This window comes from Afipia birgiae 34632, assembly GCF_000308295.2.
GTDB classification, from domain to species: Bacteria; Pseudomonadota; Alphaproteobacteria; order Rhizobiales; family Xanthobacteraceae; genus Afipia; species Afipia birgiae.
This window is the reverse complement of the sequence record NZ_HG326652.1, coordinates 2,895,513-2,944,842: the sequence shown is the minus strand read 5'-3', so window position 1 is coordinate 2,944,842 and position 49,330 is coordinate 2,895,513. Positions and strand designations below refer to the sequence as shown.

At 59.0% G+C, this 49,330-nt stretch carries 47 protein-coding genes and 4 pseudogenes (1 of these 51 running past the window's edge); 38 read left to right on the top strand and 13 right to left on the bottom strand.

The window, feature by feature from the left end; all coding sequences use genetic code 11:
- The first annotated feature begins 42 nt into the window (after positions 1-42).
- The gene (locus BN32_RS13870; protein WP_051488466.1) at positions 43-381 is read left to right on the top strand and encodes a cyclic nucleotide-binding domain-containing protein; all 339 of its coding nucleotides are present in this window, start codon (positions 43-45) and stop codon (positions 379-381) included.
- Here the strand turns inward: BN32_RS13870 and BN32_RS26205 are convergent.
- Both BN32_RS26205 and BN32_RS25615 read right to left on the bottom strand, forming a co-directional pair.
- Positions 317-486 (bottom strand): annotated as a pseudogene (locus BN32_RS26205) (IS3 family transposase); the annotation flags it as partial. The gene BN32_RS13870 and the pseudogene BN32_RS26205 overlap by 65 nt on opposite strands.
- Before the next feature lie 32 nt (positions 487-518).
- Entirely contained in the window at positions 519-1,196 is a 678-nt protein-coding gene (locus BN32_RS25615) for a class I SAM-dependent methyltransferase (RefSeq protein ID WP_019198828.1), read from the bottom strand.
- Positions 1,197-1,348: 152 nt separating this feature from the next.
- On the opposite strand from BN32_RS25615, the gene BN32_RS13860 reads away from it, so the two are divergent.
- The 9 genes and pseudogenes from BN32_RS13860 (at position 1,349) to BN32_RS13825 (ending at position 11,095) form a co-directional block, all read left to right on the top strand.
- Entirely contained in the window at positions 1,349-1,741 is a 393-nt protein-coding gene (locus BN32_RS13860) for a hypothetical protein (RefSeq protein WP_162161314.1), read from the top strand.
- A 119-nt stretch (positions 1,742-1,860) separates the two neighbouring features.
- Positions 1,861-2,256, top strand: a complete 396-nt coding sequence (locus tag BN32_RS13855) for a FixH family protein (RefSeq protein WP_019198826.1) — start codon at positions 1,861-1,863, stop codon at positions 2,254-2,256.
- Positions 2,257-2,341: 85 nt separating this feature from the next.
- The gene (locus tag BN32_RS13850) at positions 2,342-3,769 is read left to right on the top strand and encodes an efflux RND transporter periplasmic adaptor subunit (protein ID WP_019198825.1); all 1,428 of its coding nucleotides are present in this window, start codon (positions 2,342-2,344) and stop codon (positions 3,767-3,769) included.
- Positions 3,766-6,921, top strand: coding sequence for an efflux RND transporter permease subunit (locus BN32_RS13845; RefSeq protein WP_019198824.1), 3,156 nt, complete (start codon positions 3,766-3,768; stop codon positions 6,919-6,921). Before BN32_RS13850 ends, BN32_RS13845 begins: the two co-directional genes overlap by 4 nt.
- A 60-nt stretch (positions 6,922-6,981) precedes the next feature.
- On the top strand, positions 6,982-8,397 hold the full coding sequence (locus BN32_RS13840; RefSeq protein WP_051488465.1) for a TolC family outer membrane protein: 1,416 nt from the start codon (positions 6,982-6,984) through the stop codon (positions 8,395-8,397).
- Between the two features lie 160 nt (positions 8,398-8,557).
- A pseudogene (locus tag BN32_RS27730) lies at positions 8,558-8,929 on the top strand (sigma-70 family RNA polymerase sigma factor); the annotation flags it as partial.
- A gap of 73 nt (positions 8,930-9,002) precedes the next feature.
- Positions 9,003-9,265 (top strand): annotated as a pseudogene (locus tag BN32_RS27725) (hypothetical protein); the annotation flags it as partial.
- Positions 9,222-9,581, top strand: a complete 360-nt coding sequence (locus BN32_RS13830) for a carboxymuconolactone decarboxylase family protein (protein WP_040425725.1) — start codon at positions 9,222-9,224, stop codon at positions 9,579-9,581. The pseudogene BN32_RS27725 and the gene BN32_RS13830, both read left to right, overlap by 44 nt.
- Before the next feature lie 248 nt (positions 9,582-9,829).
- On the top strand, positions 9,830-11,095 hold the full coding sequence (locus tag BN32_RS13825) for an acyl-CoA dehydrogenase family protein (RefSeq protein WP_019198820.1): 1,266 nt from the start codon (positions 9,830-9,832) through the stop codon (positions 11,093-11,095).
- 191 nt (positions 11,096-11,286) lie between these two features.
- Here the strand turns inward: BN32_RS13825 and BN32_RS13820 are convergent, their stop codons facing one another.
- Entirely contained in the window at positions 11,287-11,706 is a 420-nt protein-coding gene (locus BN32_RS13820; RefSeq protein ID WP_019198819.1) for a hypothetical protein, read from the bottom strand.
- A gap of 320 nt (positions 11,707-12,026) precedes the next feature.
- Positions 12,027-12,290, bottom strand: a complete 264-nt coding sequence (locus tag BN32_RS13815) for a hypothetical protein (protein WP_019198818.1) — start codon at positions 12,288-12,290, stop codon at positions 12,027-12,029.
- Positions 12,291-12,607: 317 nt separating this feature from the next.
- On the opposite strand from BN32_RS13815, the gene BN32_RS13810 reads away from it, so the two are divergent.
- Positions 12,608-13,651, top strand: a complete 1,044-nt coding sequence (locus BN32_RS13810; RefSeq protein WP_040425723.1) for an FAD-dependent oxidoreductase — start codon at positions 12,608-12,610, stop codon at positions 13,649-13,651.
- Between the two features lie 39 nt (positions 13,652-13,690).
- Here the strand turns inward: BN32_RS13810 and BN32_RS13805 are convergent, their stop codons facing one another.
- The 3 genes and pseudogenes from BN32_RS13805 to BN32_RS13795 form a co-directional block, all read right to left on the bottom strand.
- Positions 13,691-14,266 carry a UbiX family flavin prenyltransferase gene (locus BN32_RS13805; RefSeq protein ID WP_040425717.1) on the bottom strand — a complete coding sequence of 192 codons (576 nt, stop codon included), beginning with the start codon at positions 14,264-14,266 and terminating at the stop codon, positions 13,691-13,693.
- On the bottom strand, positions 14,263-15,792 hold the full coding sequence (locus BN32_RS13800; RefSeq protein ID WP_040425716.1) for a UbiD family decarboxylase: 1,530 nt from the start codon (positions 15,790-15,792) through the stop codon (positions 14,263-14,265). The genes BN32_RS13805 and BN32_RS13800 overlap by 4 nt, the downstream gene beginning before the upstream one ends.
- Positions 15,793-15,982: 190 nt before the next feature.
- Positions 15,983-16,225, bottom strand: a pseudogene (locus tag BN32_RS13795) (helix-turn-helix domain-containing protein); the annotation flags it as partial.
- A 201-nt stretch (positions 16,226-16,426) separates the two neighbouring features.
- Here BN32_RS13795 and ubiT point away from each other — a divergent pair.
- From ubiT to BN32_RS13775, 4 genes are read left to right on the top strand one after another with little or no spacing between them, the layout of a single operon-like run.
- Complete coding sequence (ubiT, locus tag BN32_RS13790) at positions 16,427-16,981, top strand: ubiquinone anaerobic biosynthesis accessory factor UbiT (protein ID WP_019198812.1); 555 nt, start codon at positions 16,427-16,429, stop codon at positions 16,979-16,981.
- Positions 16,972-17,949, top strand: a complete 978-nt coding sequence (gene ubiU / locus BN32_RS13785; protein WP_019198811.1) for a ubiquinone anaerobic biosynthesis protein UbiU — start codon at positions 16,972-16,974, stop codon at positions 17,947-17,949. Before ubiT ends, ubiU begins: the two co-directional genes overlap by 10 nt.
- A 49-nt stretch (positions 17,950-17,998) precedes the next feature.
- A complete protein-coding gene (gene ubiV / locus BN32_RS13780; RefSeq protein ID WP_040425713.1) occupies positions 17,999-18,943 on the top strand; it encodes a ubiquinone anaerobic biosynthesis protein UbiV in 945 nt (314 codons plus the stop codon).
- Between the two features lie 44 nt (positions 18,944-18,987).
- The gene (locus tag BN32_RS13775) at positions 18,988-19,386 is read left to right on the top strand and encodes a hypothetical protein (RefSeq protein ID WP_019198809.1); all 399 of its coding nucleotides are present in this window, start codon (positions 18,988-18,990) and stop codon (positions 19,384-19,386) included.
- 9 nt (positions 19,387-19,395) lie between these two features.
- Here BN32_RS13775 and hemN read toward each other — a convergent pair whose 3' ends face one another.
- The 5 genes from hemN to BN32_RS13750 form a co-directional block, all read right to left on the bottom strand.
- Positions 19,396-20,748 (bottom strand): oxygen-independent coproporphyrinogen III oxidase, encoded by a 1,353-nt coding sequence (hemN, locus tag BN32_RS13770; RefSeq protein ID WP_040426487.1) that lies wholly within the window; start codon positions 20,746-20,748, stop codon positions 19,396-19,398.
- Between the two features lie 64 nt (positions 20,749-20,812).
- Positions 20,813-22,132, bottom strand: coding sequence for a molybdopterin molybdotransferase MoeA (locus BN32_RS13765; protein WP_040425709.1), 1,320 nt, complete (start codon positions 22,130-22,132; stop codon positions 20,813-20,815).
- A 419-nt stretch (positions 22,133-22,551) separates the two neighbouring features.
- Positions 22,552-23,076 carry an RES family NAD+ phosphorylase gene (locus tag BN32_RS13760; RefSeq protein WP_019198806.1) on the bottom strand — a complete coding sequence of 175 codons (525 nt, stop codon included), beginning with the start codon at positions 23,074-23,076 and terminating at the stop codon, positions 22,552-22,554.
- Positions 23,073-23,558 (bottom strand): type II RES/Xre toxin-antitoxin system antitoxin, encoded by a 486-nt coding sequence (gene parS / locus BN32_RS13755; RefSeq protein ID WP_019198805.1) that lies wholly within the window; start codon positions 23,556-23,558, stop codon positions 23,073-23,075. Before parS ends, BN32_RS13760 begins: the two co-directional genes overlap by 4 nt.
- Positions 23,559-23,680: 122 nt before the next feature.
- Positions 23,681-24,385 (bottom strand): cyclic nucleotide-binding domain-containing protein, encoded by a 705-nt coding sequence (locus BN32_RS13750; RefSeq protein ID WP_283805245.1) that lies wholly within the window; start codon positions 24,383-24,385, stop codon positions 23,681-23,683.
- Positions 24,386-24,587: 202 nt separating this feature from the next.
- Here BN32_RS13750 and BN32_RS13745 point away from each other — a divergent pair, with 202 nt between their 5' ends.
- The 12 genes from BN32_RS13745 to BN32_RS13685 all read left to right on the top strand — a co-directional run bounded on the left by BN32_RS13745 (position 24,588) and on the right by BN32_RS13685 (position 39,812).
- On the top strand, positions 24,588-27,332 hold the full coding sequence (locus BN32_RS13745; RefSeq protein WP_019198803.1) for a nitrate/nitrite transporter: 2,745 nt from the start codon (positions 24,588-24,590) through the stop codon (positions 27,330-27,332).
- Positions 27,333-27,343: 11 nt separating this feature from the next.
- Positions 27,344-31,090: a nitrate reductase subunit alpha gene (locus tag BN32_RS13740; protein ID WP_019198802.1), complete on the top strand. Its 3,747-nt coding sequence runs from the start codon at positions 27,344-27,346 to the stop codon at positions 31,088-31,090.
- Positions 31,087-32,607, top strand: coding sequence for a nitrate reductase subunit beta (narH, locus tag BN32_RS13735; RefSeq protein WP_040425707.1), 1,521 nt, complete (start codon positions 31,087-31,089; stop codon positions 32,605-32,607). Before BN32_RS13740 ends, narH begins: the two co-directional genes overlap by 4 nt.
- A complete protein-coding gene (gene narJ, locus BN32_RS13730) occupies positions 32,607-33,314 on the top strand; it encodes a nitrate reductase molybdenum cofactor assembly chaperone (RefSeq protein WP_019198800.1) in 708 nt (235 codons plus the stop codon). Before narH ends, narJ begins: the two co-directional genes overlap by 1 nt.
- Positions 33,315-33,324: 10 nt before the next feature.
- Entirely contained in the window at positions 33,325-34,050 is a 726-nt protein-coding gene (narI, locus tag BN32_RS13725) for a respiratory nitrate reductase subunit gamma (protein WP_019198799.1), read from the top strand.
- Between the two features lie 4 nt (positions 34,051-34,054).
- On the top strand, positions 34,055-34,879 hold the full coding sequence (locus BN32_RS13720) for a peptidylprolyl isomerase (RefSeq protein WP_019198798.1): 825 nt from the start codon (positions 34,055-34,057) through the stop codon (positions 34,877-34,879).
- A gap of 13 nt (positions 34,880-34,892) precedes the next feature.
- Positions 34,893-35,249, top strand: coding sequence for a hypothetical protein (locus BN32_RS13715; protein ID WP_019198797.1), 357 nt, complete (start codon positions 34,893-34,895; stop codon positions 35,247-35,249).
- A complete protein-coding gene (gene mog, locus BN32_RS13710) occupies positions 35,246-35,818 on the top strand; it encodes a molybdopterin adenylyltransferase (RefSeq protein WP_019198796.1) in 573 nt (190 codons plus the stop codon). Before BN32_RS13715 ends, mog begins: the two co-directional genes overlap by 4 nt.
- Position 35,819: 1 nt before the next feature.
- Positions 35,820-36,338, top strand: coding sequence for a DUF2478 domain-containing protein (locus BN32_RS13705; RefSeq protein WP_040426484.1), 519 nt, complete (start codon positions 35,820-35,822; stop codon positions 36,336-36,338).
- A 158-nt stretch (positions 36,339-36,496) separates the two neighbouring features.
- Positions 36,497-37,635, top strand: a protein-coding gene (locus BN32_RS13695) for an IS3 family transposase (protein ID WP_156946953.1) whose coding sequence is annotated in 2 segments (ribosomal slippage) — positions 36,497-36,761 and positions 36,761-37,635 — 1,140 coding nt in all. Because the reading frame shifts where the segments join, the coding sequence is not laid out codon by codon here.
- Between the two features lie 730 nt (positions 37,636-38,365).
- A complete protein-coding gene (locus BN32_RS13690) occupies positions 38,366-39,085 on the top strand; it encodes a cyclic nucleotide-binding domain-containing protein (RefSeq protein WP_040426482.1) in 720 nt (239 codons plus the stop codon).
- A 199-nt stretch (positions 39,086-39,284) separates the two neighbouring features.
- A complete protein-coding gene (locus tag BN32_RS13685; protein ID WP_152343691.1) occupies positions 39,285-39,812 on the top strand; it encodes a MarR family winged helix-turn-helix transcriptional regulator in 528 nt (175 codons plus the stop codon).
- Between the two features lie 92 nt (positions 39,813-39,904).
- Here the strand turns inward: BN32_RS13685 and BN32_RS13680 are convergent, their stop codons facing one another.
- A complete protein-coding gene (locus tag BN32_RS13680; RefSeq protein WP_019198792.1) occupies positions 39,905-40,312 on the bottom strand; it encodes a DUF6522 family protein in 408 nt (135 codons plus the stop codon).
- Between the two features lie 80 nt (positions 40,313-40,392).
- Here BN32_RS13680 and BN32_RS13675 point away from each other — a divergent pair, with 80 nt between their 5' ends.
- The 11 genes from BN32_RS13675 to BN32_RS13630 all read left to right on the top strand — a co-directional run.
- On the top strand, positions 40,393-40,860 hold the full coding sequence (locus tag BN32_RS13675) for a hypothetical protein (RefSeq protein WP_051488463.1): 468 nt from the start codon (positions 40,393-40,395) through the stop codon (positions 40,858-40,860).
- Positions 40,861-41,012: 152 nt separating this feature from the next.
- Positions 41,013-41,441, top strand: coding sequence for an Rrf2 family transcriptional regulator (locus tag BN32_RS13670; RefSeq protein ID WP_019198790.1), 429 nt, complete (start codon positions 41,013-41,015; stop codon positions 41,439-41,441).
- A 110-nt stretch (positions 41,442-41,551) separates the two neighbouring features.
- Positions 41,552-41,845, top strand: coding sequence for a DUF2249 domain-containing protein (locus BN32_RS26200; protein WP_321175243.1), 294 nt, complete (start codon positions 41,552-41,554; stop codon positions 41,843-41,845).
- Positions 41,846-41,976: 131 nt separating this feature from the next.
- On the top strand, positions 41,977-43,164 hold the full coding sequence (locus BN32_RS13665) for an NnrS family protein (protein WP_040425706.1): 1,188 nt from the start codon (positions 41,977-41,979) through the stop codon (positions 43,162-43,164).
- 185 nt (positions 43,165-43,349) lie between these two features.
- On the top strand, positions 43,350-45,008 hold the full coding sequence (gene ccoN / locus BN32_RS13660; protein ID WP_019198786.1) for a cytochrome-c oxidase, cbb3-type subunit I: 1,659 nt from the start codon (positions 43,350-43,352) through the stop codon (positions 45,006-45,008).
- 1 nt (position 45,009) lies between these two features.
- A complete protein-coding gene (gene ccoO / locus BN32_RS13655; protein WP_019198785.1) occupies positions 45,010-45,747 on the top strand; it encodes a cytochrome-c oxidase, cbb3-type subunit II in 738 nt (245 codons plus the stop codon).
- On the top strand, positions 45,747-45,932 hold the full coding sequence (locus BN32_RS13650; RefSeq protein WP_040426474.1) for a cbb3-type cytochrome c oxidase subunit 3: 186 nt from the start codon (positions 45,747-45,749) through the stop codon (positions 45,930-45,932). The genes ccoO and BN32_RS13650 overlap by 1 nt, the downstream gene beginning before the upstream one ends.
- Positions 45,923-46,804, top strand: a complete 882-nt coding sequence (gene ccoP, locus BN32_RS13645; protein ID WP_019198783.1) for a cytochrome-c oxidase, cbb3-type subunit III — start codon at positions 45,923-45,925, stop codon at positions 46,802-46,804. The genes BN32_RS13650 and ccoP overlap by 10 nt, the downstream gene beginning before the upstream one ends.
- On the top strand, positions 46,801-47,013 hold the full coding sequence (locus BN32_RS13640; RefSeq protein WP_019198782.1) for a hypothetical protein: 213 nt from the start codon (positions 46,801-46,803) through the stop codon (positions 47,011-47,013). Before ccoP ends, BN32_RS13640 begins: the two co-directional genes overlap by 4 nt.
- 7 nt (positions 47,014-47,020) lie before the next feature.
- Complete coding sequence (locus tag BN32_RS13635; protein ID WP_040426470.1) at positions 47,021-47,818, top strand: DUF2189 domain-containing protein; 798 nt, start codon at positions 47,021-47,023, stop codon at positions 47,816-47,818.
- 13 nt (positions 47,819-47,831) lie between these two features.
- On the top strand, positions 47,832-49,330 hold the 5' portion of the coding sequence (locus BN32_RS13630) for a heavy metal translocating P-type ATPase (RefSeq protein WP_019198780.1). Its footprint extends 751 nt past the window's final position; 1,499 of the gene's 2,250 nt are visible here — the first part of the coding sequence; it begins with the start codon at positions 47,832-47,834; the stop codon falls past the right edge of the window.

The window sequence follows — 49,330 nt, the reverse complement described above, 5'->3', positions numbered from 1 at the left end:
AGGTCAGGAGAGCTTCGGGAGTTGGCAAGGCTGTCACAACGCGTGCGCTTTGGTTCCAAGATGCCGTTGTTCGCGGAGGGAGACCATTCCGATGCGGTTTACAATGTGTCGGAAGGAACGGTTCGCCTCTACAAGCTGCTGCCTGACGGCAGGCGGCAGATTATCGGATTTGCGCTGCCTGGCGATTTCATAGGAGTTGTGCCGGGTGTTCGCTGCGGCCTCTCGGCGGATGCGATCGGGTCGGTCATGGCATGCTGGCTTCTAAAGGAGTCTTTCTTACGTTTCATAGAGTGCAAACCGCGCATGATGCCGCGCATCGGCAGATCCGCTCAACCCGCTTCTTGTTCACCGTCCAGTCGGCCCTGCGAAGCAATGCCGTAACTCGGCGATATCCGTAGCGGCCATATTGGCGGGCAAGTTCAATGATATCGGCAGTTAAAGCTGCCTCGTCGTTGGAATCTTGCGCTGCGTCGATCGGTGCTGCCCGTCTCTCGGATATGCCAAGCTCGGTCATCACATCACAGTTTCCTGGCTCTAATGACGGATATGCGTCCAATTCCCACAGACTGCGACGATTGTCGGCGTATGCCGACAAAGCCGGCCTTAACAAGAAAACCCGTCCAGCTTCCGTTCAGATGTGGCGTTGCGGCAGCCGGCCCAGAGATGCGCTCAGTGAATTTGAGTATTCGGTGCTCATTGGAATTTGTCGGCTTATCGTAGTCTGCCACATGTAAAGTGCCGCCGCGTCGCAGGATCCTTCGCAATTCGTTTGCAAGGCGATACTTTTCATCGGGCGAGCGATCATGGAAAGTAAGTACGCTCACGGCCTTATCGAAAGAGCCGGTGCCGAACGAAAATCGATCGCCAGTCGTCTCGGCCAAGACCTGAACATTCTCGATGTGACGGCGCGTGATGTCCCGCACCGCTTTCGCGACGCTACTTGGGTCAGGGTCCAAGGCGACAAAGGTCGTGCTTGGAAAACGCAATGCAAGCATAATCGCCATCGACCCGCTACCTGCGCCGAAATCAAGAATGCGGTCGTCCGCCCGAGGCGCAAGAGAATCGATAACCGCTTCCTGCCAGGATCGATCACTCATCACTACGTCGAAAAAGCCTTCGTAGAGAAGTCTGGCAAAACCAAGCCGTATTCGGTTGGAAACACGCGCCAATCCAACCACTGCCTGCGGCGGTGACATGTTTTTCCGTCCAATGCAGATCAATCCCAAGCTAAGCCAAAACACTAATCGGGAATTAAAGGCTGCAAGTTGAGCCAGATCAACGACCTGCGAGATTCTTGGGGTCACAAGGGAGAAACTTGAGGATACCGCCAGCACGTATGAATGGGCGGGTGAGTAAAACGACGATGCGCCTCTCTCGAACCATCTTGGCCCTGGTGACCGCGCTGTCGGTGGCAATGCTGCCGATGGCGGGAGCTGCCATTTCTGGCTCGATGGCGTACGGCTTGGCTGAGGTCGCATCGCAAGAAATGGCAGCTGTGGCTTCCGACGTGCCGGAAGCCCTGGACGACTGCGGTGCGGACCAGACCAAGGCCAACCCTTGCGACCAGCCGAGCGATCAGTGCCCGCTGGCCTTCTGCGCGTCGCAGTCGGGTGCCGTGGCTGATATCGCCAGTTTTCCTTTTGATTTCCCGATCGTGGCGGGAAATCCGCTCCCCATTCCGGTGGATCAGGTCGTCGCTTTGCATAGCGGCAGTCCGCCGTTCCGTCCTCCGCGCGTCTGATCTTCTCTCGCGTGCTGCCGACGCGCAGGCCGTTTGCGCTCGCGTGTGGCGACAATTCCGCGCGCCTTCGATTCGGTTCCGAAGCCGTGGATAGACCAGACCCATGAGGAGAAGATCCAATGATTTCAAAGTTCACGCGCGTCGTGGCGTTCGCCACGGTGGTGAGTCTCGCAGGCTCCGCAGCATTCGGGGCAGCAAGCGATTACGCATTCGAGCCCGTCAATGCGGAGATGAAGAAGGGCGACGACGTGACGGTGGCGGTGCGTCTGATCAACAAGGCCACGGGAAAGCCGGTGCCGGACGCAGTCATCATCCGCACCCGCGTCGACATGGCGCCTGACGGCATGGCGGAGATGGAATCGCCGGTCAGCCCGCTGCCGGCAAAGGAGCCTGGCGTCTACGCCTTCAAGACCGATTTGCCGATGGCTGGTCGCTATCAGCTCAGCGTAGCCGCCAAGGTACAGGGCGAGGCGGAGACTGTGATCGGCAAAGTGGTGATCAAGGCGGGCAAATGAGGTTCTCGTCGGCGCTCCGTGGAGCGCCGACGCACCTTAATCCAGCTCAAAGTGCCTGCGTGAATGCGCTCTTACGGTGAATTATATGAACAAGCTTCTGACCACACTTGCAGCCAGCATCGGGCTCGCCGCCGTCGGCGTTTGGCTGAGCCAACAGCCGCTCTTGCGGGCGCAGATCCATCTGACCAGCGCGGCCGCGGCCGAGCGGCTGGTGCTATACTATCGCGACCCGAGCGGCGCGCCGTTCTGGTCGGCTGGTCCCAAGAAGGATCAGCAAGGTCGCGACTATCTCCCCGTCTACGACGACCAAGAGCCGTCCTTCGATCCGCCTGCGAAGCCGCAAGCCGCTCAGGGGGCGCGCAAGATCCTGTACTACCGCAATCCGATGGGGCTGGCGGACACGTCGCCGGTGCCGAAGAAGGACGGCATGGGGATGGACTACATCCCCGTTTACGAGGGCGATGACAGCGACGACGGTTCGGTCAAGCTCTCGCCGGGCAAGATCCAGCGGACCGGCGTGAGATCGGCCCCAGCCGAACGCCGCGCGATCCGAACCTTGGTGCGGGCACCCGGCACGATCCAGCTCGACGAGCGCCGCATCTCGGTCATTGCTATGCGCGCGGAAAGCTACGTGCAAAAGGTCGCCAATGTCACTACCGGGTCGAGCGTCTCGGCAGGGCAACCGCTGATGGAAATCTACAGTTCCGCCGTCGCGGTGGCTGCGGCCGAGTATCTCGCGACCATCAATTCCAAGGTAACCGGGGGTATCGAGCTGTACGGCCGCGGTTCTCGGCAGCGGCTGATGAATCTCGACGTTCCCGAGCCGGTCATCGCGGCAATGGAGAAGAGCAGAACAACCCCAATTGCGATTCAATGGTCCGCGCCGCGCGACGGCATTGTGCTGGAGCGCAACGCCATCGAAGGCATGCGCGCGCAACCAGGCGACGTTCTCTTCCGCATTGCGGATATTTCGGTCGTGTGGGCTCTGGCCGACGTGGCGGAACGCGATCTCGGTAGCATTGCGGTCGGTCAGCCCGTTGCGGTGCGCGCCCGCAGCTTCCCCGGGCGGGAATTTTCCGGCAAGATCAGCGTAGTCTATCCGCAGGTGAACCGCGAAACGCGAACCGCGCGGGTCCGGATCGAACTGGCGAACGCCGACCTCGCGTTGCTGCCGGACATGTATGTCGACGCTGAGATCGGCACCGCCAGTGGGACAGCGGTCGTCGCCGTCCCTGACAGCTCCGTGCTCGATACGGGCAGCAGGCAAGCCGTCTTCATCGACAAGGGCGAGGGCCGCTTCGAGCCGCGCACTGTCAAGCTAGGCCGCCGTGGCGACGGCTACGCCGAGGTGAAGGAGGGCGTGAGCGAGGGCGAGGCGATCGTGACCTCGGCCAATTTCCTGATCGATTCCGAAAGCAACCTGAAGGCCGCGCTGAAGGGCTTTGCGGAAGCCGCCACGCCGCAGACGACCGAAGCTTCAAGCGGGGCGAAACACGTGGGAGGGCACCAATGATCGCCCGAGCCATCGCCTGGTCGGCACGCAATCTGCTGTTAGTGCTGTTCGGCGCCGCCTTTGCGACAGCCGCCGGCCTTTACGCGCTCGTGCATCTTCCGCTCGACGCCATCCCCGATCTTTCCGACACCCAGGTGGTCGTCTACACCGAATATCCCGGTCAGGCGCCGCAGGTGATTGAAGACCAGGTCACCTATCCCCTGACCACGGCAATGCTGACGGTTCCAAAATCGAAAGTCGTGCGCGGTTTCTCGTTTTTCGGCGTGTCGTTCGTCTATGTCATCTTCGAGGACGGCACCGACATCTATTGGGCGCGGTCGCGCGTGCTCGAATTCCTCAACGCCGCGGCCTCGCGGCTGCCAGCCGGCGTGACACCGACGATCGGCCCCGACGCCACCGGCGTGGGATGGGTCTATCAGTATGCGGTGGTGTCGAAAGAATTGAACCTCGCCGAGACACGCACCATTCAGGACTGGAACCTGAAATTCGCGCTGGCCAAGGCTGAGGGTGTCGCGGAGGTGGCCAGCGTCGGCGGCTTCGTCAAACAATACAACGTCATCCTCGACCCGCAGCGCATGCGTGATCGCGGCATCACTATGCAGAAGATGCGCGATGCGATTCGCGCCAGCAATGCCGATGTCGGCGGCCGAACGGTGGAGCTGTCAGAGTTCGAATACGTCATTCGCGGCAAGGGCTATCTGAAGAACATCAACGACCTCGGCAACATCGTGCTGAAGACCAACAACGGCACGCCGGTTCTGCTGCGCGATGTCGCCCGCGTGGAACTCGGGCCGGACGAGCGCCGCGGCATCACCGAGCTCAATGGTGAGGGAGAGGTCGCCAGCGGCATCGTGCTGCAACGTTTCGGCGTCAATGCGCTTGACGTGATCGACAACGTCAAGAAACGCTTCAAGGAGATCGCGAGTAGTCTGCCGAAATCCGTCGAGATCGTTCCGGTTTATGACCGCTCCAACCTGATCAACGCGGCCATCGCCACCCTCAAGCATACGTTGCTGGAGGAAAGCATCGTCGTTGCCCTGGTTTGTATCGTCTTCCTGTTGCATGTCCGAAGTGCGCTGGTGGCGATCTTGATGCTGCCCGTTGGTGTGTTGATGGCGTTCGGCGCGATGAAGCTGCTCGGGCTGGGATCCAACATCATGAGTCTTGGCGGCATTGCGATCGCGATCGGCGCCATGGTCGATGCGGCCATTGTCATGATCGAGAATGCACACAAGCATCTGGAACGATCCGAACCGGGACAGTCAAGAGTCGATATCCTGATCGAGGCAGCATCGGAAGTCGGTCCCGCGCTGTTTTTCAGCCTGCTGATCATCACCGTGTCGTTCATGCCGATCTTCACGCTGGAGTCGCAGGAAGGACGGTTGTTCAGCCCGCTGGCCTTCACCAAGACATTTGCGATGGCTGCCGCGGCCTTGCTGTCGGTGACGCTTGTCCCGGCACTGATGATCATCTTCGTGCGCGGCAAAATCGTTCCGGAGCACAAGAATCCGATCAACCGCTTCCTGATCTGGATCTATCGGCCGGTGATCAAGGCTGTGATGCGCGCCAAGACCCTGGTGATCGTGCTGTCGCTCGCCGTTCTTGCAGTGACGATCTGGCCGGCTCGTCAGCTCGGCACCGAATTCATGCCGAATCTCAACGAGGGCATGCTGCTCTTCATGCCGACGACGCTGCCGGGTATTTCGGTGACCAAGGCAGGTGAACTATTGCAGATGCAGGATAGAATTATCCGGTCGTTTCCGGAGGTGGCGTCTGTCTACGGCAAGGCGGGTCGCGCGTTGACCGCGACCGATCCCGCTCCGTCGGAAATGTTCGAGACCATCGTCAACCTGAAGCCGAAGGAGGAGTGGCGGCCAGGCGTGACGGTTGACAGTCTGGTCGCGGAGATGGACAAGGCCCTGCAATTCCCCGGCGTCTCGAACGCATGGACCATGCCGATCAAGGCCCGCATCGATATGTTGTCGACCGGCATCCGGACTCCGATCGGGGTCAAGGTGATCGGCACCGATCTGGTTGAGATCGACAAGCTGGCCAGGCAGATCGAACAGGTGCTCAAGGCCGTGCCGGGAACGTCATCGGCTTATGCTGAACGCGGGATCGGCGGATACTATCTCGACGTCACACCCGACCGCGCTGCTCTGGCGCGCTACGGAATCATGATTCAGGATGTTCAGGATGTGATCGGGACCGCGCTCGGCGGCCAGACCGTCACGACGACGGTGGAAGGACGGCAGCGTTTCGGCGTCAATATGCGTTATCCGCGCGACATGAGGGACAGTCCGCAAGCCATCGCGAACGATGTCCTCGTTCCGATGCCCGGCGGTGGCGCAGTGCCGCTCGGAGAGATCGCCAAAATCGAACCGGCGCGTGGACCGACATCGATCCGCACCGAGAATGGCCAACTGGCGACCTATATCTATGTCGATATCCGCGACCGCGATCTTGGAGGCTACGTTGCCGACGCGCAGCAAGCCGTGCAGGCCAGTATCCAGTTTCCGCCGAGTTACTATGTGGTCTGGAGCGGCCAGTATGAATATCTCGAACGCGCCACCGCGCGCCTGAAGATCGTGGTGCCGGTGACGCTGCTCATCATCTTCATGCTGCTGTATCTCAACTTCCGCTCCATCACCGAGACCATGATCGTCATGCTCTCGCTGCCCTTTGCCCTGGTCGGCGGGATCTGGCTGATGTGGTGGCTCGGCTTCAATATGTCGGTCGCGGTCGTCGTCGGATTCATCGCGCTGGCCGGCGTCGCCGCCGAAACCGGCGTGATCATGCTGATCTATCTTAACCATGCACTGGCGGAGATCAAGGCGAGGCGTGACGCTGAAGGCCGGGCATTAACGCGTGCCGATCTTTACGATGCCGTCATGGTCGGTGCGGTGGAACGCGTGCGCCCGAAAATGATGACCGTCGTGGCAATCATGGCGGGCCTGCTGCCGATCATGTGGAGCACCGGCACTGGCTCGGAAATCATGCAGCGTATCGCGGTTCCGATGATCGGCGGCATGATCTCGTCCACGTTGCTGACGCTGATCGTGATTCCGGCAATCTATGGATTGGTTAAGGAAAGACGCCAGAGTTCTGTCGTCCAAGCGAGACGGCCGCAGAGCGACCCTCTCAGGTCTTGATGTGAGTAGTACCGATTCCCGTTTCGTAACGTCGAAATTGACGCAAACCGGTAGCAAAATATGCATAAATCGCCGCTCAAACCGATTCAAGCAGCTAAGAGAGTGCAGCATATCTCTTCCCTCGTAATCTCGGTTGCGGTTTCGTTGGTCGCCTTGCCTGGGCGAGCGGAAACTTTGCCGGAAGTATTGGTCAGGGCGTACCAGGGAAATCCGCAACTCAACGCCGCGCGTGCCGGTCAGCGGGCGACCGATGAGAACGTTCCACAAGCGTTGGCAGATTATCGCCCGCAGATCATGGCGAGCCTAAGCAGCGGACTGCAGGCGGTCCGCAATCTCTTGCCCGACAACTCCGCGCAGGGCGCAACGCTTCGTCCATGGACGATCGGCTTAACCGTTACGCAAACCCTCTTCAACGGCTTCAAGACTGTGAACAGCGTACGGGTAGCCGAAATTCAGGTACGCTCAGGTCGTGAAGCGTTGCGCAACGTTGGTCAAGGCGTGCTGCTGGACGGTGTTACGGCCTATATGGGTGTGCTTGCCAACCAGGCGCTGCTCGAAGCGCAGCGTACCAATGTCGCATTCCTGCGCGAACTCCTCGGCGCTACTCGCAAGCGCCTCGATGCCGGCGATGTGACGCCGACCGACGCAGCGCAGGCGGAAGCGCGCTTGAGTCGGGGATTGGCGGATCTCAACGCAGCAGAAGTTGCGCTCGCCGTCAGTCAAGCCGTCTACCATCAGATTGTCGGAGAGCGTCCGGTTCAGCTGGTACCGGCCGCAACAGTGGATCGCTTATCACCGTCCGGGCTTCCTGAAGCGACGAAAGCAGCGACGCGTGAGCATCCCGCGGTTCTTGCGGCGGGATTTGATGTTGACGTCGCCCTGACGACTATCAGTGTGGCGGAAAGCAGTCTGATGCCAACGGTGACGGTCCAGGGAAGCGTTAGTCGCGGAGTTCAGACTGATACGAATTTGGGTACAACGCGTATGGATCAGGCCTCAGTGATTGGCCAGATCGGGGTGCCAATTTACGATGGCGGTATGGCTGCGTCGCGGACCCGGCAAGCCAAGGAGTTGGCGTCGCAAAGCCGGATCGTCCTTGAACAGGTCAGAAACCAGTCGCGAACCGCGGTGGCGAGCGCGTGGGCAACCAACGAAGGAACCAAGATTGCGCTCACGGCTGCCGAGTCGGAGGTGCGAGCCGCCGGGATCGCTTTGCGAGGTGTGCAGCGTGAAGCACAGGCCGGCCAGCGCACGACGGTCGATGTCTTGAACGCACAACAGGATCTGACCAACGCACGCGCGCGCCAAATTCTGGCTCAGCGTGACCGGGTGATCGCGTCCTACACGCTGCTGAGCGCGACGGGCCGGCTCGATGTTCGGACGCTGCGCCTCGATACGCCTGATTATCTGCCGGAGGTGCATTACCACCAGGTGCGTGACGCTTGGTATGGCCTGCGAACGCCCTCGGGACAGTGAATTCCTTGAGACCACCAACTGAGATGCAGGACGACCAAGTTAGCGAGTTCCACGATTTTTCGACACCAAGGCGCTGGTGTCTGTAACCAAACCAGGTAGACCGGCAAAATTAACGATATGACGCACGCTGACGATCAGCGAAATCGAACTGAAGGCGCTGATGCTTTCAAGCCTGGATGGCGACCTGACTTCGTACCGCGCGCTGCTTGAGCGATTGAGCCGCCGTCTACGGGCTTATTACAAAGGCAAACTTTCGGGAATTGGGAAAGGCGCGGCAGAGGCTGAGGATCTGGTTCAGGAAGCGGTGTTGGCGATCAACATCAGGCTACATACCTATGACCTTGCGGGGCCGCTTTCGCCATGGGTGAATGCTGTTGCGCGCTACAAGTTGATCGATTTCCCGCGTCGAAGCCGCAGGTCGCTCGCTGATGTGCCTATCGATGAGGCCGATCAGATCATGGCACATGACGACAACGTCGACGCCGAGAGTACATACGACGTCAGACGGATCTTGCAGCGGCTGCCGAAAAATATGCGATGCGCCATCGAGGCGGTAAAATTGGACGGACACAGCATAGCTGAAGCAGCAGCGATGTGGTGCTGGGGAAGCCGGCGCCGTGCGCCTCAAGCCCATTCTGCTTACCGCTCTGGCGGCCATGATCGGTGCCGCGACCGTTCTTCTCGATCCGATCTTTCAGGGCTGGCGATTTCGCTGCTGTTCGGTCTGGTGTCGTCGATCCTGACGGTGCTTGTGATTCCAGCTATCTACATCGCGCTTCGTGAACCTCACCGCAACTATCATCCAGCAAGTAAGGAAGTCTCGAATGGAAAAGAACTATTCCGAACTCACCAAGCGCATTTCCGCTGATTTGAGGAAATTGCGCAAGGATATACCCGATACCATGCAAGCGTTTTCGGCGCTCGCGCAGGCCGCCACGCGCGATGGCGCGTTGGACAAAAAGACGAAGGAATTGATCGCGCTTGCGATCGGCGTGGCCGCCCGTTGCGATGGCTGCATCGGCTTCCATACCGAGGCCTTGGTTAAACTCGGCGCCACCCGCCAGGAAGTGGAAGAGACTCTCGGTATGGCCGTCTATATGGGAGGTGGCCCGTCGCTGATGTACGCCGCCGATGCCATTTCCGCCTATGAACAGTTCGAGAAGGAGCTGACCGTTGCAGTCTGATCAACAGTAAACTGAGCGCATCACAATTCGCCAAAGCGGAATATCAATCCCACTGCTAGGTGCTGTGACTATCATCGCTGCCACTCATTCGGCCGTTGCTCCATTCAGTAGAACCGGCTCGCGTTTAGCTTCACGCCACTTTGGCGTGACAAAGTCACACCGGAGCTTGACCTACATCAACGACAAGAAATCCATTCCTTCATCAATGAAACTATAGGATTCCGCATGCAGGCGAAAAAAGGACCTCAATGGATTTCGATCACAGCGAGAAAGTTGAACGCTTGCGGTCGCAAATTGGCGATTTCATGCGCTTCCATGTCGAGCCAGCGAATCGGGAATGGCACCATGAGGTTGCTTCAGGACGTTATCCGGTGCCTCTCATCGAGCGGTTGAAGTCGCGCGCGTTCATGGAGGGGTTGTGGAATATATTTCTTCCCGGCCTCAAGGAGGATGAGCCAGGCCAGCGCCTTACCAATCTTGAGTATGCTCCGCTTGCGGAGATCATGGGGCGGGTTCACTGGGCATCCGAGGTGTTCAATTGCAGCGCTCCCGACTCCGGAAACATGGAGTTGCTGCATCTGTTTGCGACTCCTTCACAACGATCCCAATGGCTCGCCCCCCTGCTAATCGGGGAAATTCGCTCCTGCTTTGCAATGAGTGAACCGGATACAGCGTCATCCGACGCCAGGAACATCCGAACGACCATCCAGAGAGATGGCGACAGTTACGTGATCAACGGCCGCAAGTGGTTCATCACCGGTGCGCGTCATCCCAATTGCCGGGTCGCTATTGTCATGGGGGTAACCGGCGAGCACCCGTCGCATAGCTCGTTCGATCAGCATTCGATGGTTCTTGTACCGATGGACACACCGGGTCTCAAGATTGTGCGCAGCATTCCCATCATGCACTACAGTTCCCCCGAGGGACATTGCGAACTGTTGTTCCGGAACGTCCGCGTTCCAGTTTCGAATCTTATCGGTGAGGAGGGAAACGGTTTCAGGCTGGCCCAGGAGCGGCTCGGTCCCGGGCGCGTGCATCACTGCATGCGCACCATCGGCCAGTGTGAGTTGGCGCTTGAGCTCATGTGCGAGCGTTCGTTGGAACGACAGACGTTTGGGCGTCGTATCGCCGATTTCGCCAATGTGCAGGACTGGATCGCTGAAACACGGCTGGAGGTCGATCAAGCCAGGCTTCTGGTATTAAAGGCAGCCCACAAAATGGATCGTGAGGGCAATGCGGCGGCGCGCGTCGATGTTTCGGCAATTAAGATCGTTGCGGCCCGGCTTCAGACACGGGTTATCGACAGGGCCATGCAGGTGTTCGGCGCAATGGGCCTGACGCCAGATACACCGCTATCCTATCTGTGGACGTGGGGGCGCGCCCTGCGCTTTCTCGATGGACCCGATGAAGTTCATCTGCGTGTTGTTTCCCGAGCGGAACTGGCAAAAGCCAAAGCCAACAGCGGCAAAAGTGCACCCTATTTCGTGCCGCCTATCGGCTTTGAAGCAGGATGAGCGCGGCGGGTTCGATTTGGATCTCTTGCCGTATGGATGCAGCCACGGGCAAAGTACGTCCCCTAAAATCGAATTTCGCGGCTCCTCGAAAAATGCCGACGGCATCGACTTTTTTTGCTATTCCGGCGTTCTCAAAATCGCGTACGCGCGATGATCGATGAACGGATCGTCGGGCCACCGCGGTCCACGGATCAGTACGAAGCACTCGCCGGTTTCGGCACGGGATCGACGGCGTAGGATGTCGGGAATCCACCGTGTAGAGGTGAGATGAGTGCCATGCGCGCTCTGGCGAATGGCCATTGCTTATCGCGACTCCAGTAGAAATCCATGCTGTTCCGAGATTCGTGGACAATCGCTCGCCTTGCCTCGCTCTCTTCGCGGGTGTCGGCAATAGCGATAATGTTGCCGCGCGCCACGCAGCGTACGGCTCCGCGGAGTGTCATCTCAGTCTCGAACACGACATCGGCTAACGGCATGCCGTAGGTAACGCGGCCAGTCTCGTCCTCGACGAGCAGTCGGCGTTCTTTCGTGTCGAACCAGACCTTCACGCGGCTCCCGATTGGCGGCGGATACTTAGCGACGTGAAAGATCTTGGGCTTCTCTGCTTTCAATGTGGTCCTTCCTCCGGGGCGGCATCTGGGCCCTTGTACGTAGATGTAGCGTCATTCCCTTTGGTGAGAGGGCGGGCCTTCTATCGGCACGGCGTACACCAAAATTCTCCCGTAGCATGTCAATGCGGTGTCCGGAAATTGTACATAGAAATTGGACAATCGGCCTCTCTCATCGAAGGGTGTGCTGTCACAATTCAGCCCTCCGATAGAACGTTGCGCCGCCCGGACGCCGGCGGCCTCGATCTCCCTATCCACCACCAGGCGATGCCGTCCCCGTTGCTTTGCCAGCGCGAGCGCCAACACTGTGTTTTGTGTGCGCGCTAGGCCGGTTGCCTGGCGAGTGCGAACAGGGACACGAATTCCCGCTCGAAGCGTTCGACCTCTTCGGTCGTCACGATGACAGCGGGACAGCGGTTGACCAGGTTCACGACGGTGATCGTCTTAAGGTGTCCGGCGGCGATCAGGCGGCGGACGGTGCCGCCGTGCATCTGCAGGCGGCTCTGCAAGTCGTAGGCGGTGAAGCCGTCGTAGTCGGCCCCGCGCACCAGGGCGCGGACTTCCTCGATGTCAAGCAGGAGAGACATGTAGCCGCGCTCGGAGGTGAGCTTTGAATTGCCAAGGCCCCGCCGTTTCCGACGAGGCCTCATCTGCTACCAAAGTACAGGACGTTTAATTAGGGGACGTACTATGCTCGGCCTGCAACGGATGACGAAGCTCTATCGCTAGGGCCGGACGTGATCATATTTTGATCCGGATCAACGCAACGATGCTCGGGTTAGGATTGAATGCAGAGTGTTCCGAGGGGCGCTCCGGCAAGGAACTGAGATACCGCAACTTTGCAACGGGGAAAGCGCGGTGACCCCTTGACCCTGATCCGGGTCATGCCAGCGAGGGGACGGGAATGCTTCGAGAACCATCTTCCTTGTGCGGAACATCTTCCGTCATTGTAATTGGCGCAGGCATCGCCGGTAGCTGGCAAGCGTTGCTGTTTGCGCATGCAGGCTACGATGTCACACTGCTCGATCGCGACAGCGCCGAGATGACCCAAGCGACCAGTCATTGGGCTGGCGGCATGCTGGCGCCCTGGTGTGAGGGCGAATCTTCTGAACCGCTGATCACGCGCCTCGGCGTTCGGTCGCTCGATCTGTGGCGTCAACATTTGCCCGAAACACCGTTCAACGGTTCTCTTGTCGTCGCTAATTCACGCGACCGCCCGGACTTCGAGCGCTTTGCAAAGCGGACGACCGGCCATGAACGCCTTGATGCCGGGGGTGTCATGAGCCTTGAGCCATCGCTGGACGGAAGGTTTCGTGAAGGCCTGTTCTTTGCGGGCGAGGGACATGTTGAACCACGCGCCGTGTTGCCGCAACTGCATGCAAGGCTTGCAGCGAACGGTGGCATCGTTCGATTCCAGTCTGAATGCGATCCAGAACAACTTGCCAAGGAGACCGGCAGCATTGTGATCGATTGCCGGGGCCTTGCAGCTCGTAAAGAATCCTCCGACCTACGTGGCGTCAAGGGTGAGATGGCCATCATTGAAACGGCGGAAGTACGGTTGTCGCGCCCGGTACGCTTGCTGCACCCGCGCTGGCCAATCTACGTCATTCCGCGCGATGACAATTGCTTCATGATCGGCGCCACCACCCTCGAGAGCGAGGATACCGGGGTCAGCGTGCGCTCGGCGCTGGAATTGCTCACCGCCGCTTATGCCGTTCATCCGGCATTCGGCGAAGCGCGTATCGTCGAGATCGGCGCAGGGCTTCGGCCTGCGTTTCCTGACAACCTGCCGCGCATCATCGTCGGCAACAGAAAAATATCAGTGAACGGGCTTTACCGTCATGGATTTCTGCTGGCGCCCGCATTGGCCGAAATGACGCTCGCTTACGCGCAGCGCGGTTTCATTCACAATGAGGTGATGCAGTCTTCCTTCGATGCGGCGTTCTAAAAATGGTGGCGGGTGTTCGCCGGTAGCTGAAGAGCAGCATTAGCCCTCCCATTCGCGCGCCGAAATGTGGAGATCGAGATTGAGAAGGTCGATCGTCCGCCGCGCGATATGGTCGATCATCTCGATTATCGAACTTGGCTTTTGATAGAATGCCGGAACCGGCGGCGCAATGATTGCGCCGATTTCTGTCGCCGCAGCCATTGCTCGCAGATGACCGAGATGCAGAGGAGTTTCCCGCACCATCAGTACGAGCTTTCGCCGCTCCTTGAGTTGAACGTCTGCCGCGCGGACCAGAAGATTGTCTGCGGCGCTCGCGGCGATCGCGGACAAGGTGCGGATCGAGCACGGTGCCACGATCATGCCCGCGGTGCGAAAGGAGCCGCTGGCGATGCTTGCGCCGATGTCTTCATTCGGGTGATGGTGCGTGACTATCGCGGAGACAGCCGACAGAGCGTTTGGCCCAATTTCGTGTCGGAGCGTCCGTTCGGCGCTGCGCGTGACCACCAGATGGACATCGCATTGGTCATTCTCCGATAGCAACTCGGCAACTCGTACGCCGAGCGCTGCGCCCGAGGCCCCGCTAATTCCGACTACGACTCGCAAGCGGTTGCTCATCGCGCGCTATCTCCGAATGCGGCGTTTGGCGGCAGGCCGAGCTGCTGCCAGAGCCTGTCCACGCGCTCGACCACCGCGCTGTCCATGGTGAGGAGTCGCCCCCATTCGCGATCCGTTTCGGGATGGACTTTCGTGGTCGCGTCGATACCAAGCTTGCCGCCGAGGCCCGGCTTGGGAGAAGCAAAGTCGAGATAGTCGATCGGCGTGTCCGTCAGCGTGATGAGATCGCGTGAGGGATCGGAACGCGTAGCAATCGCCCACATCACGTCGGACCAGTTGCGTACATCGATGTCTGGATCAACGAGGATGAGAAATTTCGTGTAGGTGAGCTGCGGCAGCATTGACCAGAGCGCAAGCATGACCCGCCGCGCCTGTCCCGGATAACGCTTAGCAACAGATGCGATTGCGATCCGGTATGAACACGCTTCGGGGGGAAGCCACAGATCGACGATCTCGGGAAGCCGCTTCTTGAGCAACGGCACGAGAAGCTCGTTGAAAACTTCGCCGATGCGTGAAGGTTCGTCGGGCGGTCGGCCGGTGAAGGTGGAAAGATAGATCGGCTGTCGGCGCATGGTGATCGCGGACACGCGCATCACAGGAAAATTCTCGACGGCATTGTAGTAGCCGGTGTGATCGCCAAACGGTCCTTCCGGGGCTGTCTCGCTTGCGGAGACGGTGCCTTCTATGACGATCTCCGCTTCAGCGGGAATCATCAGCGGGACGCTGACGCAACGTGCGAGCGGAAGACGCGCACCGCGAAGGAGGCCGGCGAAGCGGAATTCAGAAAGTGTTTCCGGCAGGGGAAGAACTGCTGAGAGAATCGTTGCGGGATCGGCACCAATTGCGATCGCAATCGGCATGTCGAGTCCGCGTGCCTTCCATTGATAATGATGGCGGGCGCCCCCGCGGTGGGCGAGCCAGCGCAGGATTGCACGATCGCGGCCGATCACCTGCATTCTGTAAACGCCAACATTGGCATTGTTGCCGGCCTCGTCGTCGGGCGGCCCGGTGATGACCATCGGCCAGGTGATGAGTGGCGCTGGTTCCTGTGGCCAGCAAATCTGCGCCGGCAGCCGCATAAGATCGATCGATTCTCCGCGCCACACAATGTCCTGTACGGGCGGCGTGTCGACCTGCTTGGGGCGCATTGCCATGATTGCGCGAGCGAGAGGCAGTTTTGCGATCGCGTCTGCGAAATCGCGCGGCGGGCGCGGCTCACTCAGTTCCGCGAGCGCTTCGCCAAGGGCTGCAAGCCGCTCGGGATTGACGCCGAGTCCCCAGGCGATGCGTTCCCGTGTGCCGAACAGATTCACGAGGACAGGCATTTCAGCTGTAGTGCCGTCGGCCTTGATCGCCGCCTCGAACATCAGCGCCGGGCCGCCTGCCTGCAGGACGCGTCGATGAATCTCGGTCATCTCATGGACGACCGATATCGGTTCGCGGACTCGGATAAGTCGGCCACCATTTTCAAGATGGGAAAGGAAATTGCGTAGATTGGTGAAAGGTGGCTGGTCGCGGCGCAGCACAGGTATGTTCTCCAAAATCTCAGAGTCGATAAGTATTTCTCTGCGTCTTTGCTGGAGGATTCGGAGATGTATAGGCCAGTGTCATGTTCAGCGAACATGGCGGCGGAAGCTGTGACCGCTCACACCGCAGTCTATGCGTGTGTGATCAGTGCTTTCCCGCCTGCGGAAATATGGACCGGGCGGCATCGGTCCATCGGCGATGCGGCTTGCCGGATGGAATGAGGTCGATCAAGGGTATGGCCATTGCGTTCGATACTCGGCGCAGCAGTACGATGGAGATGTTGCCTCTGCCACTCTCAAGTAGTGCAATGTAACGTTCGGAAATACTCGACGTCTGGGCCAGCGTCTTGCGCGACATGCCGCGAAGACCGCGTGCGGCCATGACTCGTTGACCGAGTTCCTCAAGAAAGATCAAGTCTGCGCGCTGGATCATATGAGACCGTCATCGTGGAGTGGAAAGGGCCGCCATCTCCAAGGCACGTACCGAAAATGTGCGGGTCTGGAAATCACGGGAGGGACGCGGCACACCGCCTCCTTAAAATCGAATTCAGCATGGATTCCCCACATATTCATTGTTCTCGAACAAAGAGTTAGCTTCGGCCGGATGATATGAAGACTTGAAAGGGGAAGTCTCATGCCGGTATCCGGTTCGTCCATATCGAGACTGCCGCTTGTGTTCGCCCTTGCGGGGCGAGTCCTGCCGCTTTTGCCGTTGCAGCCAGTACTCGCCGCCTCGCTCTACGGGATACAGAAGCGGCATCCGCAAATTTTCGATCGTCTCGGCGCCCATGCCGCCAAACGGTACGGGCTCGATCCGATAGACCTGCCTTTCGCTTTTGTGCTCGAGCCCAGGAGGGTGAACCCAACTGTCACTGCAACAAGGTCCCTGCCGCGACGGATTGACGTCCGGATTACGGGGCCTCTCGCGGCGCTCATTGGACTCGTGGACGGGTCCTGCGATGGGGACGCGCTCTTCTTCTCGCGGGATCTTCAGATCGAGGGCGATATGGAGGCAGCGGTCGCGCTGCGTAACGCAATCGATGACGCCGGAATTGACATTGTCGCTGAATCCGTCGCGTGGATGGGGCCGTTGTCGCCCATCGTCGAGCGGCTCGTGCGGGGCGTCATCGGCGATCCCCCCGGACAGCAGCGGCGCGATCTGGCGTCCAAGGGCGGATCATGGAACTGATCTGCCCCGCCGGAACGCCAGCCGCACTCAAGGCCGCCGTTGAAGCAGGGGCGGATGCGGTCTATTGCGGCTTTCGCGACGAGACCAATGCGCGCAATTTTCCCGGGCTAAATTTCAGCCGCGAAGAACTGCGGGCGGGGATCGCGCGTGCCCACAAACATGGCGTCAAGGTTCTGGTTGCCATTAACACGTTCGCGCGAGCGGGAGCGCTCGACGTCTGGAAACGCGCGGTCGACGATGCTGTCGAGGCAGGCGCAGATGCTTTGATTGTCGCCGACGTCGGCGTTCTCGACTATGCGGCGCAACGTCATCCGGACCAGCGCCTTCATGTTTCGGTTCAGGCCGCCGCCGCCAATCCGGATGCAATCAATTTCTATGTGAAGGCGTTCGGAGCGCGCCGGGTCGTTTTGCCCCGAGTGTTGAGCGTGGCCGAAATCGCTGCGATTGCGCGCGAGGTCAGTTGCGAGACCGAGATCTTCGTCTTTGGCGGCCTTTGCGTCATGGAGGAGGGGCGCTGTTCGCTCTCCTCCTACGCCACGGGAAAATCCCCGAACATGCACGGCGTTTGTTCACCGGCAAGCGATGTCCACTATCTCAAGCAGGATGGGCAGCTCATTTCGCGCCTCGGCGAATTCACGATCAACAAGTTTTCCGCGAGGGAGGCGGCGGGGTACCCGACGCTGTGCAAGGGACGTTTCCAGACTGAGTACGGTGCCGGCTATCTTTTCGAGGACCCGGTGAGTCTCGATGCAACCTCCATGCTGCCGGAATTGCAGAAAGCCGGCGTCACGGCGCTGAAAATCGAGGGACGGCAACGCGGCCGCGCCTATATCGAGCGCGTGGTCCGCAATTTTCGTCAAACGCTCGCGGAACTGGAAGGCGGTCTTCCTGCTCCGGTAGGCGGGCTGGTCGCTCTCACCGAAGGTCAGTCAACGACGGCCGGAGCTTATCGCAAGAGCTGGCGATGATGTCATATATGTTCATGATTCACGGCATGTATCGGGTGAGGTTACGCCGATGCAATTGACCCTTGGGCCTGTGCTCTACCATTGGCAACCTGAGCAGTGGCGCGACTTCTATTTCCGTATTGCCGAGGAAGCGCCCGTCGATGTGGTCGTGGTCGGCGAAATCGTGTGTTCGAAACGTTCGCCGTTCTTTGCGGAACATATGCCTGTGGTGATCGAGCGGCTCGCGGCTTGCGGCAAGCAGGTTGTTCTCGGATCTCTCATTCTCGTGTCGCTGCCACGGGAGCGACGGCAGATGGTGGAACTTGCCGGAAACACGGACTTCATGGTGGAGGCGAACGATCTATCCTGCTTTGGATCGCTCGCGGGCCGCCCTTATGCAATCGGCCCGTTTGTGAATATCTACAACGAGGCGACCGCGGCCTACTTCGCCGGACGGGGGGCGCGTCGCATCTGTCTGCCCCCCGAATTGCCGATGGACTCGATCCGGACCGTCGCGGCTACTTTGCCAGACGTCACGACGGAGGTCTTTGCCTTTGGTCGCGTGCCGCTTGCGATCTCCGCACGCTGTTATCATGCCCGCCTCCACAAGCTCTCAAAGGACAATTGCCGTTTCGTTTGCGAGAAAGATCCGGACGGGCTGACTGTGACCACGCTCGATGGCGAGCCGTTCCTTGCCATGAATGGAGTGCAGACCATGTCGCATGCGTGTGCCAATTTGCTGGGGGAGGTGGAAGAACTTGCCGCAGTGGGCGTCGGTGCACTTCGCCTGTCGCCGCAGCAATGTGACATGGTCGCGGTTGCCCGGGTTTTCCGCGACGTGCTCGACGGCAATCGGGAACACGAGGATGCGACTCGCGCGCTGTCGCAGATTTATCCCGATGTTCCGTTCGCGAATGGCTTCGTGCATGGACAGCTGGGCGCCGCGTTTATCTCAGCCTCCAAGGAGCCTGGTCTGGGTCGCGGCCGGGCGCAGATGCAGCATTCGATGCCATGAGTCACGACAACGCAGCGTCAGCACGATTTGGGAAAGAAACGGTCATGGCGGAGCAAGGCCGAAACAGCGAAACTATCGATCTGATCGCACGGCTACAGATTGTGCTGACACGCACGGATCTGGACTGCAGCTGCCGAGAGCTTCTCAGCGGCGCTCTTGAGCGATTCTCGGATCTTGAAGCGCGCCGTCTTTCGCGGCGGTCGCTGCTTCGTGCCCGCGATCACAAGGATCGTATCGCCGCCATTCTCGCGCTTCTGTCAGAACTCAACCAGTTGACCGAGAACGAGAGGGACCGCACTGTTTTCGTGGAAATGGCGCTGCTGTTTGATGAAATAGGCCATTCGGCTGCGGCTGGCGCGGTCGCCTTGCGTGACATCGATCCGCCCAAGGTGAACTGTCCACGCGATGAGCTGTCGTGCGCAGTCAGCACGATCCGGCTGTAGCCGCCTGTTTCAGACAGCGCGGCTGTAGACCGGGCCGGATGTCCCGATATACGCATCGAACGCGGAGGCGACGCTGCGCACCAGATGGCGTGCGTCATCCCTGATTGAAAGCACAGCGCCGTCGAGATTAACGACGCCATCAGCCGTCAGTCCGTGCAGGCGGGTGGCTGATTGTAGAGTGGTTGCCGGCGTTGTGCCATGCCTCGCGCAAACCTGCTGAAGGTCGACGCGGAAGTCGCACATGATACGTTCGATAATGTCGGCACGCAGGCGGTCATCGGCTGTTAGCGCATAGCCCTTCTCGGTCGCCAGATCGCCGCGGCCGATCTGCGTACAATAGGATCGGGTTGCGGCGTCATTCTGGACGTAACCTTGGTCAAACCGCCCAATGGCGCTTGCGCCGAAGCCGATCAGGACATCACTTGTGTCGGTGGTATAACCTTGAAAATTCCGGTGAAGGTTTCCCGCCGCTTGCGCCGTCGCCAGACTATCTCCCGGAAAGGCGAAATGATCGAGGCCGATCTGCCGATAGCCTGCCGCGGTCAAGGAGTAGGCGATCATGTTCGCCTGAAGGTGGCGATTGGCACCATCTGGAAGTGCGGCTTCATCGATCTTGCGCTGGTGTTTCTTGAACGTTGGTACATGCGCATAGCCAAAGACCGAGAGGCGGTCGGGACGAAGCCAAAGGCATTTCCTGGCCGTATCGAAACACGACGCCACTGTCTGACGCGGCAAGCCGTAGATCAGGTCGAAGTTTATGCCGCGTACACCCGCCGCTCGCAATTGTTCGGTCGCAGTGGCTGTGTCTTTAAAACTCTGAATACGATTGATGGCTTGCTGCACGGCGGGGTCGAAGCTCTGCACGCCGAGGCTGGCCCGCGTGACGCCGCTCGCGCCGAGTTCAAGTATCATCTCGCGGGTGAGCGTGCGCGGATCAACCTCGACGGCCACCTCAGCGTCGGAACGAAGAGTGAATTTTTGCCTCAGAATATTCATCAGTTCTGCAAACTGCGAGGGCGTTACGATGGTCGGCGTTCCTCCGCCGAAGTGTATGTGATTGATCCTGAGCGGCCGCACGACATGACTTGCCACCATGTCGATCTCGCGTCGCATCTCTGCGAGATATTCGGCAATGGGCTCGTTGCGCCGGGCAATCGTCGTATTGCAACCGCAATACCAACACATGGACCGGCAGAAGGGAATGTGTAGATAGAGCGAAACCGTTTGTTCTTGCGAAACCGATGCGAGCCACTGACGATAGGTTTGCTGCGAGATAGAGCATGAAAAATGCGGCGCGGTCGGATAGCTAGTGTAGCGCGGCAGACGTTCCTCTCCATAACGAATGTTGAGATCGGAGCGCATGCGTGCGGTGGCTCGGTGAAGGTTCACGGGCATATCTCGTCATGCATAATGAAAGTTGGCGTTCCTACAGGGCGAACCATCCGACCAGATCACCAAGCTTAACATCGCCGTAGTCGGGATTGATCACGACAAACCCATCCGCCTTGCTTAGAAGGAAGAGCTTTCCGGAATTGGCTCTTGGAAGTACATCCACAAGCGGTGCTCCGTTCGCGTTATATCCCTTGAGAACTCCGGGCAGATAAGTCGAACGCCCGGTCCGGCATGTCCATGTGAAATCTGCGATCACGGGACGTACAGGCTCAACGCGCTGCTTCAGACCGGCCCATGCCCGCAACAAGCCATCCACCACGACGCGGAACGTCGTGAAGACCGCCACGGGATTGCCTGGGAGGCCGATATAAGCGGCTTGTCCGACCTGACCGAGTGTCAGCGGTTTTCCGGGTTTGATCGCGACGCGGGTGACTGCGATCGTTCCATCGCAATCTCGGACGACGTCAGCCATATGATCTTCATCGCCGACAGAAACGCCGCCTGTGGTGATAACTACGTCCGCCTGCGCTGCGGCATCTCTCATATAGGCGCGCAGCACTTTCGGCTCGTCATAAGAAGTGCCAAGATCGATGAGATCGATCCAGGGTTTGTCCAGCAGGCCTCGCAGAATGTAGCGGTTCGAATTGTAGATCTCGCCCGGCGCTATATCCTCCCCGGGCTGGCGCAATTCCGACCCTGTCGAGAAGATAGCAACGCGGAGCTTGCGGAACAGTTCCACCCGCGGTATTCCCGCCGATGCCGCAACGCCCATCGCCCGCGGGTCCATCAGACTCCTGCGCTCGATCAATGTGTCGCCGGTCTGGACATCCTCGCCGCGGAGCCTGATGTTCTCGCCACGTTGCGGAATGCGGGAAAGCACGACAATATCCCCCTCGCGCCGTATTTCTTCTTGGGCGATGACGGCATTCGCGCCGGGCGGGATCGGTGCTCCAGTCAGAATTCTGACGGCGCTACGGGTTCTCAGCGTGATTTCTTCCTTCGTGCGGCTGGCTGCGATGCGCCCGATCAGTCTCAACCTTACCGGCAGAGAGCTACCAATGTCCTTGACATTGACGGCATAGCCATCCATCGCACTGTAATCGAAGTAGGGTTGCGGCGCTTGCGCAGTGAAGGTCTGCGCCAGAACACGTCCAGAGGCGTGTTGCAGATCGACGGACTCCGTCGTCACCGGAAGTCTCAACGTCAACCCTTTCTCGACCGCGAGATCGACAGGGGTCAGCGTGCCGTCCTCATGATCCGCGCACGTCGGCAGCAAGATTTCATCCTGCTGGTTGCTGTGACGCTGGCGCAGAACAGGCGGTAGCATCTCGGGGGATTTGCGAGGATGACCCATTTGTGCGCTCCATTCTACTTCAGAGGAAAGATGCCCGTGTTCCGCGGGGCCATCGCGTGCAACATTTAGCAAGTCCTCCGAGCTTCACTTTGCGCTATCGCAATGCTGTGTCGCTATTTTGTCCTGCTGTTCATACCTTTCGCGACGACTATTTGCAGCCGTGTGCCTCATTCATTGGGTTCATAAGGAACGGCAGAAAGCCGGCGAGCCAGACACCGTATGCGGCTGACCACAATGCGGCACTCAGCCCATAGTGGAGGCCGGATAGCGACAGACCTAAGCCCAATTCAGGTAAAATGCGTACGATGCGGCTTGGTGAAGCGTTTCCTTCCACCATCTCATCGAATTGCGGCCCTCATTGATCATATCAGCATCGATGGATATCGGCGCGCTCTGCGGCAGCGCTGGGTCGGTCGCTGCTATGGAGATGATCCTGGCGTCAAAGCCGGAGGATGGAGACGCGTATCGAGTGCGAAGGCTTCCTGAATGTGCTGCTGGTATGCGCCTGTCGCCTTGGTCGGATCGAAGATCAGATTCCAGCTATGGGTGGACACCGCGCTTGGAATGACGACGAACTGGTGCTTGGCCAGAAGCGCATCACCGAACGCCTGCTGTCCTGCGCTTGGGATTCCGGGCCGCAGCCAGTTGACGTTGGGAACGTCGGCAGGCTGAACCACATGAACGCCAGACACGTCGACGACATGAAGTGCGGTCAGGACATGTGGCAGCGTGTCGAGCGCTTTGAAGCCTTTGTGAACCGCGACTTCGAGGATCGCGGTCGCGGGATCGAGGGCGCTATAGACGACGCGAACACCTTTGCTGTTCCATCGGCCGCCGAACTGGAAAGCGCCTTCGCCACTATCCCAGGTCGGCGCGAAGCGCGCCTGATCGAGGCGCCAGGCGATGAGATGGCTGCCTCCCAACGGCACTGGCAGAGGCGTCATGCATAGACGCCGTATGCGAGACGTTCGAGATATTGCTCAACAAGTTCGATGCCCGCTGGCGTGGCAAGCAGGTCGATCGGGCGGCGCTGGTCAAGGCCGATAGCCGGACGCTCGAGCCACTGCTCGGCCTCTCCCTGCGAGCCGAATACGTCCGTGGCCTTGGCTAGGATTTCGGCAAACTTCCAGGTTCGCCCGCTTTGTTCCTGGCTGAGCGGCTTGGCGGGAGCGTCCTTGCGCCGCTGAAAGGTGCGAAGGCTCATTCCGACGGCTTTTTCCAGCGAGTCCGTCTTGTGAATCACGAGGAGCCCGTGAATGAGGTGGTTCAGCGCGGATCCGGGCAGCCCATGCACCAACAGCTCATGGGCGTCGAGGGAGCTTGTGATGGGGCGCGACAGGATGCGCGGCCCGCCAAGCAGTTCGGCCACTTTCTGCAAGTGATCCCCTGGCCCTTTCGAACCCGGTTTTTCGGCGGCGACGGCCATGGTGGCGCCCTCTGACACGTGTCGCTTAAATATGTGTCATATGTCGTAATAAATCAAGTATGGCGGGGGCCTAGTTTCCCGTGAAAGAGCTCTTGCATCGTGCTGACTGCGGTGCGGGCGCTTTACGATGCAGGATCGTCGATGAGCCGCTGTGGGCGCGCGAAGACAGCGAGTTGATCCTTGTCATCTATGACGATCTCACGCCCTCGAATCCGCACACCGTACTCGGTCAGATACGCAAGGCTTCGCGACAGGTTTTCCCGCGTGGTGCCGATGTGTGACGCCAGCGTGCCGCGGTCGAATGGAATCACGACATTTCCTTGATCAATGTCCTTCTGAGCCTCGGCCAATATCCAGTTGGCCAGTCGTTCGACGCTCGACCGTGCCATGTATCCTTTGAGTTTCTTGACCGATCCGCGGTAAGCGAGCGCAAGTTCTTTTGCGACCATGCGGGCAAAGGCGACGTCCTGATCGAAAATCTCGCGGGCTCGCTTTGCGGGAATCAGCAGAATGCGTGATTCAACCAGCGTTCTTGCCGAATTCAAATAGGGCTGGTCGCTGACGATGGCTGCAAGAATGAACGTCGACACAGGATTGACCAGTGAGATCCCCCACTCTCCGCCATCCTGCTCGGTGTAAATCTCGGCGAGGCCGTCGATCAGCACATGAAGGAAGTCGGCCTGATCGCCTTCATGGATCAGGACGACACCGGCCGGAAATTGCTGCAGCAATGCGGCATCCAGCAGACGCTCCAGATTCTCTAGACTCATTTCGGAAAACAGCGGCAATTCCCGCAACTGTTGGAGCTCATGGGGACGCAATGGCATCGCTCCGTTTCAGGATCGCTGATGGATTGTGATGTTTATCAATTATGAATGCAACAAACATCATTTTGCAATGCACAAAACATCAAGCAGCAATGCCTATTTTCATATAAGTCACCGCTGACCGGCCCCAGCTTGATCCAGCGCAAATCAATTCCGGCCTCAAGAGGCGATCTCCACCCCATACGGGTTTTGGAGATGCACTATGAGCGGGTCAAGTCCAGTCGGTACGGCTCCAGGTCGGGCGCTTTGGCTTTCGACCATTGCTTTCACGATCTGCTTTGCGGTTTGGACGATCTTCTCGATCATCGGCATCCGCATCAAGCAGGATCTGGGCCTTAACGAAACCCAATTCGGACTTCTGGTTGGCACGCCCATCTTGAGCGGATCGCTAATTCGGCTGGTCCTCGGTGTGTGGACCGACCAGTACGGCGGCAGGCGCATCTACACCGTTGTGATGCTGGCGGCTGCGATTGCCACCTATCTGCTGACATGGGCGCATACCTATCCGCAGTTTCTGATCGCCGCGCTCTTCGTCGGCATAGCCGGTGGCTCGTTTGCGGTCGGCGTCGCCTACGTCTCGCGCTTCTACCCAGCAGGTAAGCAGGGTACGGCACTTGGCATCTTCGGCGCGGGCAATGTCGGCGCTGCAGTCACAAAATTCGTGGCGCCTTTCGTGCTGGTTGCTTATGGGTGGCAGACCGTTGCGCAGGTGTGGGCACTGGCGATTGGCGCGATGGCCATTATCTTCTGGCTGTTCTCGGAAGAAGATCCGGTTGTGCTCGCGCGCCGGAAAAATCATGAGAAACCGAAGAGCGCGTGGCTGGAACTCGAATCTCTCAAAAATATTCAGGTTTGGCGCTTTGCGCTTTACTACTTCTTCGTTTTCGGCGCGTTCGTTGCTCTTTCGCTGTGGTTGCCGCAGTATCTGATCAACGTTTACGGCGTGAACATCAAAACCGCGGGCATGGTCGCGGCCATGTTCTCGTTTCCCGCCAGCGTGTTCCGCGCATATGGCGGACACCTGTCGGATCGGTATGGCGCGCGCCGGGTGATGTACTGGACACTCCTCGTCGGCGTGCTCTGTACGTTCATCCTGTCCTATCCGCCGGCCGATTACATCGTGCGGACCGTGTCCGGGCCGGTGAGTTTTCATATGGAAATGGGCCTCGTGCCCTTCACCGTCACTGTGTTCGTGCTTGGCTTCTTCATGGCGCTCGGCAAGGCGGCCGTCTTCAAGCACATCCCGGTCTATTATCCCAAGCATGTCGGTGCGGTTGGCGGCCTCGTCGGGATGATCGGCGGCCTCGGCGGCTTTGTGCTTCCGATTGTGTTCGGTGCGCTTAACGACCTCACCGGGTTGTGGACGAGCTGTTTCATGCTGCTGTTCGTCCTGGTGGCAGCCTCGCTTGCCTGGATGCATCTTGCCATCCGGCAGATGGAGCACGGTGTTTCAGGCGAGGCACTGAAAAAGTTGCCCGAATTCCCCGAAATGGAAGAAATCCACAAGCCGGAACATGTCGGCGCTCTGTCCGGCGTGGTGTTGACCGACTGGCGTCCTGAGGACAAGACCTTCTGGGATACGACGGGGCGCGCCATCGCGCGGCGCAACTTATGGATATCGATCCCTTCGCTGCTGCTGTCGTTCGCGATCTGGCAAGTATGGTCGGTGGTCGTGGCGAAGCTGCCAGCGGTCGGCTTCAAGTTCACCACGGCGGAGCTGTTCTGGCTGGCTGCGTTGCCGGGTATTTCCGGTGCGGTGCTGCGCATCTTCTATTCGTTCATGGTGCCGATCTTCGGCGGACGGCTGTGGACCACGCTGGCGACTTGGTCGTTGATGATCCCGGCTGTCGGCATCGGCTATGCCGTGCAGAACCCGTCGACTCCTTATGCTCTGTTCCTCGTGCTGGCGCTGCTGTGCGGGCTGGGCGGAGGAAACTTCGCTTCGTCGATGGCGAACATCTCGTTCTTCTTCCCGCGTTCCGAAAAGGGGAATGCGCTCGCGCTCAACGCCGGGCTCGGCAATCTCGGGGTCAGCACCGTGCAGTTCGTGGTGCCGCTCGTGATCACCGCGGGTGTGTTCGGCTGGTTCGGCGGCGATCCGGCGACGGTGACAGGCGGCACGCAGCAGGCGCCGCTCTGGTTGCAGAACGCCGGCTTCATCTGGGTGCCGTTCATCGCGGCGAGTGCCTTCGCCGCATGGTTCGGAATGAACGACATTGCTTCGGCGAAGGCCTCGTTCGCGGATCAGGTCGTGATATTCAAGCGCAAGCATAACTGGATTATGTGCTGGCTCTATACCGGCACCTTCGGCTCGTTCATCGGTTACGCGGCGGGCTTCCCGCTGCTGGCGAAGACGCAGTTTCCGGCGGTCGATGCAATGCCGTTCGTGTTCCTGGGACCGCTGGTGGGTGCCTTGTCCCGGTCGGCCACCGGCTGGATCTCCGACAAATGGGGCGGAGGCCGCGTCACCCTGTGGGTGTTCGTGGCGATGATGATGGGCGTCGTCGGGATTCTCTATTTTCTCGGTATCAAGGATCAGCCGGGCGCGTTCTGGGGGTTCTTCGCCATGTTCCTGTTCCTGTTCTTTGCGACGGGCGTCGGCAACGCATCGACCTTCCAGATGATCCCGAACATCATGCGCAAGGAGATTGACCGCTTGATGCCAGGAGCTGACGTCACGACGCGCATGCGTCAGGCGGAAAAAGAGTCGGCCGCGATTACGGGCTTCACATCGGCTATCGCTGCATTCGGCGCATTCTTCATTCCGAAATCCTACGGAACGTCGATCGATCTCACTGGCGGCGTACAGGCGGCGCTATGGGGTTTCTTCATCTTCTATGTAACGTGCGTCCTGATCACCTGGGCTGTCTACACCCGCAGAGGCGGCCTGCTTCATGACATTGAACGGCGTGACGTATCCGCGTCCGCCACCCAACCAGCTCAGTAAGGAGAAAAACGATGAGCCATTTTCTTGACCGGCTTACGTTCTTTACGCGAGCCAAAGCCGAGTTCGCCGGCGGCCACGGCATCATGACCTCCGAAGACAGATCGTGGGAGGATGGCTATCGCAAGCGCTGGCAGCACGACAAAATCGTTCGCTCCACGCACGGCGTCAATTGTACGGGCTCTTGCTCGTGGAAGGTCTACGTCAAAGGCGGAATAGTCACCTGGGAAACCCAGCAGACCGATTATCCGCGGACGCGACCTGATCTGCCAAATCATGAACCGCGCGGATGCGCGCGCGGTGCAAGTTACAGTTGGTATCTCTATTCCGGTAACCGTGTGAAATATCCGCTGGTACGTTCACGGCTGCTGAAGTTGTGGCGCGAAGCGCGGGTAATGATGACGCCGGTCGCGGCATGGAAGTCGATCGTCGAGAATCCAGAGAAGCGCGGCTCCTATGTCAAGAAGCGTGGTCTCGGTGGCTTCGTGCGCGCAAGCTGGGATGAGGTCAACGAGATCGTTGCGGCCGCGAATGCCTACACCGTGAAGAGTTACGGGCCGGATCGCATTTTCGGCTTTTCGCCAATTCCTGCGATGTCGATGGTGAGCTATGCCGCCGGCGCGCGGTATCTGTCGCTGCTCGGCGGCGTGTGCATGTCGTTCTACGACTGGTATTGCGACCTGCCGCCGGCATCACCGCAGACTTGGGGCGAACAGACCGACGTGCCGGAAAGCGCCGATTGGTACAATTCGGGCTTTCTCATCCTGTGGGGCTCCAACGTTCCGCAGACGCGTACGCCGGATGCTCATTTTTATACCGAGGTTCGCTACAAGGGCGCCAAGAGCGTCGTGATCTGTCCGGACTATTCGGAAGCGTCGAAATTCGCCGATCTATGGGTTTCGCCGAAGCAGGGCACCGATGCCGCCCTCGCCATGGCGATGGGTCATGTCATCCTGCGCGAATTCCACATCGATCGGCAGGCCAAGTACTTCAACGACTATGCGCGGCAGTACACTGACATGCCGATGCTGGTGCGTCTGGTGAAGCAGGGTGAGTACTATGTGCCGGAGCGCTTTATACGCGCGTCCGACTTCGACACTACATTGGGTGAAACCAATAACCCCGAATGGAAGACCGTCGCCTATGACGAGAATTCCGGTGAGATCGTCGCTCCGAACGGAACGATCGGATTCCGCTGGGGCGAGAAGGGCAACTGGAATCTCGAGGAGAGAACGGCGGATGGGCGGGAGACGAAACTCCGGCTGTCGCTGATGGACATCCAGGATGACGTTGCTTCAGTCGGCTTTCCGTATTTCGGCAACCGCGAGCACGATCATTTTCTTGGTACCGATCATCCTGACGTGCTGATGCGTAACGTGCCGGTGAAGACGCTCCAGCTGGCGGACGGCGAAGCACTCGTCGCATCGGTGTTCGATCTGTTCGTCGCCAACTACGGTGTCGATCGGGGTCTGGGCGGTGCGCATATCGCCGCAAACTACAACGATGTGGAACCCTATACGCCGGCCTGGGCGGAAAAGATCAGCGGTGTGCCGCGCGATCAGATCATCACGGTGGCGCGAGAATTTGCGTTGAATGCCGAGAAGACGGGCGGGCGCTCGATGGTGATCGTCGGCGCCGGGTTGAACCACTGGTACCACATGGATATGAACTACCGTGGCATCATTAACATGCTGGTGATGTGCGGATGCGTGGGCCAATCTGGCGGCGGCTGGTCGCATTATGTCGGGCAGGAGAAGCTGCGCCCGCAAAGCGGGTGGCTGCCGCTCGCCTTCGGCCTCGACTGGAGCCGTCCGCCGCGCCAGATGAATTCGACCTCGGCGTTCTACGCTCACACCGATCAGTGGCGCTATGAGACGCTTGACGTGAAGGAAGTTCTGTCGCCGACGGCGCCAGCAGGTCCGTGGGATGGCGCGCTGATCGATTATAATGTGCGCGCCGAGCGCATGGGCTGGCTGCCATCCGCGCCGCAGCTTCAGGCCAATCCGATCGAAGTGTCAAAGCAGGCCGCGGCATCTGGCCTGGAAGCCAAGGATTATGTCGCGAAGGCTCTCAAATCAGGCGAGTTGAAGCTGGCGTGCGACGATCCGGACAATCCAAAGAACTGGCCGCGCAACATGTTTGTCTGGCGCTCCAACCTTCTGGGAGCGTCCGGCAAGGGTCACGAATATTTCCTGAAGCATCTGCTTGGCACCAGCCACGGCGTGATGGGCAAGGATCTCGGCGAGGACGGCAGAAAGAAGCCGAGCGAAGTCGTCTGGCATGAAGAAGCGCCGGAAGGCAAACTTGATCTTCTGGTCACGCTCGACTTTCGCATGTCCACGACCTGTATGTATTCGGATATCGTGTTGCCGACGGCGACCTGGTACGAAAAGAACGATCTCAATACATCCGATATGCATCCGTTCATTCATCCGCTGACGGCGGCGATCGATCCGGTGTGGGAATCGCGCAGCGACTGGGAAATCTACAAGGGCATCGCCAAATCGTTTTCCAAGGTTGCACCAGAGGTGCTTGGTGTAGAAAAGGACATCGTCCTTACGCCGATCATGCACGATACGGCGGGCGAGATCGCACAGCCCTTCGACGTGAAGGACTGGAAGAAAGGTGAAATAGATCCGATCCCCGGCAAGACCATGCCGGCGGTCACTATGGTCGATCGCGACTATCCGAACATCTACAAGCAGTTTACGTCGCTCGGACCGTTGATGGGCAAGCTGGGCAACGGTGGCAAGGGCATGAGCTGGAACACCGAGCATGAGGTTGATCTGCTCAAAGGCTTAAATGGCGTGGTGACCGAGGAGGGGCGGAGTAAAGGTCTCGCGCGCATCGATACAGACATCGATGCCTGCGAAGTCCTCCTGAGCCTCGCGCCTGAAACCAACGGCGAGGTGGCGGTCAAGGCTTGGAATTCGCTTAGTGGCTTCACCGGCCGCGATCATACCCATCTCGCTATCCCGAAGGAGGATGAGAAGATACGCTTTCGCGATGTGGTCGCGCAGCCACGCAAGATCATCTCGTCGCCGATCTGGTCCGGACTAGAGTCGGAAAAGGTCTGCTACAACGCCTGTTATACCAACGTCCACGAATTGATCCCCTGGCGCACGCTCACCGGGCGTCAACAGCTCTATCAGGATCACCTGTGGATGCGGGCATTCGGCGAAGGCTTCTGCGTTTATCGGCCGCCGATTGATACCAAATCGGTGAATCCGGTGATCGACCGCAAGCCGAACGGCAATAAGACGATGGTGCTGAATTTTCTCACGCCGCACCAGAAATGGGGCATTCACTCCACCTACACCGACAACCTGCTGATGCTCACGCTATCGCGCGGCGGGCCGATCGTCTGGATCAGCGAAACCGACGCGAAGGGTGCCGGTATCGTCGATAACGACTGGATCGAGGTCTTTAATACCAACGGGGCACTGGTGGCGCGCGCGGTGGTGTCTCAGCGCGTCAAGCAGGGCATGTGCATGATGTATCATGCCCAGGAGAAGATCGTGAACGTGCCCGGCTCCGAGCAGACCGGTCAGCGAGGCGGCATTCACAACTCCGTGACCCGTATCGTGCTCAAACCAACGCACATGATCGGCGGATACGTCCAGCAGGCGTACGGCTTCAACTACTACGGCACCGTCGGCTCGAACCGCGATGAATTCGTCGCCGTTCGCAAGATGGCAAACATCGACTGGCTCGATACGCCGCTCGACGCAACCACACCCGGCCTGGAGGCTGCAGAATGAAAATTCGTGCCCAAATCGCGATGGTGCTGAATCTCGATAAGTGTATCGGATGTCACACCTGCAGCGTAACATGTAAGAACGTCTGGACCAGCCGCGAAGGCATGGAGTACGCGTGGTTCAACAACGTCGAAACCAAACCCGGCATCGGTTATCCAAAGGATTGGGAAAATCAGGCACGCTGGAAGGGCGGCTGGACGCGCAAGCGTAACGGCTCGATAGCGCCGCGGATCGGCGGCAAGTGGCGCGTGCTGGCGAATATTTTCGCAAATCCCGATTTGCCGGAGATCGATGACTACTACGAGCCGTTCACCTACGACTATGAACATCTGCAGAAGGCCCCGGAGATGGCGGCGATGCCGACCGCTCGCCCGCGCTCACTTATTTCCGGCGAACGCATGGAAAAGATTGAATGGGGTCCGAACTGGGAAGAAATTCTCGGCGGAGAATTCGCAAAGCGTTCGAAAGATGCAAATTTCGACGGCGTGCAGAAGGAGATCTACGGTCAGTTCGAAAACACCTTCATGATGTACCTGCCGCGGCTGTGCGAGCACTGCCTGAATCCGACCTGCGTTGCGGCGTGTCCTTCGGGCGCGATCTATAAGCGCGAGGAAGATGGCATCGTCCTGATCGATCAGGACAAATGCCGCGGTTGGCGCATGTGCGTCTCGGGATGTCCCTACAAGAAGATCTATTACAACTGGTCTTCGGGAAAGTCGGAGAAGTGCATCTTTTGCTATCCGCGGATCGAGGCCGGTCAACCGACCGTGTGTTCCGAAACCTGCGTCGGCCGCATCCGCTATCTCGGCGTGGTGCTCTACGATGCCGATCGGATTGCTGAAGCGGCCAGCACACCTGACGAGCGCGACCTGTATCAGGCTCAACTCGACGTTTTCCTGAATCCCAACGATCCGGCCGTGATCGCGGAGGCAGAACGGCAGGGCATTCCCCATGCATGGCTGGAAGCCGCTAAGATATCGCCGATCTGGAAAATGGCGATGGAATGGAAGGTGGCGTTCCCGCTGCATCCTGAATACCGCACATTGCCAATGGTGTGGTACGTGCCGCCGCTGTCGCCCATCACCTCAGCCGCGTCGGCCGGCAAGATCGGCTCCGACGGTGAAATGCCCGACGTCAAGTCGCTGCGCATTCCAATGAGGTATCTCGCCAACTTGCTGACAGCAGGGGACGAGAAGCCGGTGACGCTCGCGCTCGAACGTATGCTTGCGATGCGCGCCTTCATGCGGGCCAAGACGATCGACGGGGTCGTCGATGAAGCGATTGCACGGCGGGTCGGACTGAAAGCCGAAGAGATCGATGAAATGTACAAGATCATGGCGATCGCAAACTACGAAGACAGGTTTGTCATTCCGACAGCCCATCGCGAAGTGGGCGCCGACGCCTACGATATGCGCGGTTCCTGCGGCTTCACGTTCGGTAACGGATGCTCGGGTGGCGAAACCGAAGTCAATCTGTTCGGCTCGCCGCGCAAGGACAAAACGCCGATGGAGGTCATGTGATGAAGACGTTCAAAATCCTTTCGGCACTTCTCACCTATCCCTCCCAGGATCTGATTATGGCGGCTCCAGAATTCAGAGCGGTTCTGGATTCGGAGAACCTCGTGCCTGCCGTCCAGCGGCGCGCGCTTGATATTCTTATCGAGCAAATCGCGACTGGGGAGCTTTACGACCTTCAGGAGGATTACGGTCTGTTGTTCGACCGGAGCCGTACGCTTGCCCTGCATCTGTTCGAACACGTTCACGGTGAAAGCCGCGACCGGGGCCAGGCCATGGTCGATCTGAAGAAGCTTTATGAGGATGCCAGCTTCTCCATTACCGCCAACGAACTGCCGGACTTTGTGCCGTTGTTTCTCGAATTCCTGTCGACGCAGCCAGTGGCGGCGGCGCGTGATCTGCTCGCTCAGCCGGCACATATTATGGCCGCAATGGCCGAGCGGCTCGGCCGGCGCAAATCCAGCTACAGAGCCATCTTCGACACGCTTGTGGCGATCATTGCCGAAGCGCCGCAACGAGAGATGGTCGATGAACTTTTGAAAGGCCCCGATCCGGATCCAATGGATTTCGCTGCGCTCGATGCAGCGTGGGAAGAAGAGGAGGTCAGGTTTGGCCCGGGCACGCAAGGTCAGAGTGCGTGCGGGCATGAAAGCCTTGCCGCCCGCCTTCGTCATGCCACGCGCGCGGTCAAACCCGCGCCGTCAGCCGTCTAGGGAGGCAACAATGATGCAATCGCTCAACTCTATCGTCTTCGGCTGGTATCCCTACCTTTGCTTCACGGTGTTTCTGCTCGGGAGTCTCTTTCGGTTCGATCGCGAGCAGTATACGTGGCGCACCGGATCGAGCCAGTTGCTGCGACGTCGTCAGCTGATGTGGGGTTCGAACCTTTTCCACGTTGGCATCCTGGTGATCTTCGGCGGCCATTTCGTCGGCCTGCTGACGCCGATCTGGGTGTTCGACATGATGGGCATCTCGCACGGCTTTAAGCAGATACTGGCGATGGTTGCCGGCGGCGTAGCGGGCCTGATGTGCCTTGTCGGCATTTCCCTGCTGACCCATCGCCGATTGTTCGATCCGCGCATCCGCGTCAATTCGTCGTTCGGTGATACCGCGATCCTGCTGATTCTGTTCGTGCAGCTGCTGCTCGGTCTTGCCACTATTCCGCTGTCGGCCGGCCATCTCGATGGTCATGAGATGGTGAAATTCATGAACTGGGCGCAGGCCATCGTCACGCTGCAGCCGGACGCCGCTCACTATGTTCTCGACGTGCACCCGATCTTCAAAGCACATCTGATGCTGGGCATGACGATCTTTCTCGTTTTTCCTTTCACCCGTCTGGTCCACGTCTGGAGCGCTCCGGTTTGGTATCTCGGCCGCCGGGGCTATCAGGTGGTGCGCAGCCGGAGCGGAGGCCGAGCTGCCTCGCCGCCGGTCCAACCCGCGGAGTAAATTCATGGATTGCTCAGTTTCGAATGTCTTGCCGAAGCCGAAGACGATCAGTGTGAACGGGGTGCTTATTCCCCGGGAGGCCATCGCTAGGGAAGTCCAGAACCATCCTGCCGAAAGGCCAATTCTGGCGTGGCAGGCGGCGGCTCGTGCCTTGGTCGTGCGGGAACTGTTATTCCAGGAAACCGCGCGGCTTGGCGTCGAAGCGGAGCCCCTCAGCGATCCCGATGGCCGCACCGAGACAGCGGACGAGGCTGCGATGCGGACGCTGGTCGAGCGTGAAGTCATCACACCCGAACCGGACGAAGCGGCCTGCCGACGGTTTTACGAACAGAACCGCCAGCGGTTTCGATCGGGAGATATTTATGAGGCAGCTCACATTCTTGTCGCCGCCCCGCGTTGCGACGTGGCTGCGCGTGGCGAGGCGCGGGCGACTGCCGATACGATCCTTGCGGCCGTGAAATCGGACCACGCTGCTTTCGCGGATCTTGCCACCAATCATTCTGCTTGCACGACGTCGGCATTGGAAGGTGGATATCTCGGCCAGATCACTCACGGACAAACCGTGCCGGAATTCGAGGCAGCGCTGGAGCGGATGAAGCCAGGCGATATTGCGATCGTCGAAACCCGTTATGGCTTTCATGTTGTGCGTCTTGATCGTCGCGCGGAAGGGCAGATGTTGCCTTTCGAGATCGCACGGGAGCGGATCGCCGACTATCTAGCATTCAGCGTCGAACATCGGGCGCTCGCGCAATACATCTCGATCCTTGCGGGCCGGGCCGAGATTACCGGCATTTCGCTCGCGGCCGCGGACACACCACTAGTCCAGTAGAAAGGAACGCCGCATGCAACTCGGTGAAATTATCCGTGGCTTTGACGACGAGGTCCATGCGGCGGAAGCGCTGATTGCCTGCGGCGACATCGTACTGCTGGCGCGTGTCGATGCCATGACGAGCCGGTTCGGGGAAAGCGTCGGCGAATATGCATCGGGGGCCGTGCGACGTTTTGCAAACCTTGCCGGCAGCGAAGACTGGCTAGGCCTTATGAATGCTCTGGAACGTACCACCGATCCGGGGGCAGGTTGTCTGACGTACATGATCACCTGGTCGCTGCAGCAGGACGAAGCCCCGCCGGCTTCTCACAACGATATGGACCATGCTCATGCGGGATGCACGTGTGGAGGAAGCGGAGGCTGTTCATGAGTCTCGGACGCGATAACCCAACCAATCTTACGGAATCCAAGCCGCTCGCACGGATCGGCATCCTTGTTGTCTCTGATCGCGCGAGCCAGGGTCTCTACGACGACAAGAGCGGGAAGGCTATTAATTCCTTCCTAGGAAAGGTCATTCGGTCGAACTGGATCGTTATCTTCAAGATTATTCCTGACGGTGCGGAAAGCGTTGCCAATGCACTGATCGAATTGTCGGATCGCGAAGGTTGCGATCTTGTTCTGACGACAGGCGGGACCGGACCTGCTCCACGCGATCTCACGCCCGAGGGAACGCGCATGGTCATCGGACGCGAGCTGGTTGGTTTCGGTGAATTGATGCGGCGAGTCAGTTTGGACGACGTTCCAACGGCCATTTTGTCACGTCAAATCGCCGGTACACGCAATCATTCCCTGATCGTCAATCTGCCCGGTCGCCCTGCAGCCATCGACGTCTGCCTGAACGCGATCTTCCCTGCGATCCCGTATTGTCTTGAGCTAATCGGGGCGCGTCCAATCGAGGTCAATTCCGATGTTTGCATTGCATTCCGGCCCGGCGCCTGATTTGACGCGGCAGCACGAACCGAGCCTTGCCGCGATTGTCTACGCGAACGACGAGTATCCGGATGCGATATTCAAGTGGATCGTCAGCGAATGCCGTTCGCGCAATCTGGTTCTCTCAGGAGTTCTGCAACACCCGGTATGCGAGGGATCCGATCGGCGCTGCGATGTGCTGCTCGAAGATCTCGCCAGCGGTTACCGCACTCCGCTTTTTGACGACCGCGGCGCAGGTGCGAGGGGATGCCGTCTTGATGTGGCGGCTCTGATCGATGCCTCCATGAAGGTCGAAAGAAGCCTCGATAATGGTCCTGCCCTGCTTGTGCTTAACAAATTCGGCAAGGTGGAAGCTGATGGCGGGGGGATGTGCGGTCTGATGGCGAAAGCGCTTGAGCGCGGCATCCCGGCCATTATCGGAGTGCCTGCGCGCAACCTAGATGCCTGGAGAAATTTTGCCGGCGAATTTTCGGCCGAGCTTTCGGAAAATGCTGATGAAATACGAAAATGGCTTCGAGAACTCTATTAGAGAGTTCCGTCATGGTTGTGCACATACCAACTCACAGAACCGGCATTTGCTTTTTGCAGATTGCCCTTGTTCCGATATCAAGCGGAGCGAATTTGACCTGACCGGGCTTTTTTGGACCAAGCTTTGTGAGAAACTGAGCTTGGAAAGGAGCTTTGGTCATGCCGAAGAAGAGGTTTAATGCGGAGCAGATCGTGGTGCTGCTGCGCCAGATTGAAGTATTGATGTCGCAGGGCAAGGCAGCGCCGGTGGCCTGTCGGGAAGCCGGAATTTCGCAGCAGAGTTATTATCGCTGGCGGAAGGAATACGGTGGCCTTGAGCTCGATCAGGCGAAGCGGATGAAGGATCTGGAGCGGGAGAATGTCCGCCTCAAGCGTCTCGTCGCCGATGTGTCGCTTGAGAAGCAGGTGCTCAAGGACGTTGCCTCGGGAAACTTATAAGCCCTGAGCGGCGACGGCAGGCGGTGGAGGGCATTCGAGGGAAGTATGGTCTCTCGGAACGCCAAGCCTGCCGGATCGTCGGCCAGCACCGCGGAACACAGCGATACACCACCATCGTTCGATCTGATGAGGATGCGTTGACGAGAGCGATTATCTCTCTTGCGTCCCAATATGGGCGATATGGCTATCGTCGGATCACGTCGCTGCTGGTCGATGCCGGCTGGCAGGTCGGGTGTGATCGGGTCCAGCGGATCTGGCGCCGTGAGGGGCTAAAAGTACCCAGCAAACAGCGACCGCGCGGCCGGCTGTGGCTCAACGACGGATCCTGCATCCGTTTGCGGCCGCAGCATCGTAACCATGTCTGGAGCTACGACTTCGTCGAGGCGCAGACCCATGATGGCCGTAAGCTCCGGCTCATGACGCTGATCGACGAGTTTACCAGGGAATGCCTGGCGATCAGGGTTGCACGTCGCATCAACAGCTTCGGCGTCATCGACACCATGGCCGATGTGATGCTTGCTAAAGGCGTCCCTGAGCACATCCGGTCGGACAACGGCGCGGAGATGACGGCCAAGATCGTGCGCAGCTGGTTCGGAAAGCTCGGAGCAAAGACGCTCTACATTGCGCCCGGCAGCCCATGGGAAAACGGCTACTGCGAGTCCTTCAACGGCAAACTGCGCGACGAATGCCTGAACGGTGAAATCTTTTACAGCCTAAAGGAGGCTACCGTCGTCATCGAGCAATGGCGCAAGCACTTCAACACGATCCGACCGCACTCATCTCTGAGCTACCGGCCGCCGGCACCGCAAACATCGGCGCCGACACTGCAGCATCTGGATCGGAGCGCAGCGATGCAGTAGTCTCTATCCAGCTGGTCCAAAATATCCGTCAGGTCAAATTGACTGATTGGTTCCGGTTGTTCGATCCTGTCTCCGGCTGCGCCCTAACTCCTGCCGAAGAGCATCGAATGTCTCGGCATTGGGACAATACTCCTGATAGTTCTTTCGCGCAGTGCCTGCGGCAAGTTCACGTTGGCATTGGCTTGTCACCAAGCATTCGGAACAAACGACATTTATGTCGCGAGCCACGCCGCTATCAAATGATCTGACTTTATTCATATCGAGTTCAAGCGCATACATAAGACGTCGTGATTGATCGTCGGTACGGCCGCCGCGTGCAATAAGTCGCCCCAAGACATCTTCGGGTAGCCCAATATCCCGCGCCAACTCGCCCCGCTGAATCCTATCGAGGGATCTAAGCTCACGCACAGCTATCCAACGGGAAAGCCGCCGCCTCAGAGTCTCAGCGAAATCATAAGCCATTGGCCATCCTCCAGTTTCGTATAACTATGGCATGCAAAGGACTTACGAACTTTGATTTGGCGCAAACTAGAATGTCAGAAAATCGCGGAGAATTTCGCACGCGAGTATCGCACCGTGATGTCATATGGATTGATCTGGATCAATTAAGAGACTGAGAATTCACAGATAATGCGACAATCCAGTCTTGTCTTAGGTATAGTTAGCTGTTGGTTAGGGGAACTGGGGGAGTGCCGGAATGCGGGTCAAGCATCCATCCTGGAACAGCCTCATGCCGCAGTCGGCCCTTCCGCGATTGTCCGGTGACTTTCCGCGCCGGTGTTTGCATTGCCGGGCGCGCGCGCTCAGCTTGTGCGCAGCGCTCGACTCAGTCGAACTTCACGATCTTGAAAAGCTAGGTAAGGAGACCCGCTTCGCATCGAAGGAGTCCTTGTTTTCGGAAGATGAGAGCGCCAGCAGGGTCTATAGCCTCACGCAAGGCGTCGCGCGTTTGTATAGACTGTTGCCCGACGGACGACGCCATATCGTCGGGTTTGCATTGCCCGGAGACTTTTTGGGAACGACACTTTCCGGTCGCTACAGTTTCTCGGCCGATGCGATTACACCGATTGTCGCCTGCCGGTTTTCCAAGGAAGGGTTCTCGCGCTTCGCTGAAGCCAAACCAAATATGTTGCGCCGAATGAATGAGTTCGAGGTGCGTGAGCTTCATCTGGCCCGTAACCAGATGCTTCTGCTCAGTAGCCGTTCGGCGGAGCAGAAGGTAGCGTTGTTTCTCATTGGCTGGCGCGACCGGCTCGCACGGCTTGGGGAGGAGCCGAAAACCTTGCCATTGCCCATGAAGCGCCGGGACATTGCGGACTTTCTTGGCCTGACAATTGAAACGGTGAGCCGCACATTCACCCAGCTTGAGCGGGAGAAAGTTATCACCAACGTTCCGAAGGGATTTCGCTTGCTGAATCTGGCGCGCGCAGAAGCTCTGGCATGGACGTGATGAATTGTCCGACATCGGAAATTTTGAGAAGAGATTGATTCCGCTCAAAGACCTCGCATCCTGATCCGGCATACTGCCGCTTGACGAGACGAGGTTTTCATGCCGGTCGACGGCGAGCGCGATTGCGCATTGTCGGAAAGACGGCAGCATTCTTCAATGTCAAACAGAATGCGAATTACAGCTTGGGGAGTTAACGGCTGTGCCGCGACTGACGGTGACAAAACCAGAACTGATGCCGGGAGGAAGCGACGCGCTCTTTCGCAAATGTATTCTTGATTTTCTGGCATTCAGCGCGCGCGTGAGCCAGTGCCGCGCGGGTTTTAGCGAACGGTTGGGAATTTCGGGTATCGCCTATACGACGCTGATATCGATCGCTTACCTACAGGGAGAGAGGGGGGTAGGCGTCAGCCGTATTGCCGAGCACCTTCATCTATCGGGTGCTTTCGTCACGATCGAAGTATCGAAGCTCGTTGAGGCGGATCTTGTCAAAAAGCGAATCAACAGGAATGACAGGCGTCGCGTTCTGCTGACGGTGACGCCAAAAGGAAGGCGGTTGCTCGACGATCTCGTTAGTGTACAAGCCCCTGTTAACGACGCGCTTTTTGATTGTCTGAGCGCCGTCGAGTTTCAGCAACTGTCGTCGATGATGGAACGTCTTGTGCCCTGTGGCGACCAAGCGGCTATGCGAGTCGGCTCGTTACCGCGACGAGCATCATTGCCGCCATGACCGCTGACCATAGTCTTGAGTGACCAATGACGACGGTATTCTCTCTTCGCGAGGCACGCACTTCACCGTCAAGGAGCACGAATTTCATTCGCTCAGCTTTGTGGTTTGTGCATGACCGGCGGTCGTTCGCCAAAATCAACGACCGAGCGTTGCAGGATACGGCCCGATTCATCGACGCTTAGCCGGCCGCGCCGGTTGCCGTAAAAAAAGCTCAAGCGAAACTGCCCCTCATGATCGTCGATACCGCGTTCGCACGCAGTTGTAATGGCGCGCTTCCGCATAAGTTCGGGGATGTCAGCAGGGTGAATATGAAGAAGACCACCCAGCGTTGAACTGTCGACACAAAAGGCGCCGTCTTCGATTTCGATGTGATGGCTGCTGGCGGATCTGTCGTTGGATTGTTCATGGGAGCTGCGAGTTTCCACCGGAACGTCATTCGAGGCAGAACGGTGGTCGTTTGGCGGCGTCGGAAGGGCGACGTTCCCAGGATTGCTTCGCATGATTACACGCTCTCTTGCTGCTTGAACGTTATAGATATATAGTGGATGTATCTTATGGTTCAACCACGGAGAACCGCGATATGGATGGGGCCGCAGACGGGTGGAGATGGGCAGTCGGCCTTTTCGCCGTCGCAGCTGTATGGGCTGGTTTGCTGCTCGGCGTGTCGTTTCTCGCCACCCCTGCAAAATTTCTGGCGCCCAGTCTTTCGCTGAGCGTGGCGCTTGATGTCGGTCGACATACGTTTGCGGTTTTCAACAAGTTGGAGTGGCTGCTTGCTGCGACGGTGCTCCTGATGGTATTCGGGGCGCGTGCGCGATTAAGCGCCATGATGGTCATCGCGGTTTGCCTCGTGGTTGCCGTGGAGACGTTCTGGTTGTTGCCGCTGTTGGATCAGCGCGTCGGATTGATCATCGCGGGGCAGCAGCCGCCAGCCTCGAACCGGCACAGTCTCTATATTCTGCTCGAGCTTGCCACGCTCGGTGCGCTGATTGTTGTGAGCATCGATATGACGCGGCGGCTTCAGCGTCCGTGTGCGCGACCTTTTTGATGCGCGAGCACTCTCGCTGAGAGGTCACAAGTTGAGTAGGCGCGGCAGCATGATTTCGGCGCGAGCTTGCAAAAGATGATGTCTGTGCATCTTTTGGGGGATGAAGGATTCTTCGAGATGTCCTGGATGGCCTGCAACTCTCGGAATCTGCGATGCGATTGACACATTTCTCGGACTACGCGCTCCGCGTACTAATGTACGCGGCCATGCGTGGTGAAAACTTGATCACCATTGAGGAAACGGCCGGGTTGTACGGAATTTCCCGAGCACATCTCATGAAAGTCGCAAACCAACTCACCCGGGCTGGCTACCTGAAAGCCATTAGGGGGAGATCGGGCGGTCTTGCATTGGCCAAACGTCCGGATTCGATCCGCCTCGGCGATGTCCTACGGGCCACGGAGCCGGATTTTGCCTTGGTCGAGTGTTTCACAGCCGACAACCGATGTCTGATCACGCCACGCTGTCGGCTACGCGGTGCTCTCCACGAAGCGCTCGCTGCCTTCGTCGGAACGTTGGACGGTTATACGCTGGCCGATCTGATTCTTAGCCCTAAGGATTTCGGGATCAAACCCGCGGTCTGATCGATATTTGTTCATCATTTATCGTCCATTTCCGGGAAGGCACTTGCATAAGCTGACAATTCTTATAAGAGTCATTTATAGTATATCTTTTTGAGCCAGTTGGTGAAGTAGTGCTCAATTTGACCGACTTGCAGATCGGTGAAGCGAAGGAATTGGCGATGTCTGAAGACGTTCATGCCTCAGAGAGAGTGATCAATGTGCGGGATATTGATCCGCGTCATCGTCACAGGATCATCTTCCAGTTATTCGAACAACTTGGTTCGGATAGCAGTCTTCAACTGGTGGTAGATCATGATCCAAGGCCCCTGCGTCTTCAGCTCGAAGCAAAACATGGAGCGCGCTGCCGATGGACATACCTCGTTCAGGGTCCGGATGTTTGGCGAATTCGGCTTCAGCAAGGCTAGGAAATTTTACGGCGTGAGATTTGTTAGTGACGCCATCGGTCGCATACAGGTTGATGCTCGGTTCGTCGGATTGCGCGGGTACCGAAGCGATGTAAGACGTGCTGATCCGGTGTCGAGGAGCGGTTGAGCACATGACAACCCAAAATACTCCGGTGCCGCGGCTGCGGCTCTATCAGGGGCCTGCGGTTTTATCCTACGGGTTCAGGCCATTTTTCCTGCTCGGCGCGGCTTATGCGGGACTTGCCGTTCTGGCCTGGCTGCCGGTGTTTCTGGGGGAGTTGACGCTGCAGACAACTTTCGCTCCGCGCGACTGGCATGTGCACGAAATGCTGTACGGCTATTTGCCGGCGGTCATCACCGGCTTTCTGTTCACGGCAATTCCGAACTGGACCGGACGGTTGCCTATTCAGGGTATGCCGTTGCTCGCGCTGGTCATCGTTTGGATCATCGGACGGCTTGCCGTGACATGCTCGGCGGGGATCGGCTGGTTCGCAGCCATGCTGATCGATATCAGCTTCCTTGCGCTGATCACGGCCGCCATCGGACGTGAAATTCTCGTCGGACGAAACTGGCGCAACCTCAAGGTTGTCGCGCTGGTCGCGCTTCTCCTCCTCGGCAACATCGCTTTCCACCTAGAGGCACATTTCGCCGGTACGGCGGATTACGGCATTCGTGCCGGTATTGCCGTTGTCGTCCTGCTGATCCTGCTGATCGGTGGCCGAATCATTCCAAGTTTCACACGCAACTGGCTGGTGCGCGAAAATCCCGGACGCTTGCCGTCTCCCTTCGCCAGGTTCGACGTGGCGATCGTCATCCTGAGCGCGGCGGCACTGCTGGCGTGGGTTTTCTGTCAAGATGGCTTCTGGATGGGCATCCTGCTTGCCCTGATAGGAGTCCTGCACGTCATTCGTCTCGGCCGATGGGCTGGTGACCGCACTTCCCGGGAGCGCCTCGTCCTCGTCCTACACGTCGGATACGCTTTCATTCCGGCTGGCTTTTTACTGTCTGCGGCATCTGCCTTCAGTTTCGTTCCCGCAAGTGCTGGCATCCACGCGTGGATGGCGGGAGCCGCCGGAGTCATGACATTGGCGGTGATGACACGTGCAAGCCTTGGTCATACCGGCCAGCGGCTGACGGCCTCGCTCTCAACGCAGGGAATTTATGCCGCTATTGTGATTGCGGCGCTTGCTCGCATCTGCGCGGTCATGGTCCCAGCCTGGAGCGGCCAGTTGCTGCATCTAGCCGCCTTTGCATGGGCGACGGCATTTCTCGGCTTCGTAGTTTACTTCGGCCGCGCGCTTATGAGTGCGGCGAAGTGACAGCGCGCGCAGAGATATGTCCTGCTGCTGGTCCGCAATGCGCAGGAACGAGTGGGAGATGACAGATCAGCACTTCTCCAGTTGCGCCGTTTGGTTCGTTGCGTTTAAGCAAAAGGCAGCTGCTTTGTTTCCGGTATCCCGTCTTCGCCGCGACGATTCCGCTTCCTCATGATCAGGATAGATAGATGATTGCCCAGCTAACAAAGTCCGAGCGTCAGAACGCCCTCGTTCTGTTTCTGCTTTTGGCAGTGGGCGGCCTCGCTATGGCAGTCGTCGGACACGATGATCCATTGGGCGTTCATGGCGCCATCGTCATGATCGCTGCGCTGGCAGGCATCTTTCTCGTCATTTCGCGTTATTACGATCCGGAGCCGTCATTGGATCGGCTCGAGCGCTACTACGACGATCCCACCAAGGTCGGAATTGTACTTGCGATGGTGTGGGCCGTCGTCGGCATGTTCGTCGGCGACTGGGTCGCCTGGCAGCTCGCCTATCCCGACCTGACATTCGATGCCGCGTGGTCGAGCTTCGGGCGGCTGCGCCCCGTCCACACATCGGGTGTGATTTTCGGCTTTGGCGGCAACGCCCTGATCGCGACCTCGTTCTACGTTCTCCAGCGGACCTCGCGGGCGCGATTGCCCGATCAGATAAGCCCCTGGTTCGTTCTGCTTGGATACAACTTGTTCTGCGTGATCGCTGCGTCCGGCTACCTCATGGGTGTCACGCAGTCGAAGGAATACGCGGAGCCGGAGTGGTATGCGGACATCTGGCTGGTGATCGTTTGGGTCGTCTACTTCGTGATCTACCTACGCACGCTGGCCCGCCGCAAGGAGCCGCACATCTACGTCTCCAACTGGTACTACATGGCCTTCATCCTAGTCGTCGCCATCCTGCACATCGTCAATAACCTCGCCGTGCCCGTGTCGCTCGGACACGCCAAGAGCTATTCGGCTTTTTCCGGTGTTCAGGATGCGATGACGCAGTGGTGGTACGGCCACAACGCCGTGGCTTTCTTCCTGACGTCCGGCTTTCTGGGCATGATGTACTACTACTTGCCGATCCGCGCCGGGCGCCCGATTTTTTCCTACCGCCTGTCCATCATCAGTTTCTGGGGCATCACCTTTATGTACATGTGGGCGGGTTCGCACCACTTGCACTATACGGCGTTGCCGCACTGGGTTCAGACGCTCGGCGTGACCTTCTCGGTGATGCTCCTCGTTCCGTCGTGGGCGTCCGCAGGGAATGCGTTGCTGACGCTGAACGGCGCCTGGCAGAAGGTGCGCGACGACGCAACGCTGCGTTTCATGATGATGGCGGCGGTGTTCTACGGGCTCTCCACGTTTGAAGGCTCGTTCATGGCGATCCGCTCGGTGAACTCGCTGTCGCACTATACGGACTGGACCGTCGGGCACGTGCATGCGGGCGCGCTTGGCTGGGTCGCGATGATCACGTTCGGATCGATCTATGCCTCCGTGCCGTGGCTATGGAAGCGGCAACAGATGTATTCGTCACGGCTGGTCGAGGCGCACTTCTGGCTCGCGCTTGGCGGAACGCTCGTCTACGTCTTTGCGATGTGGAATTCCGGCATCATCCAAGGGTTGATGTGGCGGACCTACAATGACAGCGGCACGCTCGCCTATTCGTTCACTGAAACAGTCACGGCGATGCATCCCTATTACATCGCGCGCGCGATCGGCGGCCTCATGTTTTTGATCGGTGCGTTGATCGGCAGCTACAACATCTGGATGACCATTCGCACGGCGGATCAGCCGGAGGAGGAGCGCGCCATGGATCGTCCGGTGCCGCGTCCCGTGGCCACTCCGGTTCTGCAGCCAGGAGAATGACATGAGTTTCTTTGGTCTGCACTACAATCTCGAGAAGAAAGCCATCGGCCTCGTCCTTGCGATCATCGGCGTCGCAAGCATTGGCGGCGCCGTTGAGATCGCGCCGCTCTTTACGATCCATCAGACAGTGGAGGAGGCACCGAACATGCGCGTCTACACGCCGCTCGAGGTCGCCGGGCGCAACATCTACATTCGGGAGGGGTGCTACGCCTGCCACTCCCAGATGATCCGCACGCTTCGTGACGAAGTCGAACGCTATGGACCGTACTCGCTTGCGGTCGAGTCCAAGTACGATCACCCGATGCTTTGGGGCTCGAAACGAACGGGCCCGGATATCGCGCGTCTGGGTGGAAAGTATTCGGATGAGTGGCATGTGGCGCATCTCAACAATCCTCGCGACGTCGTGCCGGAGTCGGTCATGCCCCATTACTCATGGCTTGGGCGCAATTCCCTGCGCAACGAGGATCTCGGCAAACATCTTGCGGCGCTTCGCAAGGTTGGAGTTCCGTACACGGACGAGATGATCGCCAACGCGGCTGCAGATGCATACGGCCAGGCTGCTCCGGATTCCCCACGAGCCGAGGGCGTAGTCAAGCGATACGGCGAGGCCACGAACGTCCGCGCCTTCGATGGCCGCCCCGGTGAATTGACGGAGATGGACGCGCTTGTCGCCTATCTGCAGATTCTCGGAAAGCTGACGGATGCCGCGCACAAGACCGCAGCCTCGGGAGCACAATGATGCCGATTGATCACGATTTCACGGTTTGGTTCTCAAAGTCCTTCGGTTTGTTTTATCTGATCGCAATGTCGGCGGTGATTGTCGCCTATGCGTATTGGCCCTCAAACCGCAAGCAGTTCGACGCGGCTGCGCAATCGATCCTCGGCAACGAGGACAAGCCGTCGAAGGATGAATCATGGCGGTAGAGGAACGCGACCCGCACACGGGATATCTGACGACCGGTCACGAGTGGAGCGGGATCAAGGAACTCAACACGCCCGTCCCGCGCGCGGTCTACCTGTTCCTGATTGCGACAGCGCTATTCAGCGTCGGGTACTGGATTCTGATGCCAGCCTGGCCGATCGGGGTGACGTTCACGAAAGGGTTGCTTGGCATCGACCAGCGCACCAGCCTCGAAGCCGATCTGCGGGAGACCGCAGCGGAACGAAAGGTGTGGAGCGACCAGATCGAGGCGAAGAGCTATGATGACATCCGGAAGGATCCCAAGCTGATGCGGATCGTTCGGCAGACAGGTCAGACGTTGTTCCGCGACAATTGCGCGGCCTGTCACGGTTCGACCGCGCAAGGCTCAAAAGGATATCCAAGCCTGACGACGGCGTCGTGGCTGTGGGGTGGCGATCCGGCGACGGTGGCGGAGACGATCCGCGTCGGGATTAATTCGTCGCACAAGGACAGCCGCGCCTCGCAGATGATGGCTTTCGGCCGCGATGGAATTCTGAAGCCGAAGGAAGTCGATGACGTCGTCGATTATGTGCGGAGCCTGTCCGATCTGGAGGTCGCGCAAAATACGCCGGCGCCCAGACTCGATGCCGGCAAGGCGGTGTTCGCAGCGAATTGCGCCGCCTGTCACGGCGACGACGGCAAGGGAAAGACCGAGATGGGCGCGCCGGACCTCACCGACCACTTCTGGATTTACGGTGGCGATCTGCAATCGGTCTCTTCGACGGTCTGGAGCGGGCGGCAGGGAAAGATGCCGACCTGGGAGGAGCGCCTGTCCGCTCTCGATCGCAAGATTCTGGCGCTTTATCTGACCGACCTGCCGAGGGCCGCGCGATGAACCGGATCACGCTCCGATCACCGAAGGCTGTCCTCTGGCTCGCGGTCTGTGCCGGGTTGCTTCTGGTGATCGGGGCCAACGCGCATCTGGTCTATGTCGCGATCATGTCGCAGCCGGAATGCGTCGCTCATGTGCGCCCCGGTGAAACTGCGCCGGACCAGGCGCGATTCGGAGCCGCGCGCTCGTCGTGCAATCCGCAAACACGTTGAGGCCGAGATCATGGCTATCCCTGTTCTGGTTCCACCGCTGCCCCGAGCGAAGCCCTGGAAGCGCGATGTCCCGAATGCGGCGGCGCTGCAATGGCTGTCGGCCGGCTGGAAGGACTTCAAGGTCAACCCTGGAGCAAGTCTCGGATACGGCTTGCTGGTTTATCTCGTGTCGGTGATCACCACCGTCGGCCTGTTCGTCTTTGGCTGGGACTACATTCTGTTTCCGGCGTTCGCCGGCTTCATGGTGATGGGGCCGATCCTCGGCATCGGACTCTATGAGAAGAGCAAGCGGATTTCCGAAGGACGGCCTGTGAGCCTACTCAACATGATGCTGGTCAAGCCGAAGTCCGGCGGGCAAGTGCTGTTTGCCGGCGCATTGCTGGTCATGCTGACGCTAGTGTGGATGCGGGCTGCTGTCATCATCTATGCGCTGTTCTTCGGCGTGCGGCCATTTCCTGGCCTCGATCACATCGTAGCGATGCTGCTGACGACCGGAACCGGCTACGCCATGCTGCTTGTCGGCAGCGCGGTGGGAGGCCTGTTCTCGGCCTTCGCGTTTGCTGTCAGCGCATTTTCGATACCGATGCTGCTCGACCAACGGGTCGATGCCTTGACGGCGATGGGGACGAGCATGGCGCTGGTGTGGCACAATCTGCCCGTGATGCTGACATGGGCAGCGATCATGCTGGCTCTTATCGTTTTGGGTCTTGCGACGGGACTGCTGGGAATGATCGTCGTCTTTCCCGTGCTCGGTCATGCGACCTGGCATTCCTACCGCACAATGTGTGGAGAGCATCCGGTCTGATCGGAGGAGCGCCATGAGTTGTTGCGACACAGGTCTGGTGGTTGCTGCGATAGCCGCCGGATCCGGTGCGATCGGAGAAGAGATTCGGCTGGCGAGCCGCGACGCGGGCGGCGGGTTACGGCAGACGGATCTGTCGGTACCCGGCGTTTACTGCGGCGCGTGCATGGCGACGATCGAGCGTGAACTCTCTAATCTGCCGGGTGTGGAGCATGCCCGCGTCAATCTTTCGACGAAGCGGGTGACTGTCCGCTGGCGTGGCTCCGAGCCGGTTCCGGCGTTCATCGAGACGTTGAAGGGCGCAGGTTTCGACGCGCATCTGTTCGATGTGGAATCCTCGCAAGGCGATCCGGTCTTCTCCGAGTTGATCAAGGCACTCGCCGTCAGCGGTTTCGCGTCAAGCAACATCATGCTGTTGTCGGTATCGATATGGTCGGGCGCAGATGCCGAGTCCCGTAATCTCTTTCACTTGTTGTCCGCGTTCATTGCACTTCCCGCGCTCGCCTATTCAGGCTGCGTCTTCTTCCGCTCGGCCTGGCGGAGTTTGCGGCATGGACGCACCAACATGGATGTTCCGATCTCGATCGGCGTCCTGCTGGCTTTCGCCCTCAGCCTGTACGAGACGGTCGTTCGCGGGCCGCACGCCTATTTCGATGCGGCAATATCGCTGCTCTTCTTTCTGCTGATCGGCCGCACGCTCGATCACATGATGCGGGAACGGGCGCGTAGCGCTGTCACGGGGCTGGCGCGGCTCGGCGCGCGCGTCGCCCGGCTCGCGGGCGACGACGGAGGTCATACGTTTATCCCTGTTGCCGAGGTCAGGCCGGGAATGTTGCTGCTTGTCGCGGCCGGAGACCGCGTTCCGGTCGACGCCACGGTGAAACAGGGCGTTTCCGATATCGATGTTTCCATTGTCTCGGGGGAAAGTGGGCCGCAGGCGGCGGAAATCGGCTCGCTTCTTCGCGCCGGCTCGCTGAACCTGACGGGACCGCTGACGGTCGTGGCCAATGCAAACGCGAGCGACTCATTCCTCGCGGAAATGGTGCGGTTGATGGAGGCTGCGGAGCAGGGGCGCTCGGCATACCGCCGGATCGCGGACCGTGCGGCGGCGATGTATGCGCCCGTGGTGCATCTTACGGCTCTTGCAGCTTTTGCCGGCTGGTGGTTTGCGACCGGGGATTTCCATCGCGCGATCACGATTGCGATCGCTGTGCTGATCATCACTTGCCCCTGCGCGCTTGGTCTGGCCGTGCCGATGGTTCAGGTCGTGGCGTCGCGGCGCCTGTTCGAAGCGGGTGTGATGGTGAAGGACGGCGGTGCGCTGGAGAAGCTCGCTGAGATCGACACGGTCCTGCTCGACAAGACGGGGACGCTCACGGCGGGAGATCCGCAACTGGTTGTCCGCACCGGCGATCAGCAGGCGCTATCCATCGCGGCGGCGCTCGCATCTCGTTCATCTCATCCGTATTCACGCGCGATCGCGCAGGCTTTGGTCCCTGACGGAGCGCTATCGCT

What these genes read in the sequence shown, in the direction of transcription:
- BN32_RS25615 (WP_019198828.1), bottom strand. Translation starts at nt 1,196, where the DNA reads ATGTCACCGCCGCAGGCAGTGGTTGGATTGGCGCGTGTTTCCAACCGA.
- BN32_RS13855 (WP_019198826.1), top strand. Translation starts at nt 1,861, where the DNA reads ATGATTTCAAAGTTCACGCGCGTCGTGGCGTTCGCCACGGTGGTGAGT.
- BN32_RS13850 (WP_019198825.1), top strand. Translation starts at nt 2,342, where the DNA reads ATGAACAAGCTTCTGACCACACTTGCAGCCAGCATCGGGCTCGCCGCC.
- BN32_RS13845 (WP_019198824.1), top strand. Translation starts at nt 3,766, where the DNA reads ATGATCGCCCGAGCCATCGCCTGGTCGGCACGCAATCTGCTGTTAGTG.
- BN32_RS13840 (WP_051488465.1), top strand. Translation starts at nt 6,982, where the DNA reads ATGCATAAATCGCCGCTCAAACCGATTCAAGCAGCTAAGAGAGTGCAG.
- BN32_RS13830 (WP_040425725.1), top strand. Translation starts at nt 9,222, where the DNA reads ATGGAAAAGAACTATTCCGAACTCACCAAGCGCATTTCCGCTGATTTG.
- BN32_RS13825 (WP_019198820.1), top strand. Translation starts at nt 9,830, where the DNA reads ATGGATTTCGATCACAGCGAGAAAGTTGAACGCTTGCGGTCGCAAATT.
- BN32_RS13815 (WP_019198818.1), bottom strand. Translation starts at nt 12,290, where the DNA reads ATGTCTCTCCTGCTTGACATCGAGGAAGTCCGCGCCCTGGTGCGCGGG.
- BN32_RS13810 (WP_040425723.1), top strand. Translation starts at nt 12,608, where the DNA reads ATGCTTCGAGAACCATCTTCCTTGTGCGGAACATCTTCCGTCATTGTA.
- BN32_RS13805 (WP_040425717.1), bottom strand. Translation starts at nt 14,266, where the DNA reads ATGAGCAACCGCTTGCGAGTCGTAGTCGGAATTAGCGGGGCCTCGGGC.
- ubiT (WP_019198812.1), top strand. Translation starts at nt 16,427, where the DNA reads ATGCCGGTATCCGGTTCGTCCATATCGAGACTGCCGCTTGTGTTCGCC.
- ubiU (WP_019198811.1), top strand. Translation starts at nt 16,972, where the DNA reads ATGGAACTGATCTGCCCCGCCGGAACGCCAGCCGCACTCAAGGCCGCC.
- ubiV (WP_040425713.1), top strand. Translation starts at nt 17,999, where the DNA reads ATGCAATTGACCCTTGGGCCTGTGCTCTACCATTGGCAACCTGAGCAG.
- BN32_RS13775 (WP_019198809.1), top strand. Translation starts at nt 18,988, where the DNA reads ATGGCGGAGCAAGGCCGAAACAGCGAAACTATCGATCTGATCGCACGG.
- hemN (WP_040426487.1), bottom strand. Translation starts at nt 20,748, where the DNA reads ATGCGCTCCGATCTCAACATTCGTTATGGAGAGGAACGTCTGCCGCGC.
- BN32_RS13765 (WP_040425709.1), bottom strand. Translation starts at nt 22,132, where the DNA reads ATGGGTCATCCTCGCAAATCCCCCGAGATGCTACCGCCTGTTCTGCGC.
- BN32_RS13760 (WP_019198806.1), bottom strand. Translation starts at nt 23,076, where the DNA reads ATGACGCCTCTGCCAGTGCCGTTGGGAGGCAGCCATCTCATCGCCTGG.
- parS (WP_019198805.1), bottom strand. Translation starts at nt 23,558, where the DNA reads ATGGCCGTCGCCGCCGAAAAACCGGGTTCGAAAGGGCCAGGGGATCAC.
- BN32_RS13750 (WP_283805245.1), bottom strand. Translation starts at nt 24,385, where the DNA reads ATGCCATTGCGTCCCCATGAGCTCCAACAGTTGCGGGAATTGCCGCTG.
- BN32_RS13745 (WP_019198803.1), top strand. Translation starts at nt 24,588, where the DNA reads ATGAGCGGGTCAAGTCCAGTCGGTACGGCTCCAGGTCGGGCGCTTTGG.
- BN32_RS13740 (WP_019198802.1), top strand. Translation starts at nt 27,344, where the DNA reads ATGAGCCATTTTCTTGACCGGCTTACGTTCTTTACGCGAGCCAAAGCC.
- narH (WP_040425707.1), top strand. Translation starts at nt 31,087, where the DNA reads ATGAAAATTCGTGCCCAAATCGCGATGGTGCTGAATCTCGATAAGTGT.
- narJ (WP_019198800.1), top strand. Translation starts at nt 32,607, where the DNA reads ATGAAGACGTTCAAAATCCTTTCGGCACTTCTCACCTATCCCTCCCAG.
- narI (WP_019198799.1), top strand. Translation starts at nt 33,325, where the DNA reads ATGATGCAATCGCTCAACTCTATCGTCTTCGGCTGGTATCCCTACCTT.
- BN32_RS13720 (WP_019198798.1), top strand. Translation starts at nt 34,055, where the DNA reads ATGGATTGCTCAGTTTCGAATGTCTTGCCGAAGCCGAAGACGATCAGT.
- BN32_RS13715 (WP_019198797.1), top strand. Translation starts at nt 34,893, where the DNA reads ATGCAACTCGGTGAAATTATCCGTGGCTTTGACGACGAGGTCCATGCG.
- mog (WP_019198796.1), top strand. Translation starts at nt 35,246, where the DNA reads ATGAGTCTCGGACGCGATAACCCAACCAATCTTACGGAATCCAAGCCG.
- BN32_RS13690 (WP_040426482.1), top strand. Translation starts at nt 38,366, where the DNA reads ATGCCGCAGTCGGCCCTTCCGCGATTGTCCGGTGACTTTCCGCGCCGG.
- BN32_RS13680 (WP_019198792.1), bottom strand. Translation starts at nt 40,312, where the DNA reads ATGCGAAGCAATCCTGGGAACGTCGCCCTTCCGACGCCGCCAAACGAC.
- BN32_RS13675 (WP_051488463.1), top strand. Translation starts at nt 40,393, where the DNA reads ATGGATGGGGCCGCAGACGGGTGGAGATGGGCAGTCGGCCTTTTCGCC.
- BN32_RS13670 (WP_019198790.1), top strand. Translation starts at nt 41,013, where the DNA reads ATGCGATTGACACATTTCTCGGACTACGCGCTCCGCGTACTAATGTAC.
- BN32_RS13665 (WP_040425706.1), top strand. Translation starts at nt 41,977, where the DNA reads ATGACAACCCAAAATACTCCGGTGCCGCGGCTGCGGCTCTATCAGGGG.
- ccoN (WP_019198786.1), top strand. Translation starts at nt 43,350, where the DNA reads ATGATTGCCCAGCTAACAAAGTCCGAGCGTCAGAACGCCCTCGTTCTG.
- ccoO (WP_019198785.1), top strand. Translation starts at nt 45,010, where the DNA reads ATGAGTTTCTTTGGTCTGCACTACAATCTCGAGAAGAAAGCCATCGGC.
- BN32_RS13650 (WP_040426474.1), top strand. Translation starts at nt 45,747, where the DNA reads ATGCCGATTGATCACGATTTCACGGTTTGGTTCTCAAAGTCCTTCGGT.
- ccoP (WP_019198783.1), top strand. Translation starts at nt 45,923, where the DNA reads ATGGCGGTAGAGGAACGCGACCCGCACACGGGATATCTGACGACCGGT.
- BN32_RS13640 (WP_019198782.1), top strand. Translation starts at nt 46,801, where the DNA reads ATGAACCGGATCACGCTCCGATCACCGAAGGCTGTCCTCTGGCTCGCG.